Source organism: Aeromonas allosaccharophila (assembly GCF_000819685.1).
Taxonomy (GTDB): Bacteria; Pseudomonadota; Gammaproteobacteria; order Enterobacterales; family Aeromonadaceae; genus Aeromonas; species Aeromonas allosaccharophila.
This window is the reverse complement of sequence record NZ_CDBR01000062.1, coordinates 56927-113285: the sequence shown is the minus strand read 5'-3', so window position 1 is coordinate 113285 and position 56359 is coordinate 56927. Positions and strand designations below refer to the sequence as shown.

Sequence of the window (56359 nt, the reverse complement as noted above, 5' to 3'; positions counted from 1 at the left end):
AGGGGCTTGGTGAGGGGGACTATTCGGGAGATTTACCCGCCATAAAGCGGGTAAACGCCGGGCTAACCCGGCAAGTTTGCGATCAATCAAAGAAAGTGTCGATTTATGTGCATCTTCATCGACACCCGGTTGTGCTGCTCTTAACCTGTCACTCCGCAACTCAGATTAAGAGACAGGCCTCCCCTCTGGCGAACCAATGGGCAAACAGAGGCAAACCGGTTGTCTCCTGCCTCTTAGCTCAATGTTGTCGTCCTGATTCCTGGCTTGTAGTAAGAGGCAAGTGCGACCATGCAACTGACACGATTTACCGACTACGCCCTGCGTACCCTGACCTTCCTGGCGGTTCAGCCGGGGGATCGTCTGTCGACCATTACCGAAGTGGCCGATACCTTCGGCATCTCTCGCAACCATGTGGTCAAAATTGTGCACCAGCTTGGCATCAAGGGGTACATCGAGACGGTACGCGGCAAGCACGGTGGCATCCGCCTCGGTCGCTCGGCGGTCTCCATCAATTTGCGGGATGTGGTGATGGACATGGAGCATGTGCTCTGTCCGGTCGATTGCAAGCGCGAGAACTGCCGTCTCTCCGGCGGCTGCCGTATTCAGGGCATCCTGCGCCGCGCTATGAACGCCTTCCTCGAAGTGCTGGGCGAGTACACCCTGGCCGATGCGGTGCGCGATCCCAACCGTCTCTGCCACCTGCTGGGTATCGAGCAAGAGACGATTGTGACCATGGCCTGACAGGGCGCGGCATAACGAACAAGATGTGAAAGGGGCCTGATGGCCCCTTTTGCTTTTGTACGCAGGTGGTTTTTAACGACTGCCCGGCTGGCGGATCAGGGTGATGGCGCCGTGCAGGCAGGCGAGGCCGCAGGCACCGCAGCCATTGCAGGCATCCATATTGACGTTGATGCCGTCGGCGGTGGCCTTGATCGCCTGCTGGGGGCAGGCATCTTCACAGAGCAGGCAGTAGAAGCCCTGCCGTGCCTGACAGCTCTCCTCAATCTGCACCCGGGTCTGCACCTGACGGCCCAGTTGCAGGTCGAGGGCGCCGGTGGGACAGGCTCTGGCGCAGCTGCCGCAGTAGCTGCACTGGCCGCAGGCGAGATCGAGCACCGGGGTGCCGGCGATCGGGCTCCCCTCGTACTCCTCCTGGGTGGCCGGTTTGAGCAGACCGCGCGGGCAGGCCTTGAAACACTCGCCACAGCGGGTGCAGAGGGAGAGGTACTGGGACTCCTCGATGGCCCATGGCGGGCGCGCTTCATGGCAAACCACGGCGGGCTTGCGGGAAGCTTGCCAACCTTGTGTCAGCCAACGGAGGAAATAGTGAGTCATGCTCGCCCCTGATACCTATTAGGGGTTAATTTTATCGAAGTTTCGGGAAGCAGGCCAGAGAATAGCGGCCGTCAGGATCGCAAGCGCAGTTGCCCTTGTGTAAGCTAGGCGGGTCTTTTTACGTGGTTGAATGAAAACATATGTGGCTATTTCTCTGGCGTGCGTCCCTGCTCTATGTCTTTCCCCTGCTGATGTGGGCCTACTGCCGCATCAAGGATATCGAGTTCGCCGAGCTCGATACCGGCGTCAACACCCACAAGTGGGTGGTGCTGGCCGCCTACCTCATCTACGTGGTGATCTGGATTCTGGTTAACCGCTATCTCGAACTGTTCCTGCGTCAGCGGAGCCGCAAATGATCGACCCCGGGCTCTGGGGGATCTTGTTGCCCGCCGCCGTGCTGGCCCTCGGACTTGGCTGGCTGATCGGGCGGAGTGCCGCCACGGCGCAGGCTCAGGAGCTGATGCTGGGGCAGGAGCGTTATCAGGCGCTACAGGATCGCTTCGACGAGTTGCAGGATGAGCGGATGCAGGGCCAGCAGAAGCTGGATCAGCAGCAGACCCTGCTCATCAAGCTCACCGCCCGCCTCAAGGATGCGGAAGCGACCCTGCGCAGCGAGCGGTTGGCTGCCGCCGAGAAGCTGCAACTGCAGCAGGAGGCGGAACAGCGTCTCAGCCAGCAGTTCGAGAACCTCGCCAACCGGATCTTCGAGCAAAACTCCGGCAACTTCCGCGAATTGAACCAGAACAGCCTCGATCTGCTGCTCACACCACTCAAAGAGCAGCTCGAGGGCTTCCGCCGTCAGGTGGGTGAGACCCACGCCCAGGAGACGGCCCAACGCCACAGCCTCAAGTTCGAGCTGGAGCGCCTCGCCGAGCTCAATGCCCGCATGACCGAAGAGGCGGCGGCACTGACCCGCGCCCTCAAGGGTGACAGCAAGCAGCAGGGCAACTGGGGTGAGGTGGTGCTGGCGCGGATCCTCAGCGAATGTGGCCTGCGCGAGGGCCACGAGTACCACACCCAGGTCAATATCGAGGTGGAGAAGGGCAAGCGCTACCAGCCCGATGTCATCGTCCACCTGCCGCAGGAAAAAGACATCATCATCGACGCCAAGGTGTCGCTGACCGCCTACGAGCGCTGGTACAACGCCGATGACGAGCTGGAGAAGGCGGTGGCGCTGAAAGAGCACGTCGCCTCGGTGCGCAACCATATCCGCGAGCTGGGCCGCAAGGATTACCAGCAGCTGCCCGGGGTGCGCACCCTCGACTATGTGCTGATGTTCGTGGCGGTGGAGCCCGCCTTCCTCACCGCGATGGAGGCCGATCCCTCGCTGGTGCGTTACGGCCTCGACAACAATATCCTGCTGGTGAGCCCTACCAACCTGATGGTGGCGCTGCGCACCATCGAGAACCTGTGGCGCTACGAGCGGCAGAACCAGAATGCCCGCCAGATTGCCGAGCGGGCCGGTCGTCTCTACGAAAAGCTGCGGCTGTTTGTCGAGGAGATGCAGCAGATGGGCGGCAGCCTGCACAAGGCGCAGGAGAGCTACGACAAGGCAATGGGACGGCTGGTCAACGGCCGTGGCAACCTGATTGCGCAGGTCGAGCGTTTCCGCGAGCTGGGGGTGGAGGTGACCAAGAGCCTGCCAGAGCCGCTGGTGGAGCGGGCACTGGAGCGTGACAAGGAGCAGGAGTAGTTTTTACCTGCACCGACATCAACAAAAGACCCAAACACTGTTTGGGTCTTTTGCTATCTGCCTGCTGGCCCAGTGCTTACCCATCATCAGAAATCCGCAAAGCAAACGGCCCACTGAAGTGGGCCGTTGTTATTTGCAGTGCCGGTGTGGATCAGCGGCTGGCAGCGCGGGCGCTCAGCTCGGCTTTCTCGCTATCGCTCAGGAAGGCCAGGGTCAGGCCGTTCTGCTGGGCGGTGCGGATCTCGCTCGCCGTCATGCCAGCGGCCGGAGCGGCCACCTCATATTCGTGGGGCAGGTCGATCCCTTCCACTGCCGGATCGTCGGTGTTGAGGCAGGCCAGCACACCGGCGGCCAGGAACTGGCGGATCGGGTGTTCGGTCAGGCTCGCTACTGTGGTGGTCTGGACGTTGGAGGTGAGACAGGATTCGATGCCGATGCGGTGTTCGGCCAGATAGGCCATCAGGGCCGGATCCTGAATCGCTTTGACGCCGTGGCCGATACGTTCGGCGCCCAGCTCGCGAATGGCCTGCCACATGCTCTCGGGGCCAGCGGCTTCACCGGCGTGCACCGTGACGCGCAGGCCCGCATCGCGCACCTTGCGGAAGTGGTCGGTAAAGAGGGTGCCCGGGAAGCCCAGCTCGTCACCGGCCAGATCGATGGCCACCAGCTTGTCGCGGTGAGCCAGACAGGCGGCCAGCTCCTGATTGCACTGCTCGGTGCCGAAGGTGCGGCTCATGATGCCGATCAGATTGGTCTTGATGCCGAAGTCGCGGCTGCCAGCGGCCACGCCGTCGATGATGGCTTCCACTACGCCCTGCGGGTGCAGCTTGTGGGCCATCGCCATGTAGGCCGGGCTGAAACGCAGCTCGGCATAGTCGATACCGGCGCGCAGCAGATCTTCCACGTTTTCGTAGGCGACCCGGCGGCAGGCGTCGTAGTCGGCCAGCACCGCCACACCCCAGTCCAGTTTCTTCAGGAAGGCAACCAGACTCGGTTCGTTCTCGACGATCTGCACGTGGGGGCGCAGCGCTTCCAGCTCGAAGGCGGGCAGCTGGATATTGTGTTGGCGACCCAGCTCGAGGATGGTTTGCGGGCGGATGTTGCCGTCCAGATGGCGGTGCAGGTCGGTCAGGGGGAGAGATCTGTCAATCATGGTTGGCGCCCTCGTCGAGTCAGGTTTGAAAGCCTGCCATTCTAGGCGGGGCTTTCAAAAAAGATACCCCGTTTATGGTTAAACGGGGTTCTGGCGGGCGGTGATTTGTCAGGGCGTGATGGGAATCGTTTTTCCCCGGGACTCAGGAGAGATCGAGTTCCTTCAGCTTGCGGGTCAGGGTGTTGCGACCCCAACCCAGCAGGCGCGCCGCTTCCTGTTTGTGGCCGTGGGTGTGTTCCAGCGCCGTCTCCAGCATGATCCGCTCGAACTGGGGCATGGCATCGGCCAGGATATCGATCTCCCCCAGCGCCAACTTGCTGGCCACCCACTCCTGCAACTGCTGCTGCCAGCAGCCGGGCATCGCCGGTTGGCCCGGTTCGGCACTGTTGGTGATGGGGGTGAGCAGCTCGGCAGGCAGATCGCCGACCAACACCTCTTGCCCCGAGGCCATCACGGTGAGCCAGCGGCAAACGTTCTCCAGCTGGCGCACGTTGCCCGGCCAGGGCAGGCGGCTGATATAGGCCTGGGTATCCGGGTGCAGGCTCTTGGCCTCGACGTTCAGCTCCTTGGCGGCACGCAGCAGGAAGTGGCGGGCCAGTTGGGGGATATCCTCTCGGCGCTCCTTGAGGGCGGGGATGTGGATGCGGATGACGTTGAGGCGGTGGAACAGATCTTCGCGAAACTCGCCATCGGCGACCCGTTTCTCCAGATTCTGGTGGGTGGCGGCGATGATCCGCACATCCACCTGCACCGGCTGGTGGCCGCCGACCCGGTAGAATTGGCCATCGGCCAGCACCCGCAACAGCCGGGTCTGCACATCCAGCGGCATGTCGCCGATCTCGTCGAGAAACAGGGTGCCGCCGTCGGCCTGTTCGAAGCGGCCGTGGCGGATGTTGTTGGCACCGGTGAAGGCCCCCTTCTCGTGACCGAACAGCTCGGATTCGATGAGATCTTTCGGAATAGCCGCCATGTTGAGGGCGATGAAGTTCTTGTGGGCGCGCGGGCTGTGCTTGTGCAGCGCGTGGGCGACCAGCTCCTTGCCGGTACCGCTCTGGCCGTTGATCAGCACCGAAATGCTGGAGCGCGACAGGCGGCCGATGGCGCGGAACACCTCCTGCATCGCCGGTGCCTCACCGATGATCTCCGGAGTGGCTGTCGCCTCTTGCTGGCGAGACTTGCGCTTGGTGCGCTGCTCCTTGAGGTGATTCTCGGCGCGGCGCACCAGGGTCACCGCCTCGTCGATATCGAACGGCTTGGGCAGGTACTCGAAGGCACCGCGCTGGTAGGCGTTGACCGCGCTGTCGAGATCCGAGTGGGCGGTCATGATGATGATGGGCAGATCGGCCTGACGGCGGTGGATCTGCTCCAGCAGGCTCAGTCCGTCGATGCCGGGCATCCGGATATCGGAGAGGATCACATCGGGCGAGCGCAGCTCAAGGGCGTGCAGCAGCGCTTCGCCATCGGCAAAGCTCTCGCAGTTGAAGCCTTCGCTGCCGAGAGTGCGCTCCAGCACCCAGCGGATAGAACTGTCGTCATCGACGATCCACACTTTGGCGGTCATGGGGTTCCCTTACTTGCGAAGCGGTAGAAAAATGGTGAATTCGGTGTGGCCCGGCCAGCTGATGCAGTCAATCCGCCCCTTGTGCTGGTCGATCAGGTTCTGGGCGATGGAGAGGCCGAGCCCTGTGCCTCCCTCCTTGCCGGTGATCATCGGGTAGAACAGGGTGTCGCGGATGGCATCGGGAATGCCGGGGCCGTTGTCGATGATCTTGATCTCCGCCGCCAGCCGGTAGCGCTGACCGTGGATGGTGATCTGGAACGCGGTGCGGGTCTTGATGCGGATAAGCCCGGTCTGATCGCCCAGCGCTTCGGCGGCGTTGCGCACTATGTTGAGAAACGCCTGCTGCAGCTGATCCGGCTCCATCTCGAATTCGGGGATGCTGGGATCGTAATCCCGTTCGATGCGCACCGAAGGTGGCAGCTCCAGCTCCACCAGTCGGCGTACCTGCTCCAGCACAGAATGGACATTGTGCATCTGGTGGCGGCCGGGGCGCTGGGGGCCGAGCAGCCGATCGACCAGCACCCGCAGCCGGTCGGCCTGTTCGATGATGATGCCGGTATATTCGCGCAGGGCAGGGTCCGGCAGCTCTTTTTGCAGCAGCTGGGCCGCGCCACGCAGGCCGCCGAGGGGATTCTTGATTTCGTGGGCCAAGCCGCGCACCAGCTCCTTGGCCGCCAGCTGCTGGGCATGTTGCTGCTGCTCCTGGCTGATCTTCTTCTGCTGGTCGATCTTGCGCAGCTCCACTACCAGCAGACGCTGTTCGTGGTCGGCCATCGGGGTGGCGCTCAGCTCCACCAGTCGCGGTTCTCCCTCCACCACCAGGGTCACTTCGCTGTCGGTAAAGCCTTGCCCTGAAACGAGGCAATGTTTCAGTCGTTGCAGGTCGAGGGAGATATGTTCCAGCAGATGGGGCAGTTCAATGCCGATCAGCCTGCGTTCGCTGAGGGAGAGCAGCTGTTCAGCCGCCGGGTTGACGAACTGGATGCAGAGCCGCTCATCCATCAGGATCACGGCGGTCAGCAAATTATCCAAGAGTGTTTTGGCGTTGTCCGAGCGGGTTGGCACAGGTTTCTCCCTAAAACGGTGCTACACACCTGTTATGCACCGATATGGTGCATAGAGTTTACCCGCATCGGTACGTTATATCACCCCTAGTCGGCTTTGGGGGTGGGTTTGGGAGCCGGCGTCACGCTCGCTCTATGCAGGTAAAAGGTGACTGCACTGGATTTAGCAAGGATCGTACCGTCTTTGGCGAGCAGCTCGAGCTGAGCCTCGTGGGCGCCGCGATCAACGTTCTCGACGCGGATCGACAGGCTGTTGTTGACGATGGGGGCGGGTTGGCCATCCAGGATCAGGCGCACATCATACTGGGTCGGTGGTTTCGGACTGATATTGCCCTGAAAGACGATGTTGCCGGTGTTGTCGCGCAGCGTGCTGCCCTGTTCCGGCGAGAGCAGTTCGATGGCCAGCTTGGCTGCTTCTTTTTCCTTCTTGGCATCGGCGCCGGTCAGGCTGTTGAAGTTGTCCACTTGCACCGATCTGGGCGTGCTGCTGCCCAGCAGCGGGGCAACCCGCAGATCGACCTCTTTGGCACTCTTGTTTGGCGGTGGTGCATCCGTGTAGTGGGTGATGCCATTGCCATCGACCCAGGAGTAGACCTTGGCCGCATCCGCCCCGAACGAGGTCAGTAACAGCAGGGTGAGCACCCCTAAAACATGCTTGTTGTTCATCCATCTCTCCTTGACGGTCATTTTCTTAATCCTATCAGAGAAAAAACCCGCCAGATGGCGGGTTTTGTCACGATTAAGCAAGCTGACCGGATTTAAATGGGCAGCCTGTTCTGACTTAGACGGAGTAGTACAGTTCGAACTCCAGCGGGTGCGGGGTCATGCGCACACGGTCAACATCCTGCTGTTTCAGTTCCAGGTAGGAGTTGATGAAGTCATCGCTGAACACGCCACCACGGGTCAGGAACTCGCGGTCTGCATCCAGCGCGGACAGTGCTTCGTCCAGAGAACCGGCAACGGTCGGCACTTCTGCGGCTTCTTCCGGTGGCAGGTCATACAAGTTCTTGTCCATGGCATCGCCCGGATGGATCTTGTTGATGATACCGTCCAGACCGGCCATCAGCTGGGCTGCAAAGGCCAGGTACGGGTTGGCAGCCGGATCCGGGAAGCGCACTTCAATACGACGGGCTTTCGGGCTCGGTACCACCGGGATACGGATGGAGGCAGAGCGGTTGCGGGCAGAGTAGGCCAGCATGACCGGTGCTTCATAACCCGGAACCAGACGCTTGTAGGAGTTGGTGGTCGGGTTGGCAAAGGCGTTGATGGCCTTGGCGTGCTTGATGATACCGCCGATGTAGTGCAGAGCCATCTCGGACAGGCCGCCGTACAGGTCGCCAGCGAACAGGTTGACGCCGTTCTTGGCCAGAGACTGGTGGCAGTGCATGCCGGAGCCGTTGTCACCGAACATGGGTTTCGGCATGAAGGTGACGGTCTTGTTGTAGGCGTGGGCCACGTTGTGGATCACGTACTTCAGCACCTGCACTTCGTCAGCTTTCAGCGTAAGAGTGTTAAAGCGGGTGGCGATCTCGTTCTGACCGGCAGTGGCTACTTCGTGGTGGTGAGCTTCAACAACCTGGCCCATCTCTTCCAGCACCAGACACATGGCGGCGCGGATATCCTGGGAGGAGTCGACCGGTGCAACCGGGAAGTAACCGCCTTTCACGAACGGACGGTGACCCTTGTTGCCATGCTCATAGGCAGTGCCGGAGTTCCATGCGGCTTCTTCAGATTCGATTTTCACGAAGCTGTGGCCCATGGTGTTGGAGAAAGTGATGTTGTCGAACATGAAGAATTCCGGCTCCGGCCCGAACAGCACGGTGTCAGCGATGCCGCTGGACTTCAGGAAATCTTCTGCACGCTTGGCAATGGAGCGCGGATCGCGGTCGTAGCCCTGCATGGTGGCCGGTTCCAGCACGTCACAAACGATGTTCAGCGTGGTCTCTTCGGTGAACGGGTCCAGCTTGGCGGAGGCTGCGTCCGGCATCAGTACCATGTCGGATTCGTTGATGCCTTTCCAGCCGCCGATGGAGGAACCATCAAACATCTTGCCGTCTTCGAAGAAATCTTCATCAACCTGGTGAGCAGGGATGGATACATGCTGCTCTTTACCCTTGGTGTCGGTAAAGCGCAGATCAACAAACTTGACTTCGTGTTCCTGGATCAGGGCCAATACGTTCTGGGCTGACATGCTAAGTAACCTCCGGTGTTAAAACTCTCTGGGTGAATGCGTCGTCACATTCACATAAGCCAGTATCGTGCCAAGTTTGTGACAGCTTGATTTCAGGGCAATCCCGCTGATGAGGCTCCCCAAAATCAGGCGTTCTCGACTCATGTTGCATCAATTTAGTGCAGTGGTGGATCGTTTTGGTGCGCTGTAATGGTGCGCAAAATACGGCCACCGCCCATCTAAGCAGGGTTTGTCAGGGAGGTCTATGATCCAGATCCGTTGTTGTGCGCGAATGTACTGCAATTCTGCTAGGCAGATCACAAAGGCGAGAGTACAATTAGCGCCCAATTTTACCCGGTGATTTGAGGCGAGAATGTTAGAGAATTTACGCAATATTGCGATTATTGCGCACGTTGACCACGGCAAAACGACTCTGGTTGATAAGCTGCTGCAGCAATCCGGTACTCTGGATCGCACCAGCGAAGGTCAGGAACGGATCATGGACTCCAATGATCTGGAACGGGAACGTGGCATCACCATTCTCGCCAAGAACACTGCGATCCGCTGGAACGACTACCGCATCAACATCGTTGATACCCCGGGTCACGCCGACTTCGGTGGTGAAGTTGAGCGCGTACTGTCCATGGTTGACTCCGTGCTGCTGCTGGTTGACGCCGTAGATGGCCCGATGCCGCAAACCCGTTTCGTGACCCAGAAAGCGTTCGCTCAGGGTCTGAAGCCGATCGTGGTCATCAACAAGATCGACCGTCCGGGTGCTCGTCCTGACTGGGTAATGGATCAGGTATTCGACCTGTTCGACAACCTGGGCGCGACTGACGAACAGCTGGATTTCAAAGTTGTTTACGCCTCTGCACTGAACGGTTGGGCCACCATGGATCAGGACGTCGAGTCCGAGAACATGGAGCCGCTGTTCCAGGCTATCGTTGACAACGTAGAAGCCCCGGCGGCGGATGCCGACGGTGGTTTCCAGATGCAGATTTCCCAGCTGGACTACAACTCCTACGTCGGCGTTATCGGTATCGGCCGTATCACCCGTGGTCGCGTCAAGACCAACCAGCAAGTCACCATCGTTGGTGCTGACGGCAAAACCCGTAACGGTAAAGTCGGCCAGGTGCTGGGTTACCTGGGCCTGTCCCGTACTGAAGTTACCGACGCGCAAGCGGGTGACATCATCGCCATCACCGGTCTGGGCGAGCTGAAAATCTCCGACACCATCTGTGACAACGGTGCTGTTGAAGCCCTGCCGCCGCTCTCCGTTGACGAGCCGACCGTGAACATGACCTTCCAGGTCAACACCTCACCGTTCGCCGGTAAAGAAGGCAAGTTCGTGACCTCCCGTAACATTCTGGAGCGTCTGAACCAGGAGCTGGTCCACAACGTGGCCCTGCGCGTGGAAGAGACTGATGATCCGGACAAGTTCCGCGTATCCGGTCGTGGTGAGCTGCACCTCTCCATCCTGATCGAAAACATGCGTCGCGAAGGTTACGAACTGGCTGTGTCTCGTCCGGAAGTAATCCTGCGTACCGTTGACGGCGTTCTGCAAGAACCGTTCGAAACCGTAACCGTGGACGTTGAAGAAGCGCACCAGGGTTCCGTGATGGAGCAACTGGGTCTGCGTAAAGGCGAAATGACCAACATGACGCCGGATGGCAAGGGTCGTGTCCGTCTTGACTTCATGATCCCGAGCCGTGGCCTGATTGGCTTCCAGACCGAGTTCATGACCATGACCTCCGGTACCGGTCTGCTGTACCACACCTTCGACCATTACGGTCCGCACAAGGGTGGCAGCATCGGCGAGCGTCAGAACGGCGTGCTGATCTCCAACGCAACCGGTAAGGCCCTGACTTACGCCCTGTTCGGTCTGCAAGACCGCGGTCGTCTGTTCATCGGTCACGCGACCGAAGTGTACGAAGGCCAGGTGATCGGTATTCACTCCCGTTCCAACGACCTGACTGTTAACTGCCTGAAGGGCAAACAGCTGACCAACATGCGTGCCTCCGGTACCGACGAAGCCCAAGTGCTGACTCCGCCGATCCGCATGACTCTGGAACAGGCTCTCGAGTTCATCGACAACGATGAACTGGTAGAAGTGACTCCGAAGAACATCCGTATCCGCAAGAAATTGCTGACCGAGATGGACCGCAAGCGCTCCGGCCGTGGTTAATGCCATGCGCTGAGTCTCGGTAGCCCTCGCGGCTGCTGACGGTTCACTGATAAACGGACCCAAACCTCTGGTTTGGGTCCGTTTTTTTATGCTTGTGATCCGCTCTGGCCATCTAGGTGAGGTCGTTCAGGCCATCCGGCAATGGGTGATGAGTGGGCTGATAAGCGCTGAGCAAAGTCGTGAGAATGCTTGAGATAAAAAAGCCGCAGCGGGTGAACGCGGCGGCTTTTTGCTGACATGCAGTAAGGGGTTACTGGCGCCAGAAGGAGGGGAAGAAGAGCACGGCGACCGTCAGGATCTCCAGCCGTCCCAGCAGCATGCCAAACGACAACAGCCACTTGGCTGATTCCGGCAGGCTGGCAAAGTTGGTGCTGGGGCCAACCACCGGGCCCATGCCCGGGCCGACGTTGGCGACGGCGGTGATGGAGCTGGAGATGGAGGTGAGGGGGTCGAGCCCGATGGCGGCCAGCAGCGCGGCGATCACCAGAATGATGGCGAAGTAGGCCAGCACGAAGGAGATCATCGAGCGGATGATGGCGTCATTGACCGTCCGGCCGTTGTATTTCTGCGGGAATACGGCGGAGGGGTGCATCAGCTGACGCATCTGCTTTCTGAACAGGGCAAACGCCACCTGTACCCGGAAGATCTTCAGACCACCCGCAGTGGAGCCTGAGCAGGCACCGAGTGCCAGCAGCACGATGAAGACGATGCTGGCGAGCGGGCCCCAGGTGCCGAAGTCACCGAGACCGAAGCCGGTGGTGGTGAGTACCGAGACGATGTTGAAGCAGCTGATGCGCAGGGCATCCATAAAGCTGAACAGATCCCGCTGCCACAGATAGAGGGTCATGATGGCGGTGACCCACACCACCAGCCAGAAGAAGCCGCGCACCTGGGCATCCTTGAACAGGCTGTAGTCCCTGTGGTTGAGGCTCTGCACATAGAGCAGGAAGGGCAGGCCGCCAAGGAACATGAACAGGGTGCCAATCCAGTGTGCCGAGTTGGAGAAGTGGGACATGGATTGATCGGAGGTGGAGTAACCGCCGGTACTGAGGGTGGTCATGGCGTGGTTGATCGCCTCGAACATGTTCATGCCACTGGCCCAGTAGGCCATGAAGCAGAGCATGGAGAGCACCAGATAGACCACGACGATGTTGTTGGCGACCGTCTTGGCCCGCGGCGCGCTTTTGTCTGACCAGTCCGAGCTCTCGGTCTGGAACAGCTTCATACCGCCGACGTTGAGGTAGGGCAGTACGGCAACCGCCATCACGATAAAGCCGACCCCGCCCAGCCACTGCAGGATGGAGCGCCACAACAGGATGCTGTGGGCCATGTTGTCGAGGCCGGAGAGCACGGTGGAGCCCGTGGTGGTGACCCCCGACATGGTCTCGAAGTAGGCGTCGGTAAAGTTGATGTGGGTGATGAAGACAAAGGGCAGCGCGCCGAAGGCACAGGCCACTACCCAGACCGAGGTGGTGAGCAGGAACATCTCCCGCACCCCCAGATGAAACTCCGCCTTGCGGCCGTAGTGGAGGCAGAGAAGGGCGGCGCCGTGGGTGATCAGCACGGACTTGAGAAACTCGACAAATCCCTCTGACCCGGTGAGCAGTGCCAGCAAGGTGGGCAGCCACATGAAGAGCGCCAGCTTGGAGAGCACCAGCCCCAGGGTGAAGATAATGGGACGCAGCTTGATCATGTTCGATAACCTGGTCGTTGATTAACAAAAGACCCGGACCATCCCCTTGGAGGAGCTGAGCCGGGTCTGGTTTGACAGCCTGTGCGCATGAAGACGTTACAGGAAGAAGGGGCTGGGCTGGAACAGCCGCTCCACTTCCGGGATGTACTTCTTGTCCACCAGGAACATGACCACGTGGTCATCCTGCTGGATCTTGGTGCGATCGTGAGCGATCAGTACCTCATCCCCGCGCACCACGGCACCGATGGTGGTGCCCGGCGGCAGCTTGAGTTCGCCCACCGTCTTGCCGACCACCTTGGAGGTGTTCTCGTCGCCGTGGGCGATCGCCTCGATCGCCTCGGCCGCACCGCGGCGCAGGCTGTAGACGTTGGCGATATCGGCCCGGCGCACGTGGGTCAACAGCGCCGAGATGGTGGCCTGCTGCGGCGAGATGGCGATATCGATGGAGCCACCCTGCACCAGATCCACGTAGGCGCCGCGCTGGATCAGCACCATGGTCTTCTTGGCGCCCATCTTCTTGGCGAGCAGCGCCGACATGATGTTGGCCTCGTCCTCGTTGGTCACGGCGATGAAGACGTCGATCTGATCGATGTGCTCCTCGGCCAGCAACTCCTGATCCGCCGCATCGCCGCAGAAGACAATAGTGTTCTCCAGCAGTTCGGAGAGCTGCTCCGCCCGCTTCTGGTTGCGCTCGATAAGCTTGACGCTGTAACGCTTCTCCAGCTGGCGGGCGAGGCCTGCGCCAATGTTGCCACCGCCGACGATCATGATGCGGCGGTAAGGGCTCTCGAGGCGCTGCAGCTCCGACATCACGGCGCGGATATGGCCCGCGGCGGCGACGAAGAACACCTCGTCATCCGCTTCGATGATGGTGGTCCCTTGCGGACGGATCGGACGGCCCTGACGGAAGATGGCTGCAACCCGGGTTTCGATGTTGGGCATGTGCTCGCGCAGGGTGGAGAGGGCATTGCCTACCAGCGGGCCACCGTAGTAGGCCTTGACCGCGACCAGACCGACACGACCACCTGCAAAATCAACTACCTGCAGGGCGCCCGGATATTCGATCAAACGACGCACATAGTCGGTCACCAGCTGCTCCGGCGCGATCAGGTGATCTACCGGCACCGATTCCGGCAGGAACAGGCGATCCCGCTCGGTCAGATAGGCGGGCGAGCGGATCCGCGCCACCTTGTTCGGGGTGTTGAACAGGGAGTAGGCGACCTGACAGGCGATCATGTTGGTCTCGTCACTGTTGGTGACGGCGACCAGCATGTCGGCATCCTGGGCCCCCGCTTCGCGCAGCACCCTGGGGTGGGCGCCGTGACCGTTGACCACCCGCAGGTCAAACTTGTCCTGCAGCTCGCGCAGCCGTTCGCTGTCGGTATCGACGATGGTGATGTCGTTGTTCTCCCCGGCCAGGTTCTCGGCCAGGGTGCCGCCGACCTGGCCGGCTCCCAAAATGATGATCTTCATAGGGAACGTCTACTCACGTTGATGCAGTAAAGGGGCGTGCCGCCAGCATGGCGGCCACCCCGGGAGAAGCTGGCCAGACTCACAGCTTGAACAGTTTGGCGTAGTAGAAGCCATCCATCTCGGCTTCACCCGGCAGGAACTGGCGACCCGGGCAGTCCGGGGTGTCCTGTTCGTGCAATGGCACCAATTTGGCATCTTTGGTCGCCGCAAGGAAGGCGCGGATCTGCTCGCGGTTCTCTTCCGGCAATACGGAGCAGGTGGCGTAAAGCAGGGTGCCGCCGCTCTTCAGCTTGCCCCAGAGGGCATTGAGAATGCGGCGCTGCAGTTCGGCCAGCTCGCGAATGTCCTGATCCCGGCGCAACCACTTGATGTCGGGGTGGCGACGGATCACGCCGGTGGCGGAGCAGGGAGCATCCAGCAGAATGCGATCGAACTGACCCTCCGGCCACCACTGTTCCGGTGCCGCCGCATCGCCGTGGATCACTTTGGCATTCAGGCCGATGCGGTCCAGGTTTTCCTGCACCCGCTTGAGGCGGTTCTCGTCGGCATCGACGGCGACTACGCCGGCCAGCTTGGGTTGACGCTCCAGCAAGTGGGCGGTCTTGCCGCCAGGGGCGGCGCAGGCATCCAGCACCCACTCGCCCGGTTGCGGGTCGAGCAGCGCCGCAGCCTGTTGTGCTGCTCCGTCCTGTACCGAGCAGTCACCGACCTCGAAGCCGGGCAGCTTGGTCACGTCGCAAGGACGCTCCAGCAGGATGCAATCCTCGCCCTCTTCACCGGCCACGGCATTGATGCCGACGTCGGCCATGCGGGCCAGCATGGCATCGCGGCTCTGGCGCTGGCTATTGTTGCGGATCCACATGGGGGGGCGCTGGTTGTTCGCCTCCATGATGAATTCCCACTCATCGTGATAGGCCTGACGCAGGCGCTTGGTGAGCCACTCAGGATGACCGAGGCGAATGCTGGGGACGCGGTCGATGCGCAGCAGAATGACTTCGGCGCTGCGCTGGAAGTTGCGCAGCACGCCGTTGATGAGGCCACGCAGGGAGGTACCCTTGAGCAGTTTGACGGCGTTGACGGTCTCGGCCACTGCGGCGTGAGCCGGAATGCGGGTGTAGATGAGCTGATAGAGACCGATCAGGATGAGGTAGTGGAAAATGCGGCTCTTGTTCTTGAGCGGCTTGTCCATCATCTCGTTGACTGCCGCATCGAGGCGGGGCAGCCAGCGCAGGGTGCCGTAGCAGAGTTCTTGCAGGAGAGCGCGATCGCGAGGCGCGACCTTCTCCTGGGCAGCAGGCAGAACAGCGGAGAGGGATTGACCCTGATCCAGCACCTGTTGAATAACGAGAGCGGCCTGTGCACGTGTTTTCATAGAGTTACCTTAGATGCGCAAGTCGGGGCCTGGGCCCCGCTTGTGTCAATTCAATCCAGTTCAATTCAATTGCGTGCCGGGTTCAAACCAGTCGCGGCGAGAGTTGAGCAGATCCGAAACGGACATGGCCTTCTTGCCGGGCGGTTGCAGGGTCAGCAGGCGCAGTACCCCTTTGCCGGTGGCGATGTCGATCCCCTGCTTGTCGGCCTTGAGCAGGGTGCCGGCGGGCTGGCCGTGGTCACTGTCCACCACTGCGGCTTGCCATACCTTGATCGTCTGGTCAGCCACTTCAAACCAGCTGATTGGCCAGGGGTTGAACGAGCGGATGCAGCGTTCAATGGCAACAGCCTCCATCGACCAGTCGATGCGGGCCTCTTCCTTGGAGAGCTTTTCGGCGTAGTTTGCCTGCGCATCATCTTGCGCTTCGGCAGCGGTTTCACCGGCGGCCATGGCATTGATGGTGTCGACCAGTGCCTGCGGGCCCAGCTCGGCCAGCTTGTCATAGAGGCTGGCGGAGGTGTCATCGGCGGCGATGGGGCAGCTCACCTTGCGGATCATGGCGCCGGTATCCAGCCCCACATCCATCTGCATGATGGTGACGCCGGTTTCGCTATCGCCCGCCCAGATGGCGCGCTGGATCGGCGCCGCGCCGCGCCAGCGGGGCAGCAGGGAGCCATGGACGTTGATGCAGCCCAGACGCGGGGTATCGAGCACCACCTTGGGCAGGATCAGGCCATAGGCCACGACGACCATCAGGTCGGCACCCAGAGCAGCCAGCTCGGCTTGCGCCTCTTCTTTGCGCAGGGTTGCCGGTTGATAGACCGGCAGATTGTGGGTCAGGGCCAGCTCTTTGACCGGGCTGGCAGTGAGCTTCTGACCACGACCGGCTGGTTTGTCCGGCTGGGTATAGACGGCAACGACCTCGTGGTCGGAAGACAACAACGCCGCCAAGTGACGGGCGGCGAAGTCGGGAGTACCGGCAAAAATCAGTTTCAGCTTATTCAATGGGGCAGATCCTCAGAGGACTTTGCGATCTTCACGGGCCATCTTTTCCAGCTTCTGGCGAATGCGCTGGCGCTTGAGCGGGGACAGGTAATCCACGAACAACTTGCCGACCAGATGATCCATCTCATGCTGGATGCAGATGGCGAGCAGATCGTCGGCTTCCAGCTCGAACGGCTTGCCGTTGCGATCCAGCGCGCGGATTTTGACCTGTTCGGCGCGCGGCACCAGAGCACGACTGCCGGGCACGGAGAGGCAACCCTCTTCGATGCCGGTGCTGCCGCACTGCTCGATGATCTCCGGATTGATCAATACCAGAGGATCTTCACGGTTTTCAGAGACATCGATCACTATGATGCGTTGATGAACGTCGACCTGAGTCGCGGCCAGGCCAATGCCTTCCTCCGCATACATGGTTTCGAACATATCATCTACAATCTGTTGTAACTCGGGTGTAAAGGTCTCGACAGGGGCTGCGACAGTGCGCAGGCGTTCATCGGGAAAACGCAATACATCTAGAATGGCCATAGTTTTTTCTTTAGTTTCGTATAAATGCAGTCAATATTGGCGTAATTCTAGTCATTTACGCCGACAAAAAACAGCAACACTTTGCGTGCAGAAGTAACAGGGAGTGTTATGTATCTGAAGCAAACCATCCTCGCCTGCCTGCTGGTGACCGCGAGCCACTCCGCTCTGGCCGACCAGCTGAGGCTAAAAGCGGGCTATCCCGAAAGCTATGTGGTGCAAAAAGGCGACACCCTGTGGGATATCTCCGGCAAGTATCTCTCCGAGCCCTGGCTGTGGCCCCGGCTCTGGAACATCAATCCGCAGATTGCCAATCCTCACTGGATCTACCCCGGTGATGTGCTGCACCTGAGCTGGGTCAATGGTGAACCCCGGCTCGGCAAGGCGATGCAGGGGGGCAAGCAGGTCATCCGTCTCGGTCCGAAAACCCGTTACGAGAACAAGGCCAACCCCATTCCGACCCTGCCCATCAGCGAGATCGGCCCCTTCTTGCAAACCGACCATATTCTGGCAGACAGCCAGCAGCAGAAAACCCTGCCTTATCTGCTGGGCTCGGACCAGAAACATATCGGCATGTTGGAGGGGGACACTCTCTATGTTCAGGGCTCCCTGACGCCTGGCCAGATGTATGGCATCTATCACCCGGGGGTGGTCTACAAAGATCGTGAAACCGGTGAACAACTTGGCCAGGAGGCCATCTTTGCCGGTGTGGTACGGGCTGTGGCGCGTCTTGATGGTGACCGGACCGAAGTGACGCTGACTCATAATCAGCGGGAGGTGCTGCAGGGCGACAAGGTGATGCCGCTGCCCGCTCAGGAGAACATGCCCGCCGTCTTCACGCCGAAGGCGGCACCCGCTATCACGCCGGGTTATATCATCGACTTGCCGAACAAGACCCGGGGCGGTGGCAAGTTTGATGTGGTGCTGATCAACCGGGGTGGTCGTGATCAACTGGTCGCCGGGGATGTGCTGGATGTCAGGCGGCCCGGTGCTGCCTTGGTGACCAAAAATGGCGATGTGCAGTACAAGGAACTCTCATCGGTCTACAACAAGGTGTTTTACAGCAGCAATAAGAAGGCACCACTGCCTTCCGAAGCGATTGCCCGCGTCATGTTGTTCAAGGTGTATGACAAGGTGAGTTACGGTCTCATCATGCAGAGTAACGATATGGTGAGTTCGGGTTATCAGGTCACTCACTTCTGACGTGAGCTACCCCGACGAGCGTCTGGCGCTCTGGTTAACCCTTGATGCGGTTACCGGTATCGGTCCGGTGACCGCAACCCGCCTGCTGGAGCGGGTCGGGGGACGCATTGATGCCCTGTTCCAGTGCGATGAAGCGCAACTGCATGGTATAGGGCTATCGTCAGAGCAGATCAAGCAACTGCGTTGGCCCTCGCCGCTTGTTGAGCAGAGCCTGGCTTGGGCCGCTTTGCCTGGCAACGTCCTTATTCCGCAAGATCACCCGGTTTACCCCTCTTTGCTGCGGGAGATCCCTGCTGCCCCCTTATTGCTCTACTGTCGTGGTGATCTCGCCGCCTTGTCACTGCCTCAGCTGGCGATGGTGGGGACGCGCCATCCCACCTACGCAGGCAAGGATAATGCTTCCCGTCTCTGTAGCGAGCTGGTTGGGTGCGGGTTGGCCATTACTTCGGGCCTTGCGCTTGGTATCGATGGCGTCTGCCATCAGCAGGCGCTGGCTGCCGGCGGTATCACCCTTGCCGTGTTGGGATCGGGGCTCGACAGTCTCTATCCCAAACGCCATCAGGGGCTGGCTGGCCAGATTCTGGAAACGGGTGGTTTGCTTATCTCCGAGCTGGCGCCTGACAAAGGGCCGTTGGCTGAACATTTTCCGCGTCGCAACCGTATTATCAGTGGTCTGTCGCTGGGAACCCTAGTGGTGGAGGCGACCGAGCAGAGCGGTTCGCTGATCACCGCCCGCTATGCGCTGGAGCAGGGGCGCGACGTGTTTGCGGTTCCTGGCGCCCCGCAAAATGCCCAGGCGATAGGGTGCAACAGATTAATTCAGCAGGGAGCCAAACTTGTGCTGAATGCGGCCGATATAGTGGAAGAGCTGCCAGAGTGGGTCTCACGGCCACATCCGTCGGTTACATCATCTGAGCAACCGCATAATAGCGAATTGCCTTATGCCGATTTGTTGGATAACGTAGATTATGAGACCACGAGCGTGGATACCGTCGCCGAGCGGGCCCAGCTTCCTGTCGAAGTGGTATTGGGCAGGTTGGTAGAGCTGGAGCTGGCCGGTGCAGTGATGGCGGTAGCCGGTGGATACGTCAGAGCGAGGAGGGCGAATCATGTTTGATGTATTGATGTACCTTTTCGAGACCTACATCCACAGCGATGCAGATGTGATGGTCGAGCAGGATGAGCTCACCGACGAGCTGAGCCGGGCCGGTTTCGATAAAGCCGAAATCGACAAGGCGCTCGATTGGCTGGAGCGACTGGCCAATCTGCACGATAGCGAGCGGGAGGTCTATGTCACCGCCAGCGCGCAAGGCTCGATGCGTATCTATGCCCCGCAAGAGCTGGCACGCCTCAGCACCGAGTGCCGCGGCTTCCTGCTCTTTCTGGAGCAGGCTCAGGTGCTGAATGCCGAAACCCGCGAGATCTGTATCGAGCGCCTGCTCGATCTGGACAAGCCGGATATCGAGCTGGATGACCTGAAGTGGGTCGTCATGATGGTGCTGTTCAACGTACCGGGCAGTGAAAATGCCTACCAGCAGATGGAAGAGCTGGTGTTTGATGAGTCAGACGGCGTCATCCACTGACAGTCCGGTGCCGCGCTGGTAGAATTCAGACCATCTGGATTTTAAGGCGCGGCCCATGTCAAAAATCGATCATCACCTCTTTTCAGCCCACGAACATGCCTTCGAGCGCGAGCCGTGCCCGCAGTGCGGGGCCGAGCTGGTGATCCGCCAGGGCAAACATGGTCCCTTTCTCGGCTGCTCTGCTTACCCTGCCTGTGATTACATTCGTTCCCTGACGCCATCTGGCCGCGACATCGAAAAGGTGCTCGAAGGCTCTGCCTGTCCCGATTGCGGACAGCCGCTGGCGATCAAGAAGGGGCGTTACGGTCTGTTTGTCGGTTGCACTCAGTATCCGGCCTGTGAGCATATCGAATCCCTGCAGGAGAGCGACGATACCCAGATCCTCTGCCCCGAGTGCGGCAAGGGTCATCTGGTGGGCCGCACCTCCCGCTACGGCAAGCAGTTTTACTCCTGTGATGGCTATCCCCATTGTAAATATGTGGTGAACGACAAGCCGATCCCCATGCCTTGTCCCGCGTGTGGCTGGGGCATCATGATCGAGAAAAAAGTGAGGGGAACGCTGCGTTGGGTCTGTCCGCAAAAGAAATGCGGCCACCAAAGTGAGCAGGTATAATCCCGCCGCCGCAACCGGATTGAAACGTTTTCGGCGAACTTCAACCCCCCACTTGGAGTAAGGAAATTCCCACCATGAATAAACCCTTTGTTGCCGTATTGATGGGCTCTGATTCTGATTTCCCCGTGATGCAGACCACCCTTGAGGTGCTCAAGTCATTTGATATCGCAGTGGAAGTCAAAGTCACCTCCGCGCACCGCACGCCAGCTGCGACCCATCAGTATGTGACCGATGCCGAGGCCCGTGGCTGCAAGGTCTTTATCTGTGCTGCCGGTCTGGCGGCGCATCTGGCGGGTGCCGTAGCCGGCATCACGACTCGTCCTGTGATCGGGGTGCCCATCGATGGTGGCCCGCTCAAGGGGCTGGATGCACTGCTCTCCACCGTGCAGATGCCGGGTGGTGTACCAGTGGCGACCGTGGCGATCGGCAAGGCCGGTGCCAAGAACGCGGGTTATCTGGCAGCCCAGATGCTGGCAGTAGCCGATGATGAACTGGCGGCCAAGGTTCGGGCCGAACGCCAGAAGAATGCCGAAGAGGTGATGGCTAAGGATGCTGCCCTGCAGGCTCAACTCAAGTAAGTGAACGGGTGGCGATCCGGAAGTGTCATATTTTCTATGCTACAGCAGCATGTCACTTCGCCATGGTCGCCGCCATACGAATTCAACTTGCTACCAAGTGACGAGGCGGCAGCCTGGCTGCCGCATTTTTCCTATGCCAAATGAATTTGAACAGGCAGTTGCCGCCCTCCAGCAGGAAGGGGTGATTGCTTATGCGACTGAGGCCGTGTTTGGTCTGGGTTGTGATCCCGACTCCGAAGTGGCGGTGCAGCGACTGCTGGCCATCAAACAGCGTCCGGTAGAGAAGGGGTTGATCCTGATTGCTGCCGATTTGGCGCAATTGCAGGATTACATCGATCTGAGCCAACTTAGCGGTGAACAACTGGCTCGGGTTGAAGCCAGCTGGCCCGGTCCTTTTACCTGGATCATGCCTGCCCGTGCAACGACGCCGGCCTGGCTGACCGGGCAGTTCGAGACCCTGGCGGTACGCGTGACGGCTCATCCTCAGGTGCAGGCGTTGTGCCGCGCTTTTGGCAAGCCGCTGGTCTCTACCAGCGCCAACCTGACCGGCGAGGAGCCTGCCCGTCGGGTGGCCGATATCGGTGAGCGGTTGGCCAGCAAGCTGGCCTATATCCTGCCCGGTGAAGTGGGTGGTCAAGCCAACCCCTCCGAGATCAAGGACGCCCGAACCGGCGCCATTATTCGCCCCTCCTGAGCAGGCGGATACGTCATGATTTGCTATCAATCCGCTGAGCGGTGAGCTCATCGGATTGATTTAACTATTAAAATGGACAGGGCGTTCACGATCCTGCCTGACTGGAGACAAGATGAGCAAACCGGATGTGGCCCAGGTCAAGGCCTTCCTGTTGCAGTTGCAGGACGAGATCTGCCGTGGTCTGGAGCAGGCCGACGGTGCCGGACACTTTGTGGAAGATGCCTGGAGCCGTGAAGGCGGTGGTGGTGGTCGCACCCGCGTGCTGCGCCACGGCGCGGTGATCGAGCAGGGGGGCGTCAACTTCTCCCATGTCTATGGCGATGCCATGCCTGCCTCTGCTACAGCCCATCGGCCCGAGTTGGCCGGCCGCAAGTTCGAGGCGATGGGGGTGTCGCTGGTGATCCATCCGCACAACCCCTATGTACCGACCAGCCACGCGAACGTCCGTTTCTTCATCGCCGAGAAGGAAGGCGAAGAGCCGATCTGGTGGTTTGGCGGTGGCTTCGATTTGACGCCCTTCTACCCGTTTGCTGAGGATGTGCAGCACTGGCATCAGGTCTCCCGTGATCTCTGCCAGCCCTTTGGTGATGAGATCTACCCCGAGTTCAAATCCTGGTGCGATCGCTACTTCTTCCTCAAGCATCGTAATGAGACACGGGGGGTGGGCGGCCTCTTCTTCGACGATCTGAATCGCTGGCCTTTTGCTGACTGCTTCGCCTTTATGCAGGCGGTCGGTCGGGGTTATCTCGATGCCTACCTGCCGATCATCGAACGACGCAAGGCACTGCCCTATGGCGAGCGGGAGCGGGAGTTCCAGCTCTATCGTCGCGGTCGTTATGTGGAGTTCAATCTGGTGTATGACCGGGGCACCCTGTTCGGGCTGCAGACTGGTGGACGTACCGAGTCGATCCTGATGTCGATGCCACCGCTGGCACGTTGGGAGTATGACTGGCAGCCGGAAGCGGGCACTCCTGAAGCCTTGCTCTACACCGACTATCTCACGCCGCGAGAGTGGCTGTGACCCGAGGGGCCATGATGGCCCCTTTTTGCTGGCCGATATTCGGCTTGTTCCCGAGTGCGAAAACCCGTTAAATCGGAATATTGCCCTCTGATGGAACTCTTTGATGGATCGTTATCTGGTTTTTGGCCACCCGGTGCGCCACAGCAAGTCCCCCTTCATTCATACCCTGTTTGCCAGACAAACCCAGCAAGAGCTGGAGTATGGGCTGGCTGAACCCGCCGTCGACGAGTTTGCCCACACCCTGCGGGCCTTCTTTGCCCAAGGGGGCAAGGGGTGCAATGTCACCGTCCCCTTCAAGGAGCAGGCATTCACTCTGGTCGATCGGTTGAGCCCGAGGGCCAAGCGGGCGGGCGCGGTCAATACCATCAAGCTGACCGATGATGGCGTGCTGCTGGGGGATAACACCGATGGCGCCGGTCTGGTTGCCGATCTCAAGTCCCACGGTGTGACGCTGGCGGATAGCCGGATCCTGCTGCTAGGGGCCGGCGGGGCGGCTCGCGGTGCATTGGCGCCGTTGCTGGCAGAGCTGCCGAGCGAGCTGGTGATCGCCAACCGCACGCACACCAAAGCGCAGCAGCTGGCTGCTGAATTCCACGATCTGGGGCCCGTGACCGCCCAGACCTATGAGCAGCTGGCAGGGCCGTTCGATCTCGTCATCAACTCTACCTCCGCCAGCCTGCAAGGGGAGCTGCCGCCGTTGGCTCCCGCCCTGATCCACACCGATATTGCCATCTACGACATGATGTATGGCTCATCGGATACGGCGTTTATTAGTTGGGCCAAACAGCAGGGAGCCCGCCAAACCATGGATGGACTCGGCATGCTGGTGGAACAGGCCGCCGAAGCGTTTACCGTGTGGCGCGGAATTCGTCCTGGGACTAAACAGGTATTGAGAGAGTTGAAGCGTAACTTGGGGGTGATATGAACCAGGGTATTCTGTTTCCCGATCTGATGGAGTGGCAGGCTGGCGAACAGCGGGTTCGCTTTCCCGCCCAGCAGATGGGGGCACTGATAGATTGTTACATCAGCCAGCGGCGACTGGAGAAAATGACCGGTCTGGTGCTGACGAGGGAGGATGACATCGTCAGAGCCTTCGAAAGCGTGCGTTTTGATATTGAAGACATGGCTGAAAAACTCATTGAAGAACAAGAGTTTGCTGAAGATGGCGCTATCTATCTCTGATTTTTCAAAGTTTTTTTGTTTTGTAGCGGAACTACTTGGAAATAGCGCTGACTAACTAGATAGTTGAGGAAGTGCTAGCTAGTCACCTTTATAACTCCCCGGTATTCGTACTGGGGATTTTTTTATCTGCATGAAAGTAAAAGATTTTTTCTTAATCTGTAAGTTGTGAAACTAAATTACATAAATTACTTTCACTTTTTGCTGCTTTGCTGTACAGTTGTCTGCGTAGGGTACAGAGGTAAGATGTTCTATCTTTCAGACCTTTTATTTCACGTAATTGAATGTGGCTGAATAGCTGCCCCGATGAGGTTCTCGTCGGGGTGTTTTTTTATGCGCGCCATTTAGAGTAAATGCTTTAAATTGGCGATGCATTTGATAGAATGAGGTTGCTTCTTGAGGAATACCTGTCGTCTGGTACTCAAGATTCAGCTTCTTCCCAATTTTTTGAACTTATTATTTCAGGCTGGATGGCATCACTGTCGTCCGGCCTCATTTTTATCCCTCTCGGTTAGATCTTGTAATTAAATTTCATTTTGGTCTCTTTCTGTAATTCTTGTTCGTTTTGAAAGAACAGATTTGAAAACGCTATCAACGCATCATTAAGTTAATTCCCACCAGGAATTAACGATCTATCTATATGAACTGTAAGCGGTAATGGATATAACTGGGGAGACGAGTGCGGGGTATTAGTCGTGAGGCAGGTGAAAGCGGCAATCTGAAACCCTTTCAATCAGCGGAGGAGTGCTCCGCCAATTGCAAGGAAAGCGAGGAGTGGATTACTCCTCGACAGGTTGCTGTTCGTCAGCGTCCAGCAGGTCGGTATCGTCACCACTGACGTACCATTCGGTCAGGGTTTGCGCCAGCTTCTCCACACCGATGTTGGTGAGGGAGGAGAACGCTTCAACCTGGATCTGGGAACCAAGGTTGGCAACAGCCTGGCGCACCTTGATCACCTGGTTGTTGCGCGGACCCGGGCTCAGTTTGTCGGCCTTGGTCAGCAACAGCATAACGGGCAACTGACGGTGTGAGCTCCACTCCAGCATGTTCATGTCGGTATCTTTGAGCGGATGGCGGATGTCCATCAGGATCACCAGACCTTTCAATGACTCACGGCGCTGCAGATACTCTGCCAGTGACTTTTGCCACTTGAGCTTCATTTCCAGCGGAACTTGCGCATAACCATAACCCGGCAAGTCGACAAGACGCTTGCCCGGTTCCAGCTCAAACAGGTTGATCAGCTGGGTACGACCGGGTGTCTTACTGGTACGCGCCAGGTTCTTGTGTTTGGTTAAGGTGTTCAATGCAGATGACTTACCGGCGTTGGAACGGCCGGCAAACGCGATCTCGACACCCCCATCATTTGGCAGGTGACGGATGTCGGGTGCGCTGGTCACAAAATGCACCTTATTGAAATTCAGAGTTTGTGTATCCAACGTAAATTCCCCATGGAGATAGAGGGTTATAGAGTTACTTTTTTGTAAAATGGTGTAAAATAGCGTCGCTTAAACGCGTTTATTTTAACATGCCTTCAGCGGCATGGGATCTGGAAGCCTAATAACGAAAAGTTGGAACGCCATGAAGAACCTAGTCATTACTCTTGCTCTGATGGTTGGCGTAACGGGGATGGCACAAGCCAAGGGCGATGCCGCTGCGGGACAGACCAAGGCTGCCGTTTGTGCGGCTTGTCATGGACCGGACGGAAACAGCCTGGTTGATATGTACCCCAAAATTGCTGGTCAGCACGCATCATATATCAAAAAGCAGTTAGTTGAACTGAAGGCTGCCGCTTCTGGTCAAATTGGCCGGGTTGCGCCAGTGATGGGGCCGATGGCGTTACCTTTGTCGGAACAGGACATGGATGACCTGGCGGCTTACTTCTCCGGCCTGAAGGTTAGCCCGATCGCGGTCCCTGACGATGTGGTCGACGCAGGCAAGGCACTCTACATGGGCGGTGACATGAGTCGCGGTCTGGCAGCTTGTACGGCTTGCCATGGTCCCCGTGGTTCGGGTGTCGAACAGGCGAAGTATCCAAGCCTGTCCGGCCAGCATCCTGCCTATATCAAGGCTCAGCTCACCGCATTCCGTGCCGGGACACGTGACAACGATCCGAATGGCATGATGCGGGATGTTGCCAAGAAACTGACTGATCAGGATATCGAAGCCCTCTCCAAATATGTGGCGGGTCTGCACTGATATAGTCGATACGGTCGATACGGTCGATTCGAGTTGAAACGGGGAGCCTTTGCTCCCCGTTGTTTTTATGGTTTTCAGATAATTCTCGGTTTAATCCCCCCGTTCTGTAAGAGATCTCCCATTCACAAGGCAGGCCAAGGCTCATAAAATTGCATAAAATATTAAATATCCATTATTTATCAATTAATTATGTGAATATTGATATTTTTCGAGATGTTGAGAATTTTTGGGGTGGATTGAGCCGTTTTATAGAGTTGATACAGTAGGCTCAATGGATTCACCCACGGATTGGGTGGCGGTTTCACAACAGGATGTTGTGAGCAGAGGATGGCTGGCGTGGCGGGATGCCATGGGCTCGCATGAGCTGGCAAGGGATGTGAAGTATCAGGATGGTGACCATCTCCGGAGCGGGATGGGGTTGCGGGATGCAGACTCCCCGGCACGATGGCAGGATGCGGTCGCGACGCGACGGGTCAAACAGGCACACGCACATTCAGGAACGACCAATACAAGGTCAGGATGACCACACAACGATATGCTGCGGCGACAAGTTGTCACGGAGAGGACGAAACAGACTGTTTTGCCATTCAGGATGGCGCTCGCATGAACATATCAAGGCAGCTTCGGCTGCCTTTTTTCTTTTGGGTCATTAACCCGATTAGCCATTCTGTGTCAAAATACCAGCAACATGCCCAGAGGATACCGATCCTGCGGTGTTCAGTGGCCTGATTAGGCCGGATTGGTGCCGGATCCTGCTTTTGTTCCAGCCTTACTGTTCCTCGCATCGTATCCCACCGGGTGAGATCATCCCGGGTACGGGTCAATCCAGTTATTTTTCGGAGTTAGCCATTCATGTCTGCCAAACAACCCACTCGCAAGCCTACTGGCAAGCGCAAAGAATCTGATGTCAGTGCTCAGGAAGGTCGTGAGCGTAAACGGGCTGCCAAGCGCAAGGGCCTGAAGGCTGGTTCTCGTCAGCAAGTTGAACAATCGAACAACAAGTCTGGCAACAGCCAGTCCAAAGATCCGCGTATCGGTTCTCGCAAGCCGGTGGTACTGGTGGTGGATGACAAACAGAAAAAGCCGGCAGCACCCAAGGCAGTGAAAGAGAAGAAGCTGGTGATGACCCCCGAGCAGGAGCTGGCTTCCATCGAAAATGATGACCGCTTGAATGATCTGCTGGATCGTCTTGATGCCGGTGAAACCCTGGAAGCGGCCGAGCAGGCCTGGGTTGATCAGCGCGTCGACCGTTATCAGGAGCTGATGGATGAGCTGGGCATCATCGATAACGACGATGATGAAGATGACGAGCTGCCGTTTGATGATGGCGATGACGCCGAGTTCGACGAGCAAAAACCGGCCTCCGAAGAGGAGTTGTGGGATCGTTTCAACCAGGTCGATTTCAAGCCGGAACCCAAGCCTGAGCCGAAGAAAAAGTGATGAGTGGATGGATGCTGGCCGCCCTGTTGGGCGGCCTGATTTTGTCAGGGTTGGCAATCTATGCAGGCATGCTGCTGGCCAGACTAAGACGGCAGCAAGCGATGCAGTGGCAGGCGATAACTGCTCGCAATGAACGAATTCTGGAGAGCGTGCGGGTCATTGCCCATGCGGTGCAGGAGGGGCAGTGCGATTACTCCGAAGGCGCCATTCGGCTGACCCATCTGCTGGATGCGTTGCAGATCAAGGATGGGCGGGCGTTCGCTGCCGAGTTCCCGGGTCTGTACGGGCTGTATGAGAAGGTGAAAGATATGCCGACTCATGAGGCCAGACGCGCACTTAAACGCAATGAAGTGATGAAGATGGATCTCGAACGCAGCGGCTATGAGGCCGAGCTGGAAGCTCAGATCCTCAAGGATGTGGCCCAATTGAAGGATTTTCAGTTAGGTCGGTGAGCCAACAATAACAACAAGAGAGGAAGCGAGCGTGCAAGCAGAACAGATTGTGTGGGATCAGGCCCTGATCGAAAAATATAACTACAGTGGCCCGCGATACACCTCTTATCCCACTGCGCTGGAGTTCAACGAGAGCTTCGGTTATCCGGATTTTGTCCGCGCTGCCGGCCAGTATCCCGAGCGCAATCTGTCGCTCTACGTGCATATCCCTTTCTGTCACAAGCTCTGCTACTACTGCGGCTGCAACAAGGTCATTACCCGCCATCAGCACAAGGCTGACGAGTACCTCGACTACCTGGAGCAGGAGATCAAGGCGCAGGCCCCGCTCTTCAAGCATCGTCTGGTCACCCAGCTGCACTGGGGCGGCGGTACACCCACCTATCTGGACGAAGCGCAAACGCGCCGCCTGATGGCCATGCTGCGTGAGCACTTCCATTTCGCCGAAGAGGGGGAGTTCAGCATTGAGGTCGATCCGCGCGAGATCGCCATTACCATGCTGGATGTGCTGCGAGAAGTCGGCTTCAACCGCATCAGCCTTGGGGTGCAGGACTTCAACAAGGATGTGCAGGTCGCAGTCAACCGCGAGCAGGACAACGACTTTATTAGAGCCATGTTGGAACGGGCTCGTGAGCTTGGCTTCCGCTCGACCAACCTCGACCTTATCTATGGCCTGCCGCATCAGGATCGTGCCAGCTTCCACCATACGCTGGAAGAGGTGCTCAAGACCGATCCGGCGCGCCTCTCCATCTTCAACTATGCCCATCTGCCGAGTCGCTTCGCCGCCCAGCGCAAGTTGAAAGAGGTGGATATGCCAGCTCCGCAGGAGAAGCTGGCCATGTTGCAGGACACTATCGCCTTCCTGACCGGTCGTGGTTACCAGTTCATCGGCATGGACCATTTTGCCAAACCCGATGACGAGCTGGCGGTCGCACAACGCGAGGGCAAGCTGCACCGCAACTTCCAGGGTTATACCACCCAGGGTGATTGCGATCTGCTGGGACTGGGGGTCTCTTCCATCAGCATGATCGGTGATGCCTATTCCCAGAATCAGAAAGAGCTCAAGGCCTATTACGCACAGGTTGCAGAGCTGGGGCATGCCCAGTGGAAAGGCTGCTCGCTCAATCAGGATGATCTGGTCCGTCGTGAGGTGATCAAGCGACTCATCTGTGATTTTCGCCTGAACTTTGCCGCTGTCGAGCAGGCGCACGGACTCATTTTCAGAGAGTATTTTGCCGACGATCTCAAGCTGCTGCAGACCTTCATCAACGATGGGCTGGTGCGCATGACGGAGGATGGCCTGGAGGTCTCCTCCACGGGGCAGCTGCTGATCCGCAATATCTGCATGTGCTTCGACGTGTACCTGCGCAACAAGGCACGCCAGCAGCAGTTCTCTCGCGTGATATAAGCTGTGTCTGTCGATCAGAAAACAGAAAGGGGCGCCATCGTGGCGCCCCTTTCATATGTATTTTTGCTTAAGCAGCGGGTCTGGAAGGTTCTGGCAATAAGGCAAGTAATCGGGCCGTAAAACGCAGATAAAAAGATGGGGGCGACTTGCGTCGCCCCCGGTAGTCGTATCGCTCATATCCTTGAACGAAGTTGCTCCCTGCAATCCCTGACTGTTTACCTCTTCCTTTAGGTTTCCCCTTCCCAATCCTTTGGGGTGTCCTTTAGCCATCTTGGCCTGACGAGTCATCCTGTCCCGTCGCACTTTCTCCGTCCTGGGAGGTGTCCTTTACCACATCCTGTGGTGAGTCCATTTGCCCAACCCTGGCAGCCAGTCTTCCTGACCGACTTCATTGCGTCCGTGCATGAGTAACTATAAGGATTTTCTTACCGGCTACAACGTCAGATTGGAAAACGTTTTTGTCATTAGCTTTTCCGAAAGCGGTGTGTTTCGACTTATTCATTTATAAACATGATGTTAAGTGTTTCACCTTCATATTTTAAGATCCTGTCTTCCGATTATCTCGAGTATCTTTTCGGCTTTTGGCTTACATATGGAATGGCAGATCTCTTACACGACTTTTTGGTTACTTTGGAAACAGATTCTGCAGTCTGATGATGGTCATTCGGGATGGGTTGGCGAGGCACCAAAAGAGCGACTGAATGGAGAAATTATGAGCGCTGGTTGAGTCGCTCATAAATGGTCTGGCGCTCTTCCGGGGTGAGCGAAGAGAAGTAGTGGGTAAAGAGGCGCAGCAACAGGGATTTGTTCATGCCATCTTGCTGGGTCAGATTGCCCAGCTCGTCGATGGCCGTCGTACTCATGGAGAAGGTGGCCTTTTTGTAACTAGGTCTCAGGTGCTCGCCACTCTCGATAAAGGCCAGCGCCGACAGGGCTTCATCACGATGCAGGCTCAGTTCAAGGCTGACCACCTTGGGTTTTCCCTTGGCGTAGAACTCTGCATCTTCGATAAATTCGTCGACGGTGAACTTCTTCTGGTGATGCAGCTGGTGCTTTTTCTTCAGATCGGCCAGACCCATCTCACACCCCCACTTGCAGGAACTCTTTGGCGATGGCCCGGATCTCTTCGGCGGATTTGCCATCTGGCTCGATCTCCATCACCGACAGCCCCTTCTCTTCGCTGTCGTCGTAGACGTTGCGACCATAGGTGATGGCGTTCAGCACATCGACACCGAATGAGGCGCAGACCTCTTTCGCCTCCAGAATGCGTTTTACCTGATTGGGCAGGGCGGGGCACTGGGTCAGCACTACAGCGGCATTGAGCGTCGGATTGACCATCTTGCAGGTGGTGATGAGATCTTCCATATGGGGCAGGGTCTTGAGGTCGCGGCGTTTCGGGCGCAAGGGGATCAGGGCGTGGGTGGCGACAGCCATGGTGGAGCGCAGTGCCCGGTTGTCCTGTCCGCCGCAATCGACGATGACGTAGTCGTAGCGGTTTTTCAGGCTGAGCAGGTCGTTGCGAATATTGCCATAGAGCTGAACGCAGTTGATTTGTGGCAGCTCCGGGTTGTCGTTGCGCTCCTGAATCCAGTCAGAGGTGGTGCGCTGCGGGTCGCAATCGACCAGTAACACCTCCCCCTGAAATTGGGATCTGAGGTAGACCGCAAGATTTTGTGCCAGGCAGCTCTTGCCACTCCCCCCCTTCTCTCCACCGACCAACAAGATCATGACGTTCCCCTATCCATGAGAAAACCGCTGATTTCAGTATAGGAGGGGCCAGCCTCATCACAAGGCGAGAGGAGTGATGCTCCTCTCGTTGTGTCGATTAGTAATGAACGCTGCCTCCATGCCAGCGGCAGACATAGTCAGGCACCAGCATCTGGGGGGCCTGGTCGACATGGCATACCACCATGGGCATGGCAGGGGCTCCTTCAGCTTGAATGAAGGTCGGGAGCGCAGAGAGCAGCAAAGTCGCGAGCAACAACATGGGTTTCATTTTCATAACAACTCCTTGGTAGTGCCATTCATGTGTGATCTGGATCACTTTCTGAGTTAAGTCGAGGTTGGCGCCAGCGCAAGGTGGGACGAATAAATTCAATTAATGAAAAAAGTATCAAAAGGCGTTGTGGTGACTGACGAGGATGGTTGCCAGCCTCGATGCGAACTTTGTGCATATTAAGTTGAACCGCATAAAGAGGTGATGGCTGATGAGGCCTGGCCTGATGGGGTTGGCATCAATGCCATGATCTGGGACAAGAAAAGATTTATGCAGTGAGTGTGCTCGATCTGAGTATTTATTTCCCCCGAGTTCCTCTTGTCACGCCGATGTATTCAATACACAGGAAGTAATATTCAAAATTTATTTTAAAAACCATTTATTATTATGATTTTTAACGAGTTTTGTTTTTTGAATTTAATCTTGCCAGTGAGCCTGCATGAATAAAAACTGAATCAACCTGAAATATAGCGGGGTGGTTGTGCATGGCCATTCAATGTGCTTTGTGTGGGAAATGTGCAATTTGCTACCGGTGTCATAGATTGAACGGTGAATATATTCAGTTCTGAGTGAATGTGATCAGTGTCTAAGTTTGCATCGGTTCGCAGGTCTAACCTCGGTCTCGAAAGGCAAGGGCAGGATAGAACATAAGCCGAGTACCCTACATAAAGAATATCCCGCCTTAGCCACGAGCATGAATAGAAGGAATCTATTCAATCACTCGCAGGGACCACTGCTAGACGGAATATAATCATGAGCAAATTTTATGTAGGTTCTGAAGTTGGCCAATTGCGCCGTGTCATGTTGCACCGCCCCAACCTCAGTCTGAAGCGTCTGACTCCTTCCAACTGCCAGGATCTGCTGTTCGATGACGTCCTGTCAGTTGAACGCGCCGGTCAGGAGCATGACAAATTCGCTCAGGTACTGCGCGATCAGAATGTCGAAGTTTTCCTGCTGACCAATCTGCTGGCCGAAACCCTGGATGTGCCGGAAGCCAAAACCTGGCTGCTGCAACATCAGGTCTCCGACTACCGCCTCGGGTCTTCTTTTGCCAACGACGTGCGCTGCTTCCTGGCAGACATGCCGCACCGCGAACTGGCCCGCATTCTCTCCGGCGGCCTGACCTACTCCGAGATGCCTTATCACGGCGTCAACATGGTAGTGGGCATGCATGCACCGACCGACTTCATCATCGAGCCGCTGCCCAACCACCTCTTCACCCGTGACACCTCCTGCTGGGTTTACGGTGGCGTCTCCATCAACCCGATGGCCAAACAGGCTCGTCGCCGCGAAACCAACCATGTGAAGGCCATCTACCGCTGGCACCCGATGTTTGCTGGCCAGGACTTCATCAAGTACTTCGGTGACGAGGAGCGTGACTACGACAACTCCACCATCGAGGGTGGCGACGTACTGGTTATCGGCCGCGGCGCCGTGCTGATCGGTATGTCCGAGCGCACCACCCCGCAAGGTGTCGAGCACCTGGCTCGCAGCCTGTTCAAACACGGTCAGGCCAAGCAGGTCATCGCCATGGAGCTGCCGAAACACCGCAGCTGCATGCACCTGGATACCGTGATGACCCACATGGATATCGACACCTTCTCCGTCTATCCGGAAGTGATCCGCAAGGACGTGCAGTGCTGGAGCCTGACTCCGGGCGGCGCCACCGGCATGAACATCAAGGAAGAGGGCTACTTCGTCACCGCTATCGAGAAAGCACTGGGCGTGGATCAGCTGAAGATCATCACCACTGGCGGTGACAGCTTCGAAGCAGAACGCGAGCAGTGGAACGACGCCAACAACGTGCTGACCGTGCGTCCCGGCGTGGTGGTGGGCTACGAGCGCAATACCTACACCAACGAGAAATATGACAAGGCCGGTATCACAGTTCTCTCCATCCCGGGTGATGAACTGGGCCGTGGCCGCGGCGGCGCCCGCTGCATGAGCTGCCCGATGGAACGCGACAGCATCTGATGAGACGGCGTGGCGCCGGCAGAAGCTGGCGCCACACAGAACCAAACTCGAGATTAACCACTATGAAAAAACCAACTGTCGTCGTCGCTCTGGGTGGCAATGCTCTGCTCCGTCGTGGTGAGCCACTGGAAGCGGATATCCAGCGCAAGAACATCGCCACTGCCGCCAAGACCATCGCCCTGATCGCTCAGGAGTACAACGTGGTGCTGGTGCATGGCAACGGCCCGCAAGTCGGCCTGCTGGCCCTGCAAAACAGCGCCTACACCAAGGTATCCCCCTATCCGCTGGATGTGCTGGGTGCCGAGTCCCAAGGCATGATCGGCTACATGCTGATCCAGGAGCTGAAAAACCTTATGCCGAGCCGCAACGTCACTGCGCTGCTGACTCAGGTGCAGGTTGATCCCAAGGATCCGGCGTTTGCCAATCCGACCAAATTTATCGGCCCCGTCTATGAAGAAGCGGAAGCCCGCACCCTGGCAGAAGAGAAGCACTGGGTGGTCAAGGCTGACGGCAAGTTCTTCCGCCGTGTAGTGCCGTCCCCGCTGCCCCAGCGCATCGTCGAAGGCGACGCCATCGAAACCCTGATTGCCCAGGGCCACCTCATCATCTGTACCGGTGGTGGCGGCATTCCGGTGACCTGGGATGGGCAGTGCCTGACCGGTATCGAAGCGGTCATCGACAAAGACATGTCTGCCGCCTATCTGGCCAAGCAGATCAAGGCCGACGCCCTGCTGATCCTGACCGACGCCGATGCCGTCTATCTGGATTGGGGCAAGCCGACCCAGCACCCGCTGCGGGTCACCAGCCCGGACGAGCTGGCCGGGGTCAAGTTCGATGCAGGTTCCATGGGACCGAAAGTCGAAGCCTCTTGTGAATTTGTCAAAGCGACCGGCGGCATGGTCGGGATCGGCTCGCTGGAAGATGGTCTTGCCATCCTCAAGGGTGAAGCCGGTACCAATATCGTCGCCACCCGCACCGTGAATGCGTAATTACCGAAATTTGTACTGAGAATGCGTAGTCAACACTACTGCCCGAATTGGTCTGAAACAAATATAGAGAGAACTCATCATGGCTTTTAATCTGCGTAACCGTAACTTCCTGAAACTGCTGGACTTCACCCCGCGCGAAATCCAATACATGATTGACCTGGCCATCGACCTGAAAAAAGCCAAATACGGTGGCTACGAGCGCAAACACCTGACCGGCAAAAACATTGCCCTGATCTTCGAGAAGACCTCTACCCGTACCCGCTGTGCATTTGAAGTGGCGGCCTTCGACCAGGGCGCGCAAGTCTCCTACCTTGGCCCGAGCGGTTCCCAGATCGGTCACAAGGAGTCCATGAAGGACACCGCCCGTGTACTGGGTCGCATGTATGATGGTATCGAATACCGTGGCTACGGTCAGGAGATCGTCGAAGAGCTGGGTGCCTACGCCGGTGTCCCGGTCTGGAACGGCCTGACCAACGAATTCCACCCGACTCAGATCCTGGCCGACTTCATGACCATGCTGGAGCACGGCAAGGGCAAACGTCTGGATCAAATCAAGTTCGCCTACCTGGGTGATGCCCGCAACAACATGGGTAACTCCCTGATGGTCGGCGCCGCCAAAATGGGCATGGACATCCGTCTGGTTGCGCCGAAAGCCTTCTGGCCGGAAGAGGAGCTGGTTGCCAAGTGCCGCCTGATCGCCGAAGAGACCGGCGCACGCATCACCCTGACCGAAGATGTGAAAGAGGGTGTGCTGGGTACCGACTTCCTCTACACCGACGTCTGGGTTTCCATGGGTGAAGCGAAAGAAGCCTGGGATCAGCGCGTCAAACTGATGACCCCGTATCAGGTCAACATGGATGTCATCAACGCCACCAAGAATCCTGATGTGAAGTTCATGCACTGCCTGCCGGCGTTCCACAACGACGAGACCACCATGGGCAAGGAAGTAGCTGACAAATATGGCATGAAAGGCCTGGAAGTGACCGAGGACGTGTTCGAATCCGAGCACAGCATCGTGTTCGACGAGGCCGAAAACCGGATGCACACCATCAAGGCAGTGATGGTTGCTACGCTGGGCGACTAAGGTCGCAGTAGTGGTGCCGGGGGGTGACCCCCGGCTTTTCGACCATGTGACAGCGGCATAATACCTCTAACCCTACGACCCGCAGCCTGCATGGATACCACACCCACAGAAGGAAGCTGGACCATGACCAAATTCAAGTTCCCGTCAGCCTACACGATACTGTTTGTGCTGATCGCCCTGGTGGCCGCACTGAGCTGGATAGTGCCGGCCGGCAAATATGAAATGACCATGAACGAAGCCCTCGGCAAAGAAGTGCCGGTGGCGGGTACCTACAAATTGGTGGAGGGGAATCCCCAGGGGATCGTCGACGTGCTGCTGGCACCTATCGATGGCCTCTACAACCACGACACCTATGAGGCAGGCGCCATCGACGTCTCCCTCTTTATCCTGATCATCGGTGGTTTTCTTGGCATTGTGACCAAGACCGGTGCCATCGATGCCGGTATCGAACGTGTGACCGACCGCCTGCGCGGCCGTGAAGAGTGGATGATCCCGATCCTGATGGCGCTGTTCGCCGCAGGTGGCACCATCTACGGTATGGCCGAAGAGTCGCTGCCTTTCTACACCCTGCTGGTGCCGGTGATGATGGCTGCCCGCTTTGACCCTGTGGTGGCGGCGGCAACCGTATTGCTGGGCGCCGGTATCGGTACTCTCGGTTCCACCATCAACCCGTTTGCTACTGTGATCGCGGCCAACGCCGCCGGTATCTCCTTCACCGATGGTATCTGGCTGCGCGTCGCCATGCTGGTCGCCGGTTGGCTGCTCTGTGTTGCCTACGTCATGCGTTACGCCAAGATGGTGCGCAGCGATCCGAGCAAATCTCTGGTAGCTGACAAGTGGGAAGAGAACCGTGCCCACTTCCTTGGCAACAAGAGTGACCAGATGCTGGAGTTCACCCTGACCCGTAAAATCGTGCTGGGTATCTTCGTCGCCGCCTTTGCCGTGATGATCTACGGTGTGGCCGTGCTGGGCTGGTGGATGGCGCAGATCTCCGGCGTGTTCCTGGCTGCCGCCATCATCGTCGGTATCATCTCCCGCATGAGCGAAGAGGAGCTGACCTCCAACTTTATCGACGGTGCCCGCGACCTGCTGGGTGTGGCGCTGATCATCGGTATCGCCCGCGGTATCGTGGTGGTAATGGATAACGGCATGATCACTCACACCATTTTGCACAGTGCAGAAGGGATCGTGACCGGCCTCTCCACCATCGTCTTTATCAACGTGATGTTCGTGCTGGAAGTGGTGCTCTCCTTCCTGGTGCCGTCCTCCTCCGGTCTGGCTGTACTGACCATGCCGATCATGGCGCCGCTGGCCGACTTCGCCAACGTGGGCCGCGATCTGGTGGTGACTGCTTACCAGTCTGCCTCCGGTCTGGTGAACCTGGTGACCCCGACCTCCGCTGTAGTGATGGGCGGTCTGGCCATCGCCAAGGTACCTTATGTACGCTGGCTGAAGTGGGTGGCTCCGCTGCTCGCTATCCTGACCGTGCTGATCGTGGTCTGCCTGAGTCTTGGTGCCGTGCTCTCCTGAGGGATGACAAGCAAGATGAAACGGGAGCCTGCGGGCTCCCGTTTTTTATGGGCGCAAGAAGTGATGGGCAAAAATAATAGGCAACAAAAAGGCGACCCGCGGGTCGCCTCAATGCATTTGGGGGAGAGAGCTTAGCGGGCCTGTGCCAGCGTGCGCACCACGGCGGCATGGGCCTGGCGGGTACGGCTGATATGGCGCGGCGCGACCAGCACTACGTCATTGCCGGCGACGGCGCCCATGATCTCCGGATTGGCGTTGCGATCCAGCAGGCGGGCCACCACGGTAGCGGCCCCCGGGGTGGTGTGGATCAGCACCATCTGCTGGTTGTGCACCACTTCGCGCACCATGTCGTGGATCGAGCGAGTGCTACCAGCTGGCTCCAGCTGATCGTCTACCAGGGTGTAGACCTTCTTGCCGTTGGCATTCTGCGCCTTGGCAACACCGAGGCGGCGCAGCAGGCGGGAGATGGTGGACTGGCTGATGTCGGCGAAACCGCGCTCTGACAGCTCACGACGGATCTCTTCCTGGGTGCTGTAGCAGTGCTGACCGATGATCTGGCGACAGGCATCCAGCTGGGCCAGATCGGGCTCTTGGGCAACGGGACGACTGAGGGTTTTGACCACGGCGAATTCCTTTGACGATGACCGGAGGTAAACGCGCGATATCTGCCATAGCTGTCGGTTATCAGCCAAAAACACTGATAATCCATCTATATGCAGGGAATGAACGGGCATTACCATCTTGGGATGGCAAATTATAGCTGACTGGAAATTCGGTGATGTGACAGGGTTCAAAAATGGGCCCCGCAGGGCCCAATCAGATATCAGTCACGCTCGCTGACGATGTCCTGAGTGAAGGACTTCTCGCAATATTTGCACTTCATCCGCACCACGCCTTTCACTTCGCGCACCCGGAAGTAGCTGTCCACCGGCTCGTTGTGGGAGATGCAGTTGGAGTTGGGGCAGTGGAACACCCCGGCGATGAACTCCGGCAGCTCCAGCTGGTGCTTCTTCACCACATTGAAGTCTTCGATGATGTTGACGGTCGCTTTCGGGGCGAACAGCGCCAGCTGGTTGGCCTGCTGTTCGGTCAGGCGGGTGTTCTCAATCTTGATGAGATCCTTCTTGCCCAGCGCGCCGGATTTCAGGTTGAAGCCGACGGTGATCCGCTCCTGGGTTTCAACCAGCTGGAACAGCTTGAGGATCTTGATGCCCTGGCCAGCGGGGATGTGATCGATGACGGAGCCGTGACGGATGGCTTCGACTTGCAGTTGGTTCTTGTCAGACATGATATTCCCCTAAGCTCAGACAGTTTCGTTCAGTACCAGTGCCAGCAGCGCCTGGCGTGCATAGACCCCGTTCTCCGCCTGCTGGAAGTAGCAAGCGTGGGGGGTCTTGTCGACCGCGACATCGATCTCGTCGACGCGGGGCAGGGGATGCAGGATCTTCATGGTGGGCTTGGCCCCTTCCAGGGTCGCCAGCTCCAGCACGAACTTGGCGGCCATGTGCTTGTATTCGGTCTCGTCGAAGCGCTCTTTCTGGACACGGGTCATGTAGAGGATGTCCAGCTCAGGCATCACCTCTTCCATGGTCTGGTGGACGCTGAACGGGATGCCCTTCTCTTCCAGCTCTTCGCAGATGTAGTCCGGCATCGCCAGCGCTTCCGGGGAGATGAAGAAGAAACGGCTGTTGAACAGGCTGAGGGCCTGGGCCAGCGAGTGCACGGTGCGGCCATATTTCAGGTCACCGACGAAGGCGACGTTGAGGTTGTCCAGACGACCCTGGGTCTCATGGATGGTGAACAGGTCGAGCAGGGTCTGGCTCGGATGCTGGTTGGAGCCGTCGCCGCCGTTGATGACCGGCACGCGGGAGAACTCGGCAGCCAGACGGGCCGCGCCCTCTTTCGGGTGGCGCATCACTACCGCATCCGAGTAGGAGCCGATGATCTTGATGGAGTCAGCCAGCGTCTCGCCTTTCTTGGCGCTGGTGTTGCCACCGTCGGCGAAACCGATGATGTTGCCGCCGAGGCGCTGTACCGCGGTCTCGAACGAGAGGCGGGTGCGGGTGGAGGCTTCGAAGAAGCAGCTGGCAACCAGCTTGTCTTTCAACAGGCTGGTGTCAGGTTCAGCCTTCAACCGTTGTGCGGTTGAGACTACCAGTTCCATTTCTGACCGGGTCAGGTCCGAAATGGAGATGACATGTTTCTTATAGAGTGGATTGGTCATCGTCTGCATTCCCTTTGACATCATTGGAGGTTTTTCGGGCACAAAAAAAAGCCCCTGAAACAGGGGCTTTTTTTAAAAATAACTGGGGATCCTTGGGGTGGGAACCGAAAACAACGGGGCCGCTCTGGTGCGCACCACCCGTCTGCAAGGCTGTTTTCTGAATCAAAAACTGCATCGTTTCGTCCCGACCTTTTTCAAAACCGGACAGATTATAGGGCCGCTTTTTTAATTGTCAAAATTTTATTTATGATGCCAATTTCAGTGTGAAAAACGTTTAAGTGGCGGGAACAGGGCGACAAATCCACACCCTGTGCATTTCTTGCAGTGATTCCCCATCGCGGGCCATGGCACGCAAATAACCGAGTCTGTGGTGCCCTTCCAGCAGGCAGTAGGGTTGCGGCAGCGGTTGCCCGTTCGGGTAACTGCACCCCTCGGCGGGCGCCAGCACGATGACAGGTTCGGGCCAGGTGCCTTCGCTCAGCATCTTCTCGCCGAGCCAGGAGCGGCGTACATAGCGATTGCTGCGCAGCATCTCGCCCCAGCGTTCGATCACCTCCATATGGCGGGAGTCCACCTGATCCACCAGTTGCGCGGTGGGCCAGCGTTCACAGGTGAACTGGTGGCTGGCGAGATCGATAAAGCTCCAGTTGGACTCAAAACCGCGCCAATGACGGTAAATCCACTGGGAGAGCACATTTTCAGGAATAAAGGGCACCAGCGGCGCGACCCGTTCAAGATAGGCCGGCAGGGACTCTGTCTTGCGTTCATCCCTGAAGTTGAGGGGCGCCAGTTGTTGGAGCAATCGGTAATTGAGCATAAGTGGCCTCCCGGTACCTGATTTCACCCTACCCCCATTTATGTCCCATTCCTACCCCGGCAGGGCTGCAAATACAGCAAGTTATCCCGCTTTGCTGCACAAACAACCGCGACTTGTTCGGGATTTGTGCAATCGCATCGAAAGTGTAAAAAAAGCCTTTACCTTTGATCTCCACTTTGTATACTACGCCTCGTTTGTTGCAGGGGCGTAGTTCCAATTGGTAGAACAGCGGTCTCCAAAACCGATGGTTGCGGGTTCGAGTCCTGCCGCCCCTGCCATTTTCAGAAAGGCCAGCTCATTGAGCTGGCCTTTCGCATTTCCGGCGTTCGCCCTCTGTCCCTTCCGCCCCTCTGTTTCTCCTCCTGATTGTTCTGCCGCTCGGTAGCATGGAATAGCGAGCAACCAACTTCTGATAGCCATCCCTGTTGTTGATGGATGTAAAAATATACAGATTCACTAAAGTCTGTTCATGTTGCGGCCGATAGCCTTTGATACATCAGGGTTTTCCCTGCCTGACACAACAACAAGGATTCGTCGTCATGACCCTCTCTCTGCGCGGCAAGCTGCTGGCCACCAGTCTTGGCGTGGTGCTGCTGATGGCATCACTGCTCGGCATCGTTGCCTTTCACACCCTCAAATCCCGCACCATGAGCGCCATCCAGAGCGAGGCGGTCAACTATGGCCACGCCTACTCGGTCGCGATCGGCGAATGGATGGCGGATCGCAAGAATACCGTCCATGCGCTGGTGAACCTGATCAGCGACAACCCGCAGGCCGAGCTGGTGCCGCACCTGAAGCAGGCCTACACCTCCGGTGGGTTCGGCCTCACCTATTTTGGTTCCGCGCAGGGGGTCATGACCCGGCAGGATCCCTCCCTCAACACCGGCAACTATGACCCGCGCGAGCGCCCCTGGTATCAGGATGCGGTGAAGGCGGGGCAGTTGATCGTCACTGCTCCCTATGTCAGCGTTACCATGCAGAAGCTGGTGGTCACCCTCTCCGAGCCGGTGCGCCATCAGGGCGAGCTGGTCGGTGCCGTGGGGGCCAACCTGGCGCTCGACAAGCTGATCGACGAAGTGCTGGCGATGAAGGTGCAGGGTGAGGGTTACGCCATGCTGCTCGACAGCAGCGGCCTCATCGTCGGCCATCCGCAGAAGGATCTGGCGCTCAAGCCCATCGCCGAGCTGGCGCCGGGACTCTCTGCCGCCACCTTCCAGCAGTGGGGCCGCGAAAACAGCGAGCTGCACGCTGCCACCCTCGACGGGCGGGATGTGCTGCTGGCGGTACAACCGGTAGCGGGTACCGACTGGCTGCTGGCCATGGTGATGTATCGCGATGTGCTGGAGGCGCCGCTCAGCAGCCTGTTGTGGGAGCTGGTGGGGCTGACGCTGGTGCTGATGCTGGTGTTCAGCGCCCTGCTCACCGCCACCTTCAAATACCTGTTCGCCGATCTCGGTCGGGTGGCGCACGCCCTGCACGACATCGCCCACGGCGAGGGGGATCTCACCGTTCACATCAACACCCACAGCAAGGATGAGGTGGGTCAGCTGGCCCAGAACTTCAACCAGTTCGTGGCGCGGCTGCACGGCATCGTTAGCCGGTTGCGGGACGTGACCGTCGAGCTGGCGGCCCAGTCCTGCACCCAGGCGGCCGGGGCGCAGGCCCGCAGTCAGCGGGTGCGTCAACAGCAGGACGAGATCGTGATGGTGGCGACTGCGGTGACCGAGATGGCCTCCGCCACCCAGGAGATCGCCGGCAACGCCGAGTTTGCCGCCACCACCGCTACCGAGGCGGTCGCACTGGCGGTCGCCGGTCAATCCCAGGTTGGCCAGAGTCAGCGCAGCATTACCGGTCTGGCGGACGAAGTGGCCGATGCCAGCCAGATCATCAACGAGCTCGACAGCCATGCCCAGAAGATCAGCGGCATTCTGGCCACCATCAGCGGTATCGCCGAGCAGACCAACCTGCTGGCGCTCAACGCCGCCATCGAGGCGGCCCGGGCCGGTGAGCAGGGCCGTGGTTTTGCGGTGGTGGCAGACGAGGTGCGGGTGCTGTCGCGTCGTACCCACGACTCCACCGACGAGATCCAGCAGATGATCGAGACCCTGCAGCAGACCACCCGTCGCGCGGTGGGTGGCATGGAGACCAGCCGTCAGCTGGCGGGCACTAGCGTGGAGGATGCGGAAGCGGCCAACCAGAGCCTTGCCCGGATCAACGAGGCGATCGGCTCCATCAGCGACATGGCGACCCAGATCGCCGCAGCGGCCGAGGAGCAGACCTCGGTGACCGGCGAGATCAGCCGCAATACCGAGAATATCCGCCACGTCTCGCAAGAGCTGGCCGAGCAGGCGGGCAACGAGGCGGCGCAGGCGGCCGAACTCAAGTCGCTGACCGAGCGGCTGGAGCAGGAGATCGGCCGTTTCCGGCTCTGATCCTCAGTCCATCTTCCATGAAAAAGGGCAGCCCGCGGGCTGCCCTTTGTTATTGTCGCTGACCGTCAGGCGGCGCTCTCCAGTTGCGCCAGATGGAAAGCGCGCCAGTTGCCGTCGGGCAGGTAGTGCTTGCCCTGTTGCCACCTGGGATCGTGCTGCACTACGTAGCGGTAGTGGTAGGCCTGCTGTTGGCCGACATAACGCCCCTGCGCCGGGTCGAAGATCTCCACCTCGATGAGCTGGCGCAGATATTCGCTCTGGGGATCATCCTCGCCGTGGAAGTTCTCCATCTCGTCGAGCGCCGCGATGGCGGCAGGGAAGTCGTCCAGCACAAATAGCTCGCCATAGACCCAGTCATCCCCCTGCAGCAGGGCGGGGTAGCCCTTGTGCTGCAGGTGATAGAGAGCGCCGCGCACCCGGGCGCGCCGGGGCGTCTGGCTCACGTGGTGAGCCAGATAGCGGCGGTAGTTGAACAATCCGTCCATCAGGCTGCCGTAGACGAACAGCGGGCGTGGCTGGCAAAGGCTCATGAGATCTCGCCGCCCACGACTTTGATATCGCCATCCTGCTGCAGCACCACCGCCTCGATGGCCAGCGCCAGCGCGCGGGTAATCTCGCTCATGGCGAGGCAGGGCTGGTTCACCTTGTCCGCTACCTGCTCGGTGATGTAGGGAACGTGAATAAAGCCGCCGCGCACCGCCGGGAACTCTTTCTCAATCAGGTAGTGCAGCTGGTACATGATGTGGTTGCATACGAAGGTGCCGGCAGTGTTGGAGACCGCCGCCGGAATACCGTTCTCCTTGATGCGCTGCACCATCCCCTTGAGGGGCAGACGGGAGAAGTAGGCCGGCGCGCCATCGGCCTGAATCACTTCATCGATGGGTTGCTGCTGCTCGTTGTCGGGGATGCGGGCATCGTCGAGGTTGATGGCGACCCGCTCCGGGGTAATGGCGAAGCGGCCGCCCGCCTGACCGACGTTGATCACCACATCGGGCTGGTGCTGGCGCATCAGCTCCGCCAGCAGGGTGGCTGATTTGCCAAAGACGGTGGGGATCTGCGCCTTGATCACGGTGGCGTCCAGAATGGTCTCTGGCAGGCGTTTGACCGCCTCCCATGCCGGGTTGATGGGCTCGCCGCCGAAGGGGTCAAAACCGGTAATCAGTACTTTCATCATCTTCTCCCGAATGGTCAGAATGCCCAGAAATACATGAGTGCGATATGGATCAGCACCAGCGTCAGCGCCATCGGCACCTGCACCTTGATCACCTTGTTGAGATCCTTCATCTCCAGCAGGGCGGCGGGCAGGGCGTTGAAGTTGGCGGCCATGGGGGTCATCAGGGTGCCGCAGAAGCCGGCGGTCATCGCCAGCGCACCGGCCACCACCGGGTCACCGCCCTGGGCAATGACGAAGGGGATGCCGATGCCGGCGGTGATGACGGTGAAGGCGGCATAGGCGTTGCCCATGATCATGGTGAAGACCATCATGCCGAGGCAGTAGGCCACCACCCCGACGAAGGGGCTGCCCATCGGCACCACGGTGGAGATCCCGTGGGAGATGACATCGCCGACGCCGGACGTGTTGAAGATCACCCCGAGGGCGGCCAGCAACTGGGGCAGGATGCCGGTGATGCCGACCTGCTGGATCATCCGGTCCGAGTCACCCACCACGGTGGAGGGGGTGGCGCGAGTCAGCAGCACAGTGATGACGAAGGCGATCACCGCCGCCAGGCCGATGCCGACCTGACCGCCGAGAGGTGTGAACTGAGCGATCACCACCGCCAGCAGGGCCAGCAACACGCAGGGCAGGAAGATCCGGTTGCCGATGCGGTTGGCGTGGCGCTGGGACTCCTCCTCGCTCGCCTGCTCCAGCTTGCCGATCTTCACCTGCTTGAGCAGGGTAATGACTCCCATGGCGAGGATCAGCATCCCGTTGATTATGTTGGGGATATAGCTGCCGAAGGCGAACAGCACCCCGAGGATGGTCCAGAACAGAGCGGTGCCGACTCGGGCCGGGTGGTTGGTATCACGCAGGACGCGCCAGGCGCTGCTGAACAGGATGACGCCGATCAGCACATAGAAGAATTCGAGCATATTGGGGATCAGTGCAGCCATTACTGTTGACCTCCCTTGCTGCTGCCAGATGCATATTTCTTGGCCATCTGACGGTCAAACCACATATTGGAGGCGGCGACCATAAACAGGGTAATGATGGCAATCGGCATGGAGGCCTTGGCAATATCGACGGCGGAGACGTTATATCCCAGCGACTCGAACGTGCCGACAATCAGCAATACCCCGGCGGAGGCGACAAAGGTATTTTGGGCAAAGAAGTTGCCGTAGTTTTCGGTGGCCGAAACCCGCGCCTTGATATATTCCTCGTCCTCTTCGCTTAATTTCCCGTGCACCTTGCTGGCGGCTGCCTGCGTCATCGGGTTGACCAGCGGACGAATAAACTGGGTATGACCCTGTACCCGCACCGAGAAGAGACCGGCCAGCTCGCGGATAAACATATAGAGGGTCATGAACTTGCCCGGAGTGAGCTTTTTGATCCGCTCTATCAGGGTGACCGCCTGCTGTTTCAGGCCGTAGCGTTCGCAGATGCCGATCATCGGCAGGGTCAGCAGAAACAGCGTCACCATGCGGTTGGAGACGAAGGCTTCACCCAGCAGGGAGAGGCAATCGGTCATGGAGAGACCGGAGACCAGTGCCGTGGTAACGGCAGCGACCAGCACGACGGCCAGAGTATCGAGTTTGAAATAAAATCCTAACAAAATAATGAGGATGCCACTCAATTTAATCCATTCCAATTAACCACCTCGTTCAAGTGAATATTTATGTGTAATTTTTGATGATGGAGTTGTTTATCATCTGCAGACAGGGATGGCAACAATTAAGCGTTTGCGAGGAGATGCATGGCGGATGGCACCACATTTTTGCTGATTTATCGTTCGTTGGTAAACGGTGAGTCCTGTTATCACGGTGCCAATGTGCATCAATGCTGATTATTCATCATGATTTCCCAGATATATTTCAGCGATACCTGCGTGGCAGTTCAGCTGCCTGATAAATAACCGATCATTCTGCTTGGTAATATGTATGCAACATGCCGTCTATATATTTGGCGGAAAAGGTGGCTGGAGACCGGAGGCAGGAAAATATGGCGGGCAGGTGAGTGCGGTGGCGAAGGGGTCGCCACCGCTGAAGGCTCAGGGGGTCTGCTTGACCCAAATCAGCTGGTCGGTGGCAAAGCCCAGCCCCCTGGCCTTGGCGATCAGCGCGTCCACCTTCTCCTTGGGCGGATTGGGGGAGCGGGAGAGGATCCAGAGGTAGTCGTGGTTGTAGCTGGTCACCAGCGAGATCTGGTAGTCGGGGTCGAGGTCGATGACGTTGTAGCCGCCGTAGAAGGGGCCGAAGAAGCTCACCTTGAGCCGCGCCTCGTCAGGGTTGCCGACGAAGTAGGCCTTGCCCTCGGCTTCGCGCCAGCTGCCATCGCTCTGCTTGCCGCGGTTGAGCACCTTGACGCCGCCATCATCCCGCAGGCTGTAGCTGGCACTCACCTGCTCCAGCCCCCGCTCGAAGCTGTGGTCGAGGCGGGCAATTTCGTACCAGGTGCCGAGGTAGCGATCGAGCTGGAAGCCGGTAACGGGGCGGATGCCGTCGGCAATCCCGGTACAGGCCGTCAGCAGCAAAGCGGTGAACAGGCAAAGCAGTGAACGCATAAGTAATCCCTCTCTTGTTATCCCTCGATGATGCGCAGTTGGCCATCCCGGAAGCGGGAGGCCTGATCCGTCGGCGTGCTGCCGAAGAAGCGCTTGTACTCCCGGCTGAACTGGGAGTTGCTTTCGTAACCGACTCTGGCCGCCGCGGTGCCCGCCTTGATGCCGTCGTGCAGCATCATCATCCGCGCCTTGTGCAGCCTAAACGACTTGATGTACTGCAACGGCGAGGTGGCGGTGACCGCCTTGAAGTGGTGGTGAAAGGCGGAAACGCTCATGTTCACCTCCCGCGCCAGCTCCTCCATGGTGAGGTTGTCGGCATAACGGGACTCTATCATACGCAGCACCCGGGCGATCTGGCCCACATGGTTGTGGCGATTGGCGAGCGCCTGCAGCGCCGGGCCACCCCCCTCGGTGAGGGCGTGGAACAGCATCTCGCGCACCGTCTGCGGCCCCAGCACCTTGGCGTGCAGCGGGTTATCCATCAGATCGATCAGCCGCTCGGCGGCGCAGAACATCGCCTCCGACAGGGGCACCGAGTGGACGCCGCTCTTCTGCGGAGCGGGGGCGGGCAGGGCGTCGCCCAGCTCCAGCAGCAGCTCTTGCAGGGTGACCATGTTGATCTCGATGGTAAAACCGATCAGCGGTTGCTCGGGGGAGGCGAAGCACTCGCACTCGCAGGGCAGCGGCAAGGTCATCAGCAGGTAGTGGTTGGGATCGTAGCGAAACACCTGATCCGCCAGATAACCCACCTTGTGCCCCTGCAGGATCACGATCATCCGCGGCTGGTAGAGCACCGGGGTACGACCGTGGTACTCGGTGGTATAGATGAAATTCACCTGCTCCACCGGGGAGGGGGTGATGCCGGGGGCGGTGACGTGGCGGGTCACTCTGGCGGCGAGGTCGCTGTAACGGTTTGGCATGGGCGCTCTTTGATTCGACTGTTCCGGTTTTCGCTGCTTTGTAGAAATAGGCAAGAATAAAGCAGGATGTTGTCTTGATGGTAGGGTGGTTCTGGAGAAAAATGCAATCATGATTTCGCGGCCTGGCCGCCCTCACTATCAGAAGAAGGCAATGTCGATGAACAACTTTACGCTCCATACCCCGACCAAAATCCTGTTTGGCCAAGGGCAGATCGCCCAGCTGCGCGAGCAGCTCCCGAGCGATGCCCGCGTCATGATCACCTACGGCGGCGGCAGCGTGATACGCAGCGGCCTGCTGGAGCAGATCCGCAGCGAACTGGCTGGCATGACCCTGTTTGAATTTGGCGGCATCGAGCCGAACCCGGCCTACGAGACCCTGATGGGCGCCGTGGAGCTGGCCCGTGCCGAGCGGGTCGACTTCCTGCTCGCCGTCGGCGGCGGCTCCGTGCTCGATGGCACCAAGTTTATCGCCGCTGCTGCACATTACGATCTGGCCAAAGAGCCCTGGCACATTCTCGAGACCGTCGGCAGCGAAGTGCGCTCCGCCATCCCGCTCGGTTCGGTGCTGACCCTGCCGGCGACCGGTTCCGAAATGAACATGGGCGCCGTCATCACCCGTCGCAGCAGTGGCGACAAGGTGCACTTCTTCTCGCCGTTCGTGATGCCGCGCTTCGCCGTGCTGGATCCGGTGCTCACCTACACCCTGCCCGAGCGTCAGGTGGCGAACGGAGTGGTGGATGCTTTCGTCCATACCGTGGAGCAGTACCTCACCTATCCGGTCAATGCCAAGGTGCAGGATCGCTTCGCCGAAGGCTTGCTGCTGACCCTGATCGAAGAGGGTCCCAAGGCGCTGGCCGAGCCGCACAACTACGAGGTGCGCGCCAACATCATGTGGAGTGCCACCATGGCGCTGAACGGTCTGATCGGTGCCGGTGTGCCGCAGGATTGGGCCACCCACATGCTGGGTCACGAGCTGACTGCCCTGCATGGCCTCGACCACGCCCAGACCCTGGCGGCGGTACTGCCCGCCCTGTTGCAGGCCAAGCGCAAACAGAAGCATGCCAAGCTGCTGCAATACGCAGAGCGGGTGTGGGGTCTGCGCAACGGCAGCGAAGCGGAGCGCATCGACGATGCCATCGCTGCGACCCGCGACTTCTTCGAGCGGATGGGGGTCAAGACCCGCTTGCGTGACTACGGCCTCAAAGATCTCGGTATCGATACCCTGATCGGCAAGTTGGGTGAGCACGGCATGACCCGTCTGGGCGAGCACAGCGATATCGATCTGGTGCAGAGCCAGCATATTTATGAAGCGGCCTGGTAAGGGCCGCCAATCGGCGCCACACGGGCGAAACGATTGAATTGTCGGGGCCCTCTCCCGCCATCTGGCGGCTGAGTGGCCCCGCTTTTGTTGGGAAAATGTTACTTTTCGGCGTTTCGCTGCGAGAAGTGAGACGAAAGCGGATTTCGTAAGAACAAAAAACGCTAAGATAGAGGGCCGGTAAAACATTTTTTTTGACTGGTTGGATCACTTTTTTCAGCCGTTTTTACTGGTATAAGCCTCTAATTTGGTTTGTTTTTTTTAATCGTAGCCAGGGATGGGCTGAATTCTGTACGAGTGCCGTCGGGACTGCGGTTGTAATAAAACTCCAAAATTTGATACTAATCACCTTCGCGCCTGAAAAGCGGGGGCCTGACCATGACAGGAGGTTGAGGTAAAGCCTACTGATTTTCATAACAAAGAGCCCTGGACCTGCACTTTGGTCATGTCTTGTTTCGTCAGAAGTGAGACACTGGGCAGCGATTGTTTATTAACCATCAGGGAATAGTCATGCAGATTGGAATACCGAGAGAGAGTCTCGCCGGTGAGACCCGGGTCGCAGCGACCCCGGCTACCGTCGAGCAGCTGAAAAAGCTCGGCTTCGAGGTCGCCATCGAGTCCGGCGCAGGCCAGTTGGCCAGCTTCGATGATGCCGCCTTCGAGGCTGCCGGTGCCAGCGTGGTGCCGAATGTCTGGCAAGCCGACCTTATCTTCAAGGTCAATGCGCCGACCGATGCCGAGATCGCACAAATTAAAGATGGTGCCACTCTGGTGAGCTTCATTTGGCCTGCCCAGAACCCTGAGCTGGTCAAGAAGCTGTCCGAGCGCAACATCAATGTGATGGCGATGGATATGGTGCCGCGGATCTCCCGTGCCCAGTCCCTCGATGCCCTCTCCTCCATGGCCAACATCGGTGGCTATCGCGCCGTGGTTGAAGCTGCGCACCAGTTCGGTCGCTTCTTCACCGGTCAAATCACCGCAGCCGGTAAAGTGCCGCCTGCCAAGGTGTTGGTGATCGGTGCCGGTGTCGCCGGTCTGGCCGCCATCGGTACGGCCGGTTCCCTCGGTGCCATCGTGCGTGCGTTCGATACCCGTCTGGAAGTGGCCGAGCAGATCGAATCCATGGGTGGGGAATTCCTCAAACTGGACTTCGGTGGCGAAGACGGCGCATCCAGCGATGGTTATGCCAAGGTGATGAGCGAAGAGTTCATCAAGGCCGAGATGGAGCTGTTCGCCCAGCAGGCCAAAGAGGTGGACATCATCATCACCACCGCTCTGATCCCGGGCAAGCCGGCTCCCAAGCTGATCACCAAAGAGATGGTCGACAGCATGAAGCCGGGCTCCGTCATCGTGGACATGGCCGCTCAGGCTGGTGGTAACTGCGAATACACAGTGCCGGGTGAACTGCATGTCACCGCCAACGGCGTCAAGGTGATCGGTTACACCGATCTGCCGGGTCGTCTGCCTGCCCAATCCTCCCAGCTCTACGGTACCAACCTGGTCAACCTGATGAAGCTGATGTGCAAGGAGAAGGACGGCAACGTTGCCATCAACTTCGAAGACGTGGTTCAGCGCAACATGACGGTGATCCAGGCCGGTGAAGTGACCTTCCCGCCGCCCGCCATCTCCGTCTCTGCCGCCCCGCAAAAACCGGCTGCCGCCAAACCGGCCGCCAAGAAAGAAGCGGCCAAGCCCTCCAACAAGAAGTTCGTGTTCGGTGCCCTCGGCATCGCCGCCTTCGGCTGGATTGCGTCCGTTGCCCCGGCTGCCTTCCTCTCCCACTTCACCGTATTCATCCTGGCCTGTGTGGTCGGTTACTACGTGGTGTGGAACGTTTCGCACGCCCTGCATACGCCGCTGATGTCGGTCACCAATGCCATCTCCGGCATTATCGTGGTCGGTGCCCTGCTGCAGATCGGGCAAGGGTCGACCCTGGTCACCGCGCTGGCGTTCGTCGCCGTGCTGATTGCCAGTATCAACATCTTCGGCGGTTTCACCGTCACTCAGCGCATGCTGAAGATGTTCCGTAAGGATTAAGGGGGTTTAACGTGTCTCAAGGACTGGTAACAGCATCCTATATCGTTGCCGCCGTGCTCTTCATCCTCAGTCTCGCGGGACTGTCGAAGCAAGAAACGGCCAAGCATGGCAACCTGTTCGGTATCGCGGGTATGGCTATCGCCCTGCTCGCCACCGTATTCAACCCGGAGACCAGTGGCGTTCACTGGATCATCCTGGCCATGGTGATCGGCGGTGCCATCGGCGTGCGTCTGGCGCTCAAGGTCGAGATGACCGAGATGCCCGAGCTGGTGGCCGTGCTGCACAGCTTCGTGGGTATGGCGGCAGTGCTGGTGGGCTTCAACAGCTTCATCGATCTGCACCCGTCTGCTCCTGCTGAGGTAGTCGTCTCCGTTGGTTCCAACCTGGATGCGACTCTGGCAGCCGCTCGTGCGGCGTTCGAACAGGCGGCCAGCGTCGCCCAGGTCGAGCACCTCACCGGCGCCATGCTGAACATCCACCTGGTCGAAATCTTCCTGGGCGTCTTCATCGGTGCCGTGACCTTCACCGGTTCCGTGGTTGCCTTCGGCAAATTGCGAGGTCTGATCTCCTCCAAGCCGCTGATGCTGCCGCACCGCCACAAGTTGAACCTGCTGGCTGTGGTCGCCTCTCTGGCGCTGATGGTCTACTTCGTCAACGCGGGCGGCTCTACCTTCGCTCTGCTGGTGATGACCCTGATCGCCTTCGCCTTTGGCTGGCATCTGGTGGCCAGCATAGGTGGCGCCGACATGCCGGTGGTGGTCTCCATGCTCAACTCCTACTCCGGTTGGGCGGCAGCGGCGGCGGGCTTCATGCTCTCCAACGACCTGCTGATCGTGGTGGGTGCGCTGGTGGGTTCCTCCGGTGCGATCCTCTCTTACATCATGTGCAAGGCGATGAACCGCTCCTTCATCTCGGTGATCGCCGGTGGCTTCGGCTCCGATGGCGTGGCCTCCACGGCTGATCAGGAGATGGGCGAATACCGCGAAACCAGCGCCGAGGAAGTGGCTGACCTGCTGAAGAACTCCAGCTCCGTCATCATCACCCCAGGCTACGGCATGGCGGTGGCACAGGCCCAGTATCCGGTGGCTGAAATCACCCAGAAGCTGCGTGATCGCGGCGTCAAGGTGCGCTTCGGTATCCACCCGGTTGCCGGTCGTCTGCCAGGCCACATGAACGTGCTGCTGGCTGAAGCGAAAGTCCCGTATGACATCGTGCTGGAAATGGACGAGATCAACGACGACTTCGCCGATACCGACACCGTGCTGGTGATTGGTGCCAACGACACCGTCAACCCGGCCGCGATGGAAGATCCGGGCAGCCCGATCGCCGGGATGCCGGTACTGGAAGTGTGGAAAGCGCAGAACGTCATCGGCTTCAAGCGCTCCATGAACACTGGCTACGCCGGTGTCCAGAACCCGCTGTTCTTCAAAGAGAATACCCAGATGCTGTTTGGCGATGCCAAGGCCAGCGTCGAGGCGATCCTCAAAGCACTGTAAGTGTCTGTCAGGTATCGCATAACAAGGAGGCTTCGGCCTCCTTTTTTATTACCCCCGGATTGTATACTCTCAAACCATGGCGGTATGGAGATATGCCCATGGATTGGCAGCGGATGTGGCGACGGGGGTGGCAAGGCGGTTGGCTGTTGGTCTCGCTGGTGTTGGGCTGCAGCGCGCTGGCAGACGAGCCCCCGACCCTGACCATACTGACCGAGCTGTGGCCTCCCTATGTGATGCGCAGTGACAATGGCGAGCTGGTGGGGGCCGATCTCGAGCTGGCCCGCGCCGTGTTGCTGCAACTGGGCTATCGCACCGAGGTGAGGGTACTGCCCTGGAAGCGGGTATTGCAGCAGGCCCGTCTCAAGCAAGGGGATGCGGTACTCGATGTCTTCTATATCGAGGCTCGCCAGCAGTGGCTCCACTATCCCGAAGAGCCGCTATCTCTCAGCGGCGAGGTGCTCTTCTATCCGGCGGATCGCCCGGTGAAATTCGAGCAACTCTCCGACCTCAAGGGGCTGCGGATCGGCGTTCAGGCCGACTATGCCTACAGCCCTGATTTTCTGGCCGATAAGGGGGTCATCCGGGTTGCCATGACCGGCGATGGCAACATGATCAAGCAGTTGCACCTGATGATGGCTGGCAGGCTGGACGGGGTGGTGCTCAACGAACGGGTCGGTCGGTATCTGCTGCGCACTCAGGGGCTGCAGGATCAGGTGCTCAATGGTAGCCGCCTGTTGACCGACGACAACCGCAACTTCCTGGGTTTTACCCGCAAGCCTGGCCACGATCAGCTGGCCATCCAGTTCTCCTCCGCGCTCAAAGCATTCAAGCAGACGCCCGCCTATCAGCAGCTGCTGGCTCGCTATCACCTCTGAGTCATCGCGCCGTCTGTGCGCGACTTCACAAATTGTCGCACTTTGTTAAAAGGTGGGCATAATAACGCTGAAAAAAGCGATGCTGCGCAACTTAATTTGATTTTATTGATATTAATATCAAATTTAGTTGATTTGCATGGAACCGTCATCGGGCGGCCACCTCTCTCGCGACGCCTCTGCGACGCGCTCCCAGATTGACGTTGACCCAGGGTCACCCTTTTTTGCCATGCTGTTGCCTGTGGCGATGAACAGGCATTGCGCCACCAAGATGAGAATGCACAGATGAAAGCACAATGGACCGACTTTATTACCCTGCTCAAGCGTGAAGTGGTACCGGCCCTGGGTTGCACCGAGCCGATGTCGGTGGCGCTGGCGGCGGCCAACTGCCGCAAGCTGCTGGGGCAGGATCCGACCCGCATCAACGTCTGGGTCAGTGGCAACCTGTTCAAGAACGGCATGGGAGTCGGGGTGCCGGGTACCGGCATGATCGGCCTGCCGGTGGCGGCTGCGGTCGGCATCACCGGCGGCAATCCCGATGCCGGGCTGGAGGTGCTCAAGACTCTCACCCCGGCCCAGGTCGAGGCGGCCAAGGCACTGCTGCCGGTCATCAAAGTGGATGTGAAGGATGTGCCGGACGTGCTCTACGCCGAGGTGCTGGCGGAAGTTGCAGGCCACAGCGCCCGGGTGGTGATCTGCACCGACCACACCCGCATCATCCTGATGGAGAAGGATGGCGAGGTGCTGATGGAGCAGAACAGTGCCCCCGGCGTGCAGATCCAGCCCGCCAAATCCGCCAAACCGACCATGACCCTGCGGGAGATTGTCGATTTTGCATTGCAAGTGCCGCTGGCGGAGATCGACTTTATCCGCGAGGCCTCCACCATGAATCAGGCGCTGGCAGATGAGGGGTTGCAGGGTTACGGCCTGCAGATCGGTAAGATCCTCACCGAGCAGGTGGAGCGCAAGCTGCTCTCGGACGACCTGATGACGTTGGCGATGCGTCTCTCCTCCGCTGCCTCCGATGCACGGATGGATGGCGCCATGCTGCCCGCCATGTCCAACTCCGGTTCCGGCAATCAGGGCATTGCCGCCACCATGCCGGTGGTCGCCGCCGCCCGTTTCCTCAAGGTGAGTGACGAGCAGCTGACCCGGGCGCTGGTGATGAGCCATCTGGTGGCCATCTACATCAAAACCTATCAGAACAAGCTGTCGGCGCTGTGCGCCGCCAGTACCGCCGCCATGGGCTCCGGTGCTGCCATCACCTGGCTGCTGGGCGGCCAGTATCAGCAGATCAGCCACTGCATCAACAACATGATTGGCGATGTCTCCGGCATCATCTGTGACGGCGCGGGCAGCGCCTGCTCCATGAAGGTCTCCACCTCCACCTCGGCGGCGGTGAAGTCTTCCCTGATGGCCATCAACAACCTGCATGTCCCCCAGAGCGAGGGGATCGTCTCCGATGACGTGGACGAGACTATTGCCAATCTGGGCCGCCTCTCCAAACAGGGGATGCTGGATACCGACATCGAAATCATCAACATCATGCGAGCGAAACAGCAGAAGCAGTGAATCTGTGACAAGGGGGCGATAGACCCCCTTGTTCTTGTCACGACGGCGCAGACCGTCTGACACGGTTGCCAGGGCAAGCATGGCGCTTGCTCTTGTTTCTCGGGCGCAAGCCCGCTTTTTGGGGAGTCATACCATGACATTTAGCGTTATCGGCAATCTGGCCATCGCCGCCATCTTGCTGTTCTTTCTCTACCGGTTACAGGAAAAACATGTGAGCTTCACCCGCCGGGTCTTTGCCGGTCTGGGGCTCGGTATTCTGTTCGGTGCCGCGCTGCAACTGCTCTATGGCGCTGGGTCGCCGGTCATTGTCCAGACCATCGACTATCTGGATATCGTGGGTGGCGGCTATGTGAAGCTGCTGCAGATGATCATCATCCCGCTGATCATGGTCTCCATCATCGGTGCCATCCTCAAGCTCAATGGCGGCACTGCGCTGGGCAAGATCAGCGCCATGACCATCGGCGTGCTGATCTTCACCACCGCCATCGCCGCCGGGGCGGGCATCCTGATGTCCAACCTGTTTGGCCTGACCGCCGAAGGGCTCACCTCCGGGGCCGCCGAAAGCGCCCGTGGCGCCGCGCTGCAGACCACCCTCGGCAGCGTCGAGAGCATGTCGTTTGCCAAGATGATGCTGGAGTTCATTCCCGCCAACCCCTTCCTCGACATGACCGGGGCGCGCAAGACCTCCACCATTGCCGTGGTGATCTTCTCGATCTTCATCGGCTTGTCCGCCACCGGCATTGCCCGCAAGAAGCCGGAGATCTTCGCCAGCTTCAGCCACTTCGTGGCCGTGGCCCATGCCATCGTGATGCGCATGGTGACCCTGGTGCTGCGCCTGACCCCGTTCGGTGTGCTGGCGCTGATGACCAAGGTGGTCTCCGGCTCCAACTACGCTGACATCATCAACCTGCTCAGCTTTGTGATGGCCTCTTACGGCGCTATCGCGCTGATGTTCGCGGTACATCTGCTGCTGGTGAGCATGGTCGGCATCAACCCCGCCCGCTTCCTCAAGAAGATCACCCCGGTGCTGGCGTTTGCCTTCACCTCGCGCACCAGCGCGGGCTCCATCCCGATGAACGTGCAGACCCAGACCAAGTCGCTGGGTATTCCGGAGGGGATCGCCAACTTCGCAGCCTCCTTCGGTTCCACCATCGGCCAGAACGGCTGCGCCGGTATCTATCCGGCCATGCTGGCAGTGATGATTGCCCCGACCGTCGGGGTCAACCCGATGGATCCCGGCTTCATCATGACCCTGATCGCCATCATCACCGTCAGCTCCTTTGGGGTTGCCGGGATTGGCGGTGGCGCCACCTTTGCCGCGCTGATCGTGCTCTCCGCACTGGACTTCCCGGTGGCGCTGGCCGGTCTGCTCATCTCCATCGAGCCGCTGATCGACATGGGTCGTACCGCCCTGAACGTCTCCGGCTCCATCACAGCAGGGACTGTCACCAGCCGCCTGATGGGCGAAACCGACATGCATGTGTTCAACAGCGATCACGAAGTAAGTCTGGACGGCGAAGAGTCCACCGTCTGATTTGCTGTTGGTTGATCTGGGCGTGGAAAGGGGTGACCCTTTCCCGTCATAGACCGCAGGGAGGGCATGCCCTCCCTGCGCCATTGAGAGGAAAAAACAATGAGAATTCTGATCATCGGTGGCGAAGCCGCCGGTATGAGCGCGGCCGCCAAGGCGCGCCGTCTGGCCAGAGAGGCCGAGATCGTCGTTTATGAGGCCTCCGAGGTGATCTCCTTCGGCGCCTGTGGCCTGCCTTACTTCGTCGGCGACGAGTTT

The 56359-nt window shown here is 58.7% G+C and carries 56 protein-coding genes and 1 tRNA gene (1 of these 57 only partly in view); 31 read left to right on the top strand and 26 right to left on the bottom strand.

Translation table 11 applies throughout. The annotated features are described in order from the left end of the window. Nucleotides 1–288 precede the first annotated feature (288 nt). On the top strand, nucleotides 289–741 hold the full coding sequence (locus BN1115_RS12105) for an Rrf2 family transcriptional regulator (RefSeq protein ID WP_005339654.1): 453 nt from the start codon (nucleotides 289–291) through the stop codon (nucleotides 739–741). Between the two features lie 72 nt (nucleotides 742–813). On the opposite strand, the gene BN1115_RS12100 is transcribed toward BN1115_RS12105, so the two are convergent. Next, entirely contained in the window at nucleotides 814–1335 is a 522-nt protein-coding gene (locus BN1115_RS12100) for a ferredoxin-type protein NapF (RefSeq protein ID WP_005339657.1), read from the bottom strand. Nucleotides 1336–1475: 140 nt separating this feature from the next. Here BN1115_RS12100 and BN1115_RS12095 point away from each other — a divergent pair, with 140 nt between their 5' ends. Beyond that, entirely contained in the window at nucleotides 1476–1691 is a 216-nt protein-coding gene (locus BN1115_RS12095; protein ID WP_021231493.1) for a hypothetical protein, read from the top strand. Beyond that, nucleotides 1688–3028, top strand: a complete 1341-nt coding sequence (rmuC, locus tag BN1115_RS12090) for a DNA recombination protein RmuC (protein ID WP_042657336.1) — start codon at nucleotides 1688–1690, stop codon at nucleotides 3026–3028. Before BN1115_RS12095 ends, rmuC begins: the two co-directional genes overlap by 4 nt. 151 nt (nucleotides 3029–3179) lie before the next feature. On the opposite strand, the gene add is transcribed toward rmuC, so the two are convergent. The 5 genes from add to glnA form a co-directional block, all read right to left on the bottom strand. Beyond that, nucleotides 3180–4181 carry an adenosine deaminase gene (gene add, locus BN1115_RS12085; RefSeq protein WP_042657335.1) on the bottom strand — a complete coding sequence of 334 codons (1002 nt, stop codon included), beginning with the start codon at nucleotides 4179–4181 and terminating at the stop codon, nucleotides 3180–3182. 142 nt (nucleotides 4182–4323) lie between these two features. Then, nucleotides 4324–5742, bottom strand: coding sequence for a nitrogen regulation protein NR(I) (glnG, locus tag BN1115_RS12080; protein WP_042062424.1), 1419 nt, complete (start codon nucleotides 5740–5742; stop codon nucleotides 4324–4326). 9 nt (nucleotides 5743–5751) lie between these two features. Then, nucleotides 5752–6807, bottom strand: a complete 1056-nt coding sequence (gene glnL, locus BN1115_RS12075; RefSeq protein ID WP_040070099.1) for a nitrogen regulation protein NR(II) — start codon at nucleotides 6805–6807, stop codon at nucleotides 5752–5754. An 86-nt stretch (nucleotides 6808–6893) separates the two neighbouring features. After that, entirely contained in the window at nucleotides 6894–7472 is a 579-nt protein-coding gene (locus BN1115_RS12070; protein ID WP_042657334.1) for a DUF4124 domain-containing protein, read from the bottom strand. A gap of 115 nt (nucleotides 7473–7587) precedes the next feature. Next, nucleotides 7588–8997 carry a glutamate--ammonia ligase gene (glnA, locus tag BN1115_RS12065; protein ID WP_033135368.1) on the bottom strand — a complete coding sequence of 470 codons (1410 nt, stop codon included), beginning with the start codon at nucleotides 8995–8997 and terminating at the stop codon, nucleotides 7588–7590. Nucleotides 8998–9349: 352 nt separating this feature from the next. Between glnA and typA the strand changes: the two genes are divergently transcribed. Next, nucleotides 9350–11161, top strand: coding sequence for a translational GTPase TypA (gene typA / locus BN1115_RS12060; protein WP_042062420.1), 1812 nt, complete (start codon nucleotides 9350–9352; stop codon nucleotides 11159–11161). Nucleotides 11162–11411: 250 nt separating this feature from the next. Here the strand turns inward: typA and BN1115_RS12055 are convergent, their stop codons facing one another. From BN1115_RS12055 to def, 5 genes are all read right to left on the bottom strand, one after another. Beyond that, nucleotides 11412–12854 carry a TrkH family potassium uptake protein gene (locus tag BN1115_RS12055; protein ID WP_042657333.1) on the bottom strand — a complete coding sequence of 481 codons (1443 nt, stop codon included), beginning with the start codon at nucleotides 12852–12854 and terminating at the stop codon, nucleotides 11412–11414. 96 nt (nucleotides 12855–12950) lie between these two features. Beyond that, nucleotides 12951–14327: a Trk system potassium transporter TrkA gene (gene trkA, locus BN1115_RS12050; RefSeq protein ID WP_042062417.1), complete on the bottom strand. Its 1377-nt coding sequence runs from the start codon at nucleotides 14325–14327 to the stop codon at nucleotides 12951–12953. A 79-nt stretch (nucleotides 14328–14406) separates the two neighbouring features. Beyond that, nucleotides 14407–15699, bottom strand: coding sequence for a 16S rRNA (cytosine(967)-C(5))-methyltransferase RsmB (gene rsmB, locus BN1115_RS12045; protein WP_042657332.1), 1293 nt, complete (start codon nucleotides 15697–15699; stop codon nucleotides 14407–14409). Nucleotides 15700–15759: 60 nt separating this feature from the next. After that, a complete protein-coding gene (gene fmt / locus BN1115_RS12040; protein WP_042657331.1) occupies nucleotides 15760–16704 on the bottom strand; it encodes a methionyl-tRNA formyltransferase in 945 nt (314 codons plus the stop codon). Nucleotides 16705–16716: 12 nt separating this feature from the next. Further along, complete coding sequence (def, locus tag BN1115_RS12035) at nucleotides 16717–17229, bottom strand: peptide deformylase (RefSeq protein ID WP_042062412.1); 513 nt, start codon at nucleotides 17227–17229, stop codon at nucleotides 16717–16719. 108 nt (nucleotides 17230–17337) lie between these two features. Between def and BN1115_RS12030 the strand changes: the two genes are divergently transcribed. From BN1115_RS12030 to spfP, 10 genes are all read left to right on the top strand, one after another. Next, nucleotides 17338–18429, top strand: coding sequence for a LysM peptidoglycan-binding domain-containing protein (locus tag BN1115_RS12030; protein ID WP_042657330.1), 1092 nt, complete (start codon nucleotides 17338–17340; stop codon nucleotides 18427–18429). A 1-nt stretch (nucleotide 18430) separates the two neighbouring features. After that, nucleotides 18431–19546, top strand: coding sequence for a DNA-processing protein DprA (dprA, locus tag BN1115_RS12025; protein ID WP_042657329.1), 1116 nt, complete (start codon nucleotides 18431–18433; stop codon nucleotides 19544–19546). Next, nucleotides 19539–20012 carry a DUF494 family protein gene (locus tag BN1115_RS12020; protein ID WP_042657328.1) on the top strand — a complete coding sequence of 158 codons (474 nt, stop codon included), beginning with the start codon at nucleotides 19539–19541 and terminating at the stop codon, nucleotides 20010–20012. The genes dprA and BN1115_RS12020 overlap by 8 nt, the downstream gene beginning before the upstream one ends. Nucleotides 20013–20067: 55 nt before the next feature. After that, nucleotides 20068–20625 (top strand): DNA topoisomerase family protein, encoded by a 558-nt coding sequence (locus tag BN1115_RS12015; protein ID WP_042657327.1) that lies wholly within the window; start codon nucleotides 20068–20070, stop codon nucleotides 20623–20625. Between the two features lie 74 nt (nucleotides 20626–20699). Next, entirely contained in the window at nucleotides 20700–21203 is a 504-nt protein-coding gene (purE, locus tag BN1115_RS12010) for a 5-(carboxyamino)imidazole ribonucleotide mutase (RefSeq protein WP_005339704.1), read from the top strand. 133 nt (nucleotides 21204–21336) lie between these two features. Further along, a complete protein-coding gene (gene tsaC / locus BN1115_RS12005) occupies nucleotides 21337–21897 on the top strand; it encodes an L-threonylcarbamoyladenylate synthase type 1 TsaC (protein WP_019445779.1) in 561 nt (186 codons plus the stop codon). Between the two features lie 112 nt (nucleotides 21898–22009). Next, entirely contained in the window at nucleotides 22010–22918 is a 909-nt protein-coding gene (gene hemF / locus BN1115_RS12000) for an oxygen-dependent coproporphyrinogen oxidase (RefSeq protein ID WP_042657326.1), read from the top strand. 103 nt (nucleotides 22919–23021) lie between these two features. Beyond that, entirely contained in the window at nucleotides 23022–23843 is an 822-nt protein-coding gene (gene aroE, locus BN1115_RS11995) for a shikimate dehydrogenase (RefSeq protein ID WP_042657325.1), read from the top strand. Continuing rightward, on the top strand, nucleotides 23840–24100 hold the full coding sequence (locus BN1115_RS11990) for a DUF1488 family protein (RefSeq protein WP_005341944.1): 261 nt from the start codon (nucleotides 23840–23842) through the stop codon (nucleotides 24098–24100). Before aroE ends, BN1115_RS11990 begins: the two co-directional genes overlap by 4 nt. Before the next feature lie 243 nt (nucleotides 24101–24343). Then, nucleotides 24344–24391, top strand: coding sequence for a small protein SpfP (spfP, locus tag BN1115_RS23000; protein ID WP_462101308.1), 48 nt, complete (start codon nucleotides 24344–24346; stop codon nucleotides 24389–24391). Nucleotides 24392–24876: 485 nt separating this feature from the next. On the opposite strand, the gene yihA is transcribed toward spfP, so the two are convergent. Beyond that, complete coding sequence (gene yihA / locus BN1115_RS11985) at nucleotides 24877–25533, bottom strand: ribosome biogenesis GTP-binding protein YihA/YsxC (protein WP_042657324.1); 657 nt, start codon at nucleotides 25531–25533, stop codon at nucleotides 24877–24879. Between the two features lie 142 nt (nucleotides 25534–25675). Between yihA and BN1115_RS11980 the strand changes: the two genes are divergently transcribed. The 4 genes from BN1115_RS11980 (at nucleotide 25676) to hemN (ending at nucleotide 29590) form a co-directional block, all read left to right on the top strand. Then, a complete protein-coding gene (locus BN1115_RS11980) occupies nucleotides 25676–26293 on the top strand; it encodes a c-type cytochrome (protein WP_042657323.1) in 618 nt (205 codons plus the stop codon). 852 nt (nucleotides 26294–27145) lie between these two features. After that, entirely contained in the window at nucleotides 27146–27733 is a 588-nt protein-coding gene (gene yihI, locus BN1115_RS11975; protein ID WP_042063757.1) for a Der GTPase-activating protein YihI, read from the top strand. Between the two features lie 11 nt (nucleotides 27734–27744). Further along, complete coding sequence (locus BN1115_RS11970; protein ID WP_042657322.1) at nucleotides 27745–28185, top strand: DUF2489 domain-containing protein; 441 nt, start codon at nucleotides 27745–27747, stop codon at nucleotides 28183–28185. A gap of 31 nt (nucleotides 28186–28216) precedes the next feature. Next, nucleotides 28217–29590 carry an oxygen-independent coproporphyrinogen III oxidase gene (gene hemN / locus BN1115_RS11965; protein ID WP_042657321.1) on the top strand — a complete coding sequence of 458 codons (1374 nt, stop codon included), beginning with the start codon at nucleotides 28217–28219 and terminating at the stop codon, nucleotides 29588–29590. A 710-nt stretch (nucleotides 29591–30300) separates the two neighbouring features. Here hemN and BN1115_RS11960 read toward each other — a convergent pair. The 3 genes from BN1115_RS11960 to BN1115_RS22550 form a co-directional block, all read right to left on the bottom strand. Beyond that, nucleotides 30301–30669: a hypothetical protein gene (locus BN1115_RS11960; protein ID WP_042657320.1), complete on the bottom strand. Its 369-nt coding sequence runs from the start codon at nucleotides 30667–30669 to the stop codon at nucleotides 30301–30303. Between the two features lies 1 nt (nucleotide 30670). Next, complete coding sequence (locus tag BN1115_RS11955) at nucleotides 30671–31318, bottom strand: AAA family ATPase (protein ID WP_042063761.1); 648 nt, start codon at nucleotides 31316–31318, stop codon at nucleotides 30671–30673. Between the two features lie 97 nt (nucleotides 31319–31415). Further along, complete coding sequence (locus tag BN1115_RS22550) at nucleotides 31416–31592, bottom strand: hypothetical protein (protein WP_167335554.1); 177 nt, start codon at nucleotides 31590–31592, stop codon at nucleotides 31416–31418. A gap of 747 nt (nucleotides 31593–32339) precedes the next feature. On the opposite strand from BN1115_RS22550, the gene arcA reads away from it, so the two are divergent. The 4 genes from arcA to BN1115_RS11935 all read left to right on the top strand — a co-directional run bounded on the left by arcA (nucleotide 32340) and on the right by BN1115_RS11935 (nucleotide 37163). Next, entirely contained in the window at nucleotides 32340–33560 is a 1221-nt protein-coding gene (gene arcA, locus BN1115_RS11950) for an arginine deiminase (protein WP_042657319.1), read from the top strand. A gap of 62 nt (nucleotides 33561–33622) precedes the next feature. After that, the gene (gene arcC / locus BN1115_RS11945; RefSeq protein WP_042657318.1) at nucleotides 33623–34549 is read left to right on the top strand and encodes a carbamate kinase; all 927 of its coding nucleotides are present in this window, start codon (nucleotides 33623–33625) and stop codon (nucleotides 34547–34549) included. A 79-nt stretch (nucleotides 34550–34628) separates the two neighbouring features. Then, a complete protein-coding gene (argF, locus tag BN1115_RS11940; protein WP_017409770.1) occupies nucleotides 34629–35633 on the top strand; it encodes an ornithine carbamoyltransferase in 1005 nt (334 codons plus the stop codon). 123 nt (nucleotides 35634–35756) lie between these two features. After that, a complete protein-coding gene (locus BN1115_RS11935) occupies nucleotides 35757–37163 on the top strand; it encodes a YfcC family protein (protein ID WP_042657317.1) in 1407 nt (468 codons plus the stop codon). 131 nt (nucleotides 37164–37294) lie between these two features. On the opposite strand, the gene BN1115_RS11930 is transcribed toward BN1115_RS11935, so the two are convergent. The 5 genes from BN1115_RS11930 to BN1115_RS11915 all read right to left on the bottom strand — a co-directional run bounded on the left by BN1115_RS11930 (nucleotide 37295) and on the right by BN1115_RS11915 (nucleotide 40204). After that, nucleotides 37295–37786 carry an arginine repressor gene (locus BN1115_RS11930; protein ID WP_042063766.1) on the bottom strand — a complete coding sequence of 164 codons (492 nt, stop codon included), beginning with the start codon at nucleotides 37784–37786 and terminating at the stop codon, nucleotides 37295–37297. 200 nt (nucleotides 37787–37986) lie between these two features. Continuing rightward, on the bottom strand, nucleotides 37987–38451 hold the full coding sequence (pyrI, locus tag BN1115_RS11925) for an aspartate carbamoyltransferase regulatory subunit (protein ID WP_042063767.1): 465 nt from the start codon (nucleotides 38449–38451) through the stop codon (nucleotides 37987–37989). Between the two features lie 15 nt (nucleotides 38452–38466). Continuing rightward, entirely contained in the window at nucleotides 38467–39387 is a 921-nt protein-coding gene (gene pyrB / locus BN1115_RS11920; protein WP_042657346.1) for an aspartate carbamoyltransferase, read from the bottom strand. After that, nucleotides 39368–39562, bottom strand: a complete 195-nt coding sequence (locus BN1115_RS22260) for a hypothetical protein (RefSeq protein WP_148140577.1) — start codon at nucleotides 39560–39562, stop codon at nucleotides 39368–39370. Before BN1115_RS22260 ends, pyrB begins: the two co-directional genes overlap by 20 nt. Nucleotides 39563–39661: 99 nt before the next feature. After that, nucleotides 39662–40204, bottom strand: a complete 543-nt coding sequence (locus BN1115_RS11915) for a hypothetical protein (protein WP_042657316.1) — start codon at nucleotides 40202–40204, stop codon at nucleotides 39662–39664. A gap of 201 nt (nucleotides 40205–40405) precedes the next feature. Here BN1115_RS11915 and BN1115_RS11910 point away from each other — a divergent pair. Together BN1115_RS11910 and BN1115_RS11905 are read left to right on the top strand one after the other, a co-directional pair. Continuing rightward, a tRNA-Trp gene (locus tag BN1115_RS11910) sits at nucleotides 40406–40482 on the top strand. A 261-nt stretch (nucleotides 40483–40743) separates the two neighbouring features. Further along, nucleotides 40744–42636, top strand: coding sequence for a methyl-accepting chemotaxis protein (locus BN1115_RS11905; protein ID WP_042657315.1), 1893 nt, complete (start codon nucleotides 40744–40746; stop codon nucleotides 42634–42636). A 65-nt stretch (nucleotides 42637–42701) separates the two neighbouring features. Here the strand turns inward: BN1115_RS11905 and BN1115_RS11900 are convergent, their stop codons facing one another. From BN1115_RS11900 to BN1115_RS11875, 6 genes are all read right to left on the bottom strand, one after another. Continuing rightward, a complete protein-coding gene (locus BN1115_RS11900) occupies nucleotides 42702–43166 on the bottom strand; it encodes a gamma-glutamylcyclotransferase family protein (protein ID WP_042657314.1) in 465 nt (154 codons plus the stop codon). Beyond that, nucleotides 43163–43807, bottom strand: coding sequence for a pyroglutamyl-peptidase I (gene pcp / locus BN1115_RS11895; RefSeq protein ID WP_042657313.1), 645 nt, complete (start codon nucleotides 43805–43807; stop codon nucleotides 43163–43165). The genes BN1115_RS11900 and pcp overlap by 4 nt, the downstream gene beginning before the upstream one ends. Before the next feature lie 17 nt (nucleotides 43808–43824). Continuing rightward, the gene (locus BN1115_RS11890; RefSeq protein WP_042657312.1) at nucleotides 43825–44748 is read right to left on the bottom strand and encodes a DUF979 domain-containing protein; all 924 of its coding nucleotides are present in this window, start codon (nucleotides 44746–44748) and stop codon (nucleotides 43825–43827) included. Beyond that, nucleotides 44748–45443, bottom strand: a complete 696-nt coding sequence (locus BN1115_RS11885) for a DUF969 domain-containing protein (protein ID WP_042657311.1) — start codon at nucleotides 45441–45443, stop codon at nucleotides 44748–44750. The genes BN1115_RS11890 and BN1115_RS11885 overlap by 1 nt, the downstream gene beginning before the upstream one ends. A 399-nt stretch (nucleotides 45444–45842) precedes the next feature. Then, a complete protein-coding gene (locus tag BN1115_RS11880) occupies nucleotides 45843–46355 on the bottom strand; it encodes a lipocalin family protein (protein ID WP_042657310.1) in 513 nt (170 codons plus the stop codon). 17 nt (nucleotides 46356–46372) lie between these two features. After that, nucleotides 46373–47275 carry an AraC family transcriptional regulator gene (locus BN1115_RS11875; RefSeq protein WP_042657309.1) on the bottom strand — a complete coding sequence of 301 codons (903 nt, stop codon included), beginning with the start codon at nucleotides 47273–47275 and terminating at the stop codon, nucleotides 46373–46375. 157 nt (nucleotides 47276–47432) lie between these two features. Here BN1115_RS11875 and yqhD point away from each other — a divergent pair, with 157 nt between their 5' ends. From yqhD to BN1115_RS11840, 7 genes are all read left to right on the top strand, one after another. Then, entirely contained in the window at nucleotides 47433–48596 is a 1164-nt protein-coding gene (gene yqhD / locus BN1115_RS11870; protein ID WP_042657308.1) for an alcohol dehydrogenase, read from the top strand. 507 nt (nucleotides 48597–49103) lie between these two features. Continuing rightward, nucleotides 49104–50630 (top strand): Re/Si-specific NAD(P)(+) transhydrogenase subunit alpha, encoded by a 1527-nt coding sequence (gene pntA, locus BN1115_RS11865; RefSeq protein WP_042657307.1) that lies wholly within the window; start codon nucleotides 49104–49106, stop codon nucleotides 50628–50630. Between the two features lie 11 nt (nucleotides 50631–50641). Continuing rightward, a complete protein-coding gene (gene pntB, locus BN1115_RS11860; RefSeq protein WP_042657306.1) occupies nucleotides 50642–52126 on the top strand; it encodes a Re/Si-specific NAD(P)(+) transhydrogenase subunit beta in 1485 nt (494 codons plus the stop codon). A gap of 98 nt (nucleotides 52127–52224) precedes the next feature. Further along, the gene (locus BN1115_RS11855; RefSeq protein WP_042657305.1) at nucleotides 52225–53001 is read left to right on the top strand and encodes a substrate-binding periplasmic protein; all 777 of its coding nucleotides are present in this window, start codon (nucleotides 52225–52227) and stop codon (nucleotides 52999–53001) included. Between the two features lie 282 nt (nucleotides 53002–53283). Then, nucleotides 53284–54570 (top strand): L-cysteine desulfidase family protein, encoded by a 1287-nt coding sequence (locus BN1115_RS11850; RefSeq protein ID WP_042657345.1) that lies wholly within the window; start codon nucleotides 53284–53286, stop codon nucleotides 54568–54570. A gap of 133 nt (nucleotides 54571–54703) precedes the next feature. Beyond that, complete coding sequence (locus BN1115_RS11845) at nucleotides 54704–56104, top strand: L-cystine transporter (protein WP_042063787.1); 1401 nt, start codon at nucleotides 54704–54706, stop codon at nucleotides 56102–56104. A 99-nt stretch (nucleotides 56105–56203) separates the two neighbouring features. After that, a protein-coding gene (locus tag BN1115_RS11840; protein ID WP_042657304.1) for a CoA-disulfide reductase crosses the window boundary here: on the top strand, nucleotides 56204–56359 show its 5' end (the start). Its footprint extends 1173 nt past the window's final position; 156 of the gene's 1329 nt are visible here — the first part of the coding sequence; its start codon is at nucleotides 56204–56206; its stop codon lies off the right edge, out of view.

Coding starts and splice junctions, on each gene's coding strand:
- BN1115_RS12105 (WP_005339654.1), top strand. CDS start 289: ATGCAACTGACACGATTTACCGACTACGCCCTGCGTACCCTGACCTTC.
- BN1115_RS12100 (WP_005339657.1), bottom strand. CDS start 1,335: ATGACTCACTATTTCCTCCGTTGGCTGACACAAGGTTGGCAAGCTTCC.
- BN1115_RS12095 (WP_021231493.1), top strand. CDS start 1,476: ATGTGGCTATTTCTCTGGCGTGCGTCCCTGCTCTATGTCTTTCCCCTG.
- rmuC (WP_042657336.1), top strand. CDS start 1,688: ATGATCGACCCCGGGCTCTGGGGGATCTTGTTGCCCGCCGCCGTGCTG.
- add (WP_042657335.1), bottom strand. CDS start 4,181: ATGATTGACAGATCTCTCCCCCTGACCGACCTGCACCGCCATCTGGAC.
- glnG (WP_042062424.1), bottom strand. CDS start 5,742: ATGACCGCCAAAGTGTGGATCGTCGATGACGACAGTTCTATCCGCTGG.
- BN1115_RS12070 (WP_042657334.1), bottom strand. CDS start 7,472: ATGAACAACAAGCATGTTTTAGGGGTGCTCACCCTGCTGTTACTGACC.
- glnA (WP_033135368.1), bottom strand. CDS start 8,997: ATGTCAGCCCAGAACGTATTGGCCCTGATCCAGGAACACGAAGTCAAG.
- typA (WP_042062420.1), top strand. CDS start 9,350: ATGTTAGAGAATTTACGCAATATTGCGATTATTGCGCACGTTGACCAC.
- BN1115_RS12055 (WP_042657333.1), bottom strand. CDS start 12,854: ATGATCAAGCTGCGTCCCATTATCTTCACCCTGGGGCTGGTGCTCTCC.
- trkA (WP_042062417.1), bottom strand. CDS start 14,327: ATGAAGATCATCATTTTGGGAGCCGGCCAGGTCGGCGGCACCCTGGCC.
- rsmB (WP_042657332.1), bottom strand. CDS start 15,699: ATGAAAACACGTGCACAGGCCGCTCTCGTTATTCAACAGGTGCTGGAT.
- def (WP_042062412.1), bottom strand. CDS start 17,229: ATGGCCATTCTAGATGTATTGCGTTTTCCCGATGAACGCCTGCGCACT.
- BN1115_RS12030 (WP_042657330.1), top strand. CDS start 17,338: ATGTATCTGAAGCAAACCATCCTCGCCTGCCTGCTGGTGACCGCGAGC.
- BN1115_RS12020 (WP_042657328.1), top strand. CDS start 19,539: ATGTTTGATGTATTGATGTACCTTTTCGAGACCTACATCCACAGCGAT.
- BN1115_RS12015 (WP_042657327.1), top strand. CDS start 20,068: ATGTCAAAAATCGATCATCACCTCTTTTCAGCCCACGAACATGCCTTC.
- purE (WP_005339704.1), top strand. CDS start 20,700: ATGAATAAACCCTTTGTTGCCGTATTGATGGGCTCTGATTCTGATTTC.
- tsaC (WP_019445779.1), top strand. CDS start 21,337: ATGCCAAATGAATTTGAACAGGCAGTTGCCGCCCTCCAGCAGGAAGGG.
- hemF (WP_042657326.1), top strand. CDS start 22,010: ATGAGCAAACCGGATGTGGCCCAGGTCAAGGCCTTCCTGTTGCAGTTG.
- aroE (WP_042657325.1), top strand. CDS start 23,022: ATGGATCGTTATCTGGTTTTTGGCCACCCGGTGCGCCACAGCAAGTCC.
- BN1115_RS11990 (WP_005341944.1), top strand. CDS start 23,840: ATGAACCAGGGTATTCTGTTTCCCGATCTGATGGAGTGGCAGGCTGGC.
- BN1115_RS11980 (WP_042657323.1), top strand. CDS start 25,676: ATGAAGAACCTAGTCATTACTCTTGCTCTGATGGTTGGCGTAACGGGG.
- yihI (WP_042063757.1), top strand. CDS start 27,146: ATGTCTGCCAAACAACCCACTCGCAAGCCTACTGGCAAGCGCAAAGAA.
- BN1115_RS11970 (WP_042657322.1), top strand. CDS start 27,745: ATGCTGGCCGCCCTGTTGGGCGGCCTGATTTTGTCAGGGTTGGCAATC.
- BN1115_RS11960 (WP_042657320.1), bottom strand. CDS start 30,669: ATGGGTCTGGCCGATCTGAAGAAAAAGCACCAGCTGCATCACCAGAAG.
- BN1115_RS11955 (WP_042063761.1), bottom strand. CDS start 31,318: ATGATCTTGTTGGTCGGTGGAGAGAAGGGGGGGAGTGGCAAGAGCTGC.
- BN1115_RS22550 (WP_167335554.1), bottom strand. CDS start 31,592: ATGAAAATGAAACCCATGTTGTTGCTCGCGACTTTGCTGCTCTCTGCG.
- arcA (WP_042657319.1), top strand. CDS start 32,340: ATGAGCAAATTTTATGTAGGTTCTGAAGTTGGCCAATTGCGCCGTGTC.
- arcC (WP_042657318.1), top strand. CDS start 33,623: ATGAAAAAACCAACTGTCGTCGTCGCTCTGGGTGGCAATGCTCTGCTC.
- argF (WP_017409770.1), top strand. CDS start 34,629: ATGGCTTTTAATCTGCGTAACCGTAACTTCCTGAAACTGCTGGACTTC.
- BN1115_RS11935 (WP_042657317.1), top strand. CDS start 35,757: ATGACCAAATTCAAGTTCCCGTCAGCCTACACGATACTGTTTGTGCTG.
- pyrI (WP_042063767.1), bottom strand. CDS start 38,451: ATGTCTGACAAGAACCAACTGCAAGTCGAAGCCATCCGTCACGGCTCC.
- pyrB (WP_042657346.1), bottom strand. CDS start 39,387: ATGACCAATCCACTCTATAAGAAACATGTCATCTCCATTTCGGACCTG.
- BN1115_RS22260 (WP_148140577.1), bottom strand. CDS start 39,562: ATGCAGTTTTTGATTCAGAAAACAGCCTTGCAGACGGGTGGTGCGCAC.
- BN1115_RS11915 (WP_042657316.1), bottom strand. CDS start 40,204: ATGCTCAATTACCGATTGCTCCAACAACTGGCGCCCCTCAACTTCAGG.
- BN1115_RS11905 (WP_042657315.1), top strand. CDS start 40,744: ATGACCCTCTCTCTGCGCGGCAAGCTGCTGGCCACCAGTCTTGGCGTG.
- BN1115_RS11900 (WP_042657314.1), bottom strand. CDS start 43,166: ATGAGCCTTTGCCAGCCACGCCCGCTGTTCGTCTACGGCAGCCTGATG.
- pcp (WP_042657313.1), bottom strand. CDS start 43,807: ATGAAAGTACTGATTACCGGTTTTGACCCCTTCGGCGGCGAGCCCATC.
- BN1115_RS11890 (WP_042657312.1), bottom strand. CDS start 44,748: ATGGCTGCACTGATCCCCAATATGCTCGAATTCTTCTATGTGCTGATC.
- BN1115_RS11880 (WP_042657310.1), bottom strand. CDS start 46,355: ATGCGTTCACTGCTTTGCCTGTTCACCGCTTTGCTGCTGACGGCCTGT.
- BN1115_RS11875 (WP_042657309.1), bottom strand. CDS start 47,275: ATGCCAAACCGTTACAGCGACCTCGCCGCCAGAGTGACCCGCCACGTC.
- yqhD (WP_042657308.1), top strand. CDS start 47,433: ATGAACAACTTTACGCTCCATACCCCGACCAAAATCCTGTTTGGCCAA.
- pntA (WP_042657307.1), top strand. CDS start 49,104: ATGCAGATTGGAATACCGAGAGAGAGTCTCGCCGGTGAGACCCGGGTC.
- BN1115_RS11855 (WP_042657305.1), top strand. CDS start 52,225: ATGGATTGGCAGCGGATGTGGCGACGGGGGTGGCAAGGCGGTTGGCTG.
- BN1115_RS11850 (WP_042657345.1), top strand. CDS start 53,284: ATGAAAGCACAATGGACCGACTTTATTACCCTGCTCAAGCGTGAAGTG.
- BN1115_RS11845 (WP_042063787.1), top strand. CDS start 54,704: ATGACATTTAGCGTTATCGGCAATCTGGCCATCGCCGCCATCTTGCTG.